At 60.9% G+C, this 55570-nt stretch carries 59 protein-coding genes (1 of these 59 only partly in view); 13 read left to right on the top strand and 46 right to left on the bottom strand.

Annotated features, from left to right (window positions below):
* The 4 genes from IE095_RS11330 to IE095_RS11315 all read left to right on the top strand — a co-directional run.
* Positions 1 to 1535: the 3' portion of an ABC transporter substrate-binding protein gene (locus IE095_RS11330; protein ID WP_189411770.1), read on the top strand. Its footprint begins 100 nt before the window's first position; the window shows 1535 of its 1635 coding nt (coding positions 101-1635); its start codon lies off the left edge, out of view; its stop codon occupies positions 1533 to 1535.
* Between the two features lie 105 nt (positions 1536 to 1640).
* Complete coding sequence (locus IE095_RS11325) at positions 1641 to 2708, top strand: ABC transporter permease (RefSeq protein WP_189411769.1); 1068 nt, start codon at positions 1641 to 1643, stop codon at positions 2706 to 2708.
* A gap of 7 nt (positions 2709 to 2715) precedes the next feature.
* Positions 2716 to 3918, top strand: a complete 1203-nt coding sequence (locus IE095_RS11320; RefSeq protein WP_189411879.1) for an ABC transporter permease — start codon at positions 2716 to 2718, stop codon at positions 3916 to 3918.
* A gap of 25 nt (positions 3919 to 3943) precedes the next feature.
* The gene (locus tag IE095_RS11315) at positions 3944 to 6016 is read left to right on the top strand and encodes a dipeptide ABC transporter ATP-binding protein (protein WP_189411768.1); all 2073 of its coding nucleotides are present in this window, start codon (positions 3944 to 3946) and stop codon (positions 6014 to 6016) included.
* A 67-nt stretch (positions 6017 to 6083) separates the two neighbouring features.
* On the opposite strand, the gene IE095_RS11310 is transcribed toward IE095_RS11315, so the two are convergent.
* From IE095_RS11310 to IE095_RS11295, 4 genes are all read right to left on the bottom strand, one after another.
* The gene (locus IE095_RS11310) at positions 6084 to 6437 is read right to left on the bottom strand and encodes a roadblock/LC7 domain-containing protein (RefSeq protein ID WP_189411767.1); all 354 of its coding nucleotides are present in this window, start codon (positions 6435 to 6437) and stop codon (positions 6084 to 6086) included.
* A 583-nt stretch (positions 6438 to 7020) separates the two neighbouring features.
* A complete protein-coding gene (der, locus tag IE095_RS11305; RefSeq protein WP_189411766.1) occupies positions 7021 to 8481 on the bottom strand; it encodes a ribosome biogenesis GTPase Der in 1461 nt (486 codons plus the stop codon).
* 46 nt (positions 8482 to 8527) lie between these two features.
* Positions 8528 to 9868 (bottom strand): PQQ-like beta-propeller repeat protein, encoded by a 1341-nt coding sequence (locus IE095_RS11300; RefSeq protein WP_189411765.1) that lies wholly within the window; start codon positions 9866 to 9868, stop codon positions 8528 to 8530.
* A complete protein-coding gene (locus tag IE095_RS11295; protein WP_189411764.1) occupies positions 9865 to 10542 on the bottom strand; it encodes a tetratricopeptide repeat protein in 678 nt (225 codons plus the stop codon). The genes IE095_RS11300 and IE095_RS11295 overlap by 4 nt, the downstream gene beginning before the upstream one ends.
* 140 nt (positions 10543 to 10682) lie before the next feature.
* Here IE095_RS11295 and IE095_RS11290 point away from each other — a divergent pair, with 140 nt between their 5' ends.
* Positions 10683 to 11942, top strand: coding sequence for a calcium-binding protein (locus IE095_RS11290; RefSeq protein WP_189411763.1), 1260 nt, complete (start codon positions 10683 to 10685; stop codon positions 11940 to 11942).
* Between the two features lie 96 nt (positions 11943 to 12038).
* Here the strand turns inward: IE095_RS11290 and IE095_RS11285 are convergent, their stop codons facing one another.
* Positions 12039 to 13862 (bottom strand): ABCB family ABC transporter ATP-binding protein/permease, encoded by a 1824-nt coding sequence (locus IE095_RS11285; protein ID WP_189411762.1) that lies wholly within the window; start codon positions 13860 to 13862, stop codon positions 12039 to 12041.
* 98 nt (positions 13863 to 13960) lie between these two features.
* Here IE095_RS11285 and IE095_RS11280 point away from each other — a divergent pair, with 98 nt between their 5' ends.
* A complete protein-coding gene (locus IE095_RS11280) occupies positions 13961 to 14344 on the top strand; it encodes an ArsR/SmtB family transcription factor (protein WP_189411761.1) in 384 nt (127 codons plus the stop codon).
* A gap of 199 nt (positions 14345 to 14543) precedes the next feature.
* Here the strand turns inward: IE095_RS11280 and IE095_RS11275 are convergent, their stop codons facing one another.
* A complete protein-coding gene (locus IE095_RS11275) occupies positions 14544 to 15896 on the bottom strand; it encodes a LysM peptidoglycan-binding domain-containing protein (protein WP_189411760.1) in 1353 nt (450 codons plus the stop codon).
* Positions 15897 to 16001: 105 nt separating this feature from the next.
* Between IE095_RS11275 and IE095_RS11270 the strand changes: the two genes are divergently transcribed.
* Positions 16002 to 16562, top strand: a complete 561-nt coding sequence (locus tag IE095_RS11270) for an LOG family protein (RefSeq protein WP_189411759.1) — start codon at positions 16002 to 16004, stop codon at positions 16560 to 16562.
* Between the two features lie 163 nt (positions 16563 to 16725).
* On the top strand, positions 16726 to 18396 hold the full coding sequence (locus IE095_RS11265; protein WP_189411758.1) for a DEAD/DEAH box helicase: 1671 nt from the start codon (positions 16726 to 16728) through the stop codon (positions 18394 to 18396).
* Between the two features lie 63 nt (positions 18397 to 18459).
* Here the strand turns inward: IE095_RS11265 and IE095_RS11260 are convergent, their stop codons facing one another.
* From IE095_RS11260 to IE095_RS11110, 31 genes are all read right to left on the bottom strand, one after another.
* Positions 18460 to 20133 (bottom strand): ribonuclease J, encoded by a 1674-nt coding sequence (locus tag IE095_RS11260; RefSeq protein WP_189411757.1) that lies wholly within the window; start codon positions 20131 to 20133, stop codon positions 18460 to 18462.
* Positions 20130 to 20906 carry a type III pantothenate kinase gene (locus IE095_RS11255; protein ID WP_189411756.1) on the bottom strand — a complete coding sequence of 259 codons (777 nt, stop codon included), beginning with the start codon at positions 20904 to 20906 and terminating at the stop codon, positions 20130 to 20132. Before IE095_RS11255 ends, IE095_RS11260 begins: the two co-directional genes overlap by 4 nt.
* Positions 20907 to 20944: 38 nt before the next feature.
* Positions 20945 to 21694, bottom strand: a complete 750-nt coding sequence (locus IE095_RS11250; RefSeq protein ID WP_189411755.1) for a biotin--[acetyl-CoA-carboxylase] ligase — start codon at positions 21692 to 21694, stop codon at positions 20945 to 20947.
* A complete protein-coding gene (gene nuoN / locus IE095_RS11245) occupies positions 21684 to 23123 on the bottom strand; it encodes an NADH-quinone oxidoreductase subunit NuoN (protein ID WP_189411754.1) in 1440 nt (479 codons plus the stop codon). Before nuoN ends, IE095_RS11250 begins: the two co-directional genes overlap by 11 nt.
* Before the next feature lie 10 nt (positions 23124 to 23133).
* A complete protein-coding gene (locus IE095_RS11240) occupies positions 23134 to 24675 on the bottom strand; it encodes an NADH-quinone oxidoreductase subunit M (protein WP_189411753.1) in 1542 nt (513 codons plus the stop codon).
* Position 24676: 1 nt separating this feature from the next.
* On the bottom strand, positions 24677 to 26839 hold the full coding sequence (nuoL, locus tag IE095_RS11235; protein ID WP_189411752.1) for an NADH-quinone oxidoreductase subunit L: 2163 nt from the start codon (positions 26837 to 26839) through the stop codon (positions 24677 to 24679).
* Between the two features lie 106 nt (positions 26840 to 26945).
* A complete protein-coding gene (locus tag IE095_RS11230; protein ID WP_189411751.1) occupies positions 26946 to 27422 on the bottom strand; it encodes a hypothetical protein in 477 nt (158 codons plus the stop codon).
* 4 nt (positions 27423 to 27426) lie between these two features.
* Positions 27427 to 27732, bottom strand: a complete 306-nt coding sequence (nuoK, locus tag IE095_RS11225) for an NADH-quinone oxidoreductase subunit NuoK (protein ID WP_189411750.1) — start codon at positions 27730 to 27732, stop codon at positions 27427 to 27429.
* 80 nt (positions 27733 to 27812) lie between these two features.
* Complete coding sequence (locus tag IE095_RS11220) at positions 27813 to 28394, bottom strand: hypothetical protein (RefSeq protein ID WP_189411749.1); 582 nt, start codon at positions 28392 to 28394, stop codon at positions 27813 to 27815.
* A 109-nt stretch (positions 28395 to 28503) separates the two neighbouring features.
* Positions 28504 to 29109 (bottom strand): NADH-quinone oxidoreductase subunit J, encoded by a 606-nt coding sequence (locus IE095_RS11215; protein WP_189411748.1) that lies wholly within the window; start codon positions 29107 to 29109, stop codon positions 28504 to 28506.
* Positions 29106 to 29513 carry a carboxymuconolactone decarboxylase family protein gene (locus IE095_RS11210; RefSeq protein ID WP_189411747.1) on the bottom strand — a complete coding sequence of 136 codons (408 nt, stop codon included), beginning with the start codon at positions 29511 to 29513 and terminating at the stop codon, positions 29106 to 29108. The genes IE095_RS11215 and IE095_RS11210 overlap by 4 nt, the downstream gene beginning before the upstream one ends.
* Positions 29510 to 30004, bottom strand: a complete 495-nt coding sequence (nuoI, locus tag IE095_RS11205) for an NADH-quinone oxidoreductase subunit NuoI (RefSeq protein WP_189411746.1) — start codon at positions 30002 to 30004, stop codon at positions 29510 to 29512. The genes IE095_RS11210 and nuoI overlap by 4 nt, the downstream gene beginning before the upstream one ends.
* Positions 30001 to 30717, bottom strand: a complete 717-nt coding sequence (locus IE095_RS11200; protein ID WP_189411745.1) for a hypothetical protein — start codon at positions 30715 to 30717, stop codon at positions 30001 to 30003. Before IE095_RS11200 ends, nuoI begins: the two co-directional genes overlap by 4 nt.
* Positions 30717 to 31754, bottom strand: coding sequence for an NADH-quinone oxidoreductase subunit NuoH (nuoH, locus tag IE095_RS11195; RefSeq protein ID WP_189411744.1), 1038 nt, complete (start codon positions 31752 to 31754; stop codon positions 30717 to 30719). Before nuoH ends, IE095_RS11200 begins: the two co-directional genes overlap by 1 nt.
* Positions 31755 to 31800: 46 nt before the next feature.
* Positions 31801 to 33813: an NADH-quinone oxidoreductase subunit NuoG gene (gene nuoG, locus IE095_RS11190; RefSeq protein ID WP_189411743.1), complete on the bottom strand. Its 2013-nt coding sequence runs from the start codon at positions 33811 to 33813 to the stop codon at positions 31801 to 31803.
* A 16-nt stretch (positions 33814 to 33829) separates the two neighbouring features.
* Positions 33830 to 34234: a hypothetical protein gene (locus IE095_RS11185; RefSeq protein WP_189411742.1), complete on the bottom strand. Its 405-nt coding sequence runs from the start codon at positions 34232 to 34234 to the stop codon at positions 33830 to 33832.
* Between the two features lie 3 nt (positions 34235 to 34237).
* Positions 34238 to 34723, bottom strand: a complete 486-nt coding sequence (locus IE095_RS11180) for a DUF3291 domain-containing protein (RefSeq protein ID WP_229804727.1) — start codon at positions 34721 to 34723, stop codon at positions 34238 to 34240.
* A gap of 5 nt (positions 34724 to 34728) precedes the next feature.
* Complete coding sequence (locus IE095_RS11175; RefSeq protein WP_189411740.1) at positions 34729 to 35124, bottom strand: hypothetical protein; 396 nt, start codon at positions 35122 to 35124, stop codon at positions 34729 to 34731.
* Positions 35121 to 35498 carry a hypothetical protein gene (locus IE095_RS11170; RefSeq protein WP_189411739.1) on the bottom strand — a complete coding sequence of 126 codons (378 nt, stop codon included), beginning with the start codon at positions 35496 to 35498 and terminating at the stop codon, positions 35121 to 35123. Before IE095_RS11170 ends, IE095_RS11175 begins: the two co-directional genes overlap by 4 nt.
* On the bottom strand, positions 35495 to 36790 hold the full coding sequence (gene nuoF, locus IE095_RS11165; protein WP_189411738.1) for an NADH-quinone oxidoreductase subunit NuoF: 1296 nt from the start codon (positions 36788 to 36790) through the stop codon (positions 35495 to 35497). The genes IE095_RS11170 and nuoF overlap by 4 nt, the downstream gene beginning before the upstream one ends.
* A 9-nt stretch (positions 36791 to 36799) precedes the next feature.
* A complete protein-coding gene (locus IE095_RS11160; protein ID WP_189411737.1) occupies positions 36800 to 37027 on the bottom strand; it encodes a DUF5337 domain-containing protein in 228 nt (75 codons plus the stop codon).
* A complete protein-coding gene (locus IE095_RS18355) occupies positions 37027 to 37656 on the bottom strand; it encodes a helix-hairpin-helix domain-containing protein (protein WP_229804725.1) in 630 nt (209 codons plus the stop codon). The genes IE095_RS11160 and IE095_RS18355 overlap by 1 nt, the downstream gene beginning before the upstream one ends.
* A gap of 18 nt (positions 37657 to 37674) precedes the next feature.
* Positions 37675 to 38760, bottom strand: coding sequence for an NADH-quinone oxidoreductase subunit NuoE (gene nuoE / locus IE095_RS11150; RefSeq protein WP_189411736.1), 1086 nt, complete (start codon positions 38758 to 38760; stop codon positions 37675 to 37677).
* Complete coding sequence (locus IE095_RS11145; RefSeq protein ID WP_189411735.1) at positions 38760 to 39038, bottom strand: hypothetical protein; 279 nt, start codon at positions 39036 to 39038, stop codon at positions 38760 to 38762. The genes nuoE and IE095_RS11145 overlap by 1 nt, the downstream gene beginning before the upstream one ends.
* A complete protein-coding gene (locus tag IE095_RS11140) occupies positions 39038 to 39319 on the bottom strand; it encodes a hypothetical protein (protein ID WP_189411734.1) in 282 nt (93 codons plus the stop codon). Before IE095_RS11140 ends, IE095_RS11145 begins: the two co-directional genes overlap by 1 nt.
* Positions 39316 to 39585: a hypothetical protein gene (locus IE095_RS11135; protein WP_189411733.1), complete on the bottom strand. Its 270-nt coding sequence runs from the start codon at positions 39583 to 39585 to the stop codon at positions 39316 to 39318. Before IE095_RS11135 ends, IE095_RS11140 begins: the two co-directional genes overlap by 4 nt.
* Positions 39582 to 40820, bottom strand: coding sequence for an NADH-quinone oxidoreductase subunit D (locus tag IE095_RS11130; protein WP_189411732.1), 1239 nt, complete (start codon positions 40818 to 40820; stop codon positions 39582 to 39584). The genes IE095_RS11135 and IE095_RS11130 overlap by 4 nt, the downstream gene beginning before the upstream one ends.
* Positions 40817 to 41242: a thioesterase family protein gene (locus tag IE095_RS11125; protein WP_229804723.1), complete on the bottom strand. Its 426-nt coding sequence runs from the start codon at positions 41240 to 41242 to the stop codon at positions 40817 to 40819. The genes IE095_RS11130 and IE095_RS11125 overlap by 4 nt, the downstream gene beginning before the upstream one ends.
* Positions 41243 to 41245: 3 nt before the next feature.
* Entirely contained in the window at positions 41246 to 41848 is a 603-nt protein-coding gene (locus tag IE095_RS11120; protein ID WP_189411731.1) for an NADH-quinone oxidoreductase subunit C, read from the bottom strand.
* Between the two features lie 9 nt (positions 41849 to 41857).
* The gene (locus tag IE095_RS11115) at positions 41858 to 42391 is read right to left on the bottom strand and encodes a NuoB/complex I 20 kDa subunit family protein (RefSeq protein ID WP_189411730.1); all 534 of its coding nucleotides are present in this window, start codon (positions 42389 to 42391) and stop codon (positions 41858 to 41860) included.
* Positions 42382 to 42747 carry an NADH-quinone oxidoreductase subunit A gene (locus IE095_RS11110; protein ID WP_189411729.1) on the bottom strand — a complete coding sequence of 122 codons (366 nt, stop codon included), beginning with the start codon at positions 42745 to 42747 and terminating at the stop codon, positions 42382 to 42384. Before IE095_RS11110 ends, IE095_RS11115 begins: the two co-directional genes overlap by 10 nt.
* Positions 42748 to 43094: 347 nt before the next feature.
* Between IE095_RS11110 and IE095_RS11105 the strand changes: the two genes are divergently transcribed.
* Positions 43095 to 43496: a hypothetical protein gene (locus IE095_RS11105; RefSeq protein WP_189411728.1), complete on the top strand. Its 402-nt coding sequence runs from the start codon at positions 43095 to 43097 to the stop codon at positions 43494 to 43496.
* 84 nt (positions 43497 to 43580) lie between these two features.
* Here IE095_RS11105 and IE095_RS11100 read toward each other — a convergent pair whose 3' ends face one another.
* The 6 genes from IE095_RS11100 to glmU all read right to left on the bottom strand — a co-directional run bounded on the left by IE095_RS11100 (position 43581) and on the right by glmU (position 49238).
* A complete protein-coding gene (locus IE095_RS11100; protein WP_189411727.1) occupies positions 43581 to 43814 on the bottom strand; it encodes a hypothetical protein in 234 nt (77 codons plus the stop codon).
* Positions 43811 to 44482, bottom strand: coding sequence for a DNA alkylation repair protein (locus IE095_RS11095; protein WP_189411726.1), 672 nt, complete (start codon positions 44480 to 44482; stop codon positions 43811 to 43813). Before IE095_RS11095 ends, IE095_RS11100 begins: the two co-directional genes overlap by 4 nt.
* On the bottom strand, positions 44479 to 45027 hold the full coding sequence (locus IE095_RS11090; RefSeq protein WP_189411725.1) for a pyridoxamine 5'-phosphate oxidase family protein: 549 nt from the start codon (positions 45025 to 45027) through the stop codon (positions 44479 to 44481). The genes IE095_RS11095 and IE095_RS11090 overlap by 4 nt, the downstream gene beginning before the upstream one ends.
* Positions 45028 to 45190: 163 nt before the next feature.
* Positions 45191 to 45811, bottom strand: coding sequence for a hypothetical protein (locus tag IE095_RS11085; RefSeq protein WP_189411724.1), 621 nt, complete (start codon positions 45809 to 45811; stop codon positions 45191 to 45193).
* A gap of 280 nt (positions 45812 to 46091) precedes the next feature.
* Positions 46092 to 47900 (bottom strand): glutamine--fructose-6-phosphate transaminase (isomerizing), encoded by a 1809-nt coding sequence (gene glmS / locus IE095_RS11080; RefSeq protein WP_189411723.1) that lies wholly within the window; start codon positions 47898 to 47900, stop codon positions 46092 to 46094.
* Positions 47901 to 49238, bottom strand: coding sequence for a bifunctional UDP-N-acetylglucosamine diphosphorylase/glucosamine-1-phosphate N-acetyltransferase GlmU (glmU, locus tag IE095_RS11075; protein ID WP_189411722.1), 1338 nt, complete (start codon positions 49236 to 49238; stop codon positions 47901 to 47903).
* 83 nt (positions 49239 to 49321) lie between these two features.
* On the opposite strand from glmU, the gene IE095_RS11070 reads away from it, so the two are divergent.
* Positions 49322 to 49981, top strand: a complete 660-nt coding sequence (locus tag IE095_RS11070; protein WP_189411877.1) for an HAD family hydrolase — start codon at positions 49322 to 49324, stop codon at positions 49979 to 49981.
* Positions 49982 to 50001: 20 nt separating this feature from the next.
* On the opposite strand, the gene IE095_RS18600 is transcribed toward IE095_RS11070, so the two are convergent.
* The 3 genes from IE095_RS18600 to IE095_RS11060 are packed head-to-tail and all read right to left on the bottom strand — an operon-like array spanning position 50002 to position 51529.
* Positions 50002 to 50103 carry a DUF1304 family protein gene (locus IE095_RS18600; protein ID WP_268247720.1) on the bottom strand — a complete coding sequence of 34 codons (102 nt, stop codon included), beginning with the start codon at positions 50101 to 50103 and terminating at the stop codon, positions 50002 to 50004.
* A gap of 11 nt (positions 50104 to 50114) precedes the next feature.
* Positions 50115 to 50366, bottom strand: coding sequence for a DUF1304 domain-containing protein (locus tag IE095_RS11065; RefSeq protein ID WP_268247719.1), 252 nt, complete (start codon positions 50364 to 50366; stop codon positions 50115 to 50117).
* Positions 50363 to 51529, bottom strand: coding sequence for a M20 aminoacylase family protein (locus IE095_RS11060; RefSeq protein WP_189411721.1), 1167 nt, complete (start codon positions 51527 to 51529; stop codon positions 50363 to 50365). Before IE095_RS11060 ends, IE095_RS11065 begins: the two co-directional genes overlap by 4 nt.
* A 257-nt stretch (positions 51530 to 51786) precedes the next feature.
* Between IE095_RS11060 and IE095_RS11055 the strand changes: the two genes are divergently transcribed.
* From IE095_RS11055 to IE095_RS11045, 3 genes are read left to right on the top strand one after another with little or no spacing between them, the layout of a single operon-like run.
* On the top strand, positions 51787 to 52788 hold the full coding sequence (locus IE095_RS11055) for an ABC transporter ATP-binding protein (RefSeq protein WP_189411720.1): 1002 nt from the start codon (positions 51787 to 51789) through the stop codon (positions 52786 to 52788).
* Positions 52781 to 53842, top strand: coding sequence for an ABC transporter ATP-binding protein (locus IE095_RS11050; RefSeq protein WP_189411719.1), 1062 nt, complete (start codon positions 52781 to 52783; stop codon positions 53840 to 53842). The genes IE095_RS11055 and IE095_RS11050 overlap by 8 nt, the downstream gene beginning before the upstream one ends.
* Positions 53839 to 55542, top strand: coding sequence for a peptide ABC transporter substrate-binding protein (locus IE095_RS11045; protein ID WP_189411718.1), 1704 nt, complete (start codon positions 53839 to 53841; stop codon positions 55540 to 55542). The genes IE095_RS11050 and IE095_RS11045 overlap by 4 nt, the downstream gene beginning before the upstream one ends.
* The last annotated feature ends 28 nt before the right edge of the window (positions 55543 to 55570 follow it).

Below are 55570 nucleotides of genomic sequence, written 5' to 3'. Positions count from 1 at the left end.
CCCGCGCCACGGCAATGGGCGTCAGCGCCACCGCCGCCTATGGCTTGATGGGGGCCGTGGCTCCGGTGATGGCACAAGAGGCCAAACAGGGCGGTATCCTGCGCATGGCGATGGAGACGAAGGCGCTGAAAGATCCGCGCCTGTCGGACTGGCCGCAGATCGCCAATGTCTATCGCGGCTGGCTGGAATATCTGATCCAGTACAATGCCGATGGCACGTTCGAAGGCCGCCTGCTGGAAGGCTGGACGGTGAATGACGACGCCACGGAATATGTTCTGAACGTCCGTCAGGGCGTGAAATGGAACAACGGTGAGGATTTCACCGCCGAGGATGTGGCCCGCAACTTTGCCCGCTGGTGCGATGGCAATGTCGAGGGCAACGCCATGGCTTCGCGCTTCCCCGGCCTGACCAACCCCGACACCAAGACGATCCGCGATGGCGCTGTGACCGTGGTCGATGCCAACACTGTGAAACTGTCGCTCTCGGCCCCCGACATCGCCATTGTGCCGAACCTGGCCGACTATCCGGCGGCTGTCGTCCATTCCAGCCTTGCCGATGGGGCCGATCCTTCGACCGCACCGGTTGGCACCGGGCCCTATCTGCCCGGCGAAATCTCGGTCGGGCAAAAGATGACCTTGGTGCGCAATGCGGACCACACTTGGTGGGGCGGCACGGCCCCCTTGGACGAAATCCACTACATCGACTTTGGCACCGACCCTTCGGCGATGGTCGCACTGGCCGGGGCCGAAGAGATCGACGTGAACTATGAATCGGTCGGCGAATTCATCGAAATCCTTGACGGCATGGGCTGGAAAAAGATTGAGGCGGTGACGGCCAACACGCTGGTCGTGCGCTTCAACTGGACCTCGGACCTGTATAAAGAGGCTTCGGTGCGCCGCGCGCTTCAGGCTGCGGTGGACAACAAGATCGTGCTTGAACTGGGTTACAACAACAACGGTTCCGTGGCTGAAAACCACCATGCCTGCCCGGTTCACCCGGAATATCCGACCCTGCCACCGCAGGTTGTCGATCCGTCGCTGGCCAAGCCGGCGCTGGAAGCCGCCGGTCTGGCCGATGCCGAATTCGAACTCATCTCGCTGGACGACGCGTTCGAGGCGGCGACTTGCGACAGCATCGCGGCACAGATGCGCGACGCGGGCGTGAATATCAAACGGACCATCCTGCCGGGGGCCACCTTCTGGAACGACTGGATGAAATACCCGTTCTCGGCCACCACATGGAACCACCGCCCCTTGGCCGTGCAGAATATGTCGCTGGCCTATACCTCGACAGGTTCGTGGAACGAATCGGCGATGTCGAACGCCGAATTCGATGCGCTGATGACCCAAGCCCTCTCGATCGCCGATGCCGACAAACGGCGTGAGTTGACGGGCCAGATGTGCAAAATCCTGCAAGACGAAGGCGTGATGATCCAGCCCTATTGGCGGTCGCTGTTCCGTCACGCTCGCGAAGGCGTGGTGATGGATATGCACCCGTCCTTTGAACATCACCATTACAAATGGTCGCTGGCCTGATCGACATTGTGCCGCGCGACCCTGTGGCGCGCGGCATGATCCAGCCATGCCCCGCCAGATCGCCCTGATGCCTGACAATCTGCCCTTCACAAAGGGGGCCGCGCCATGATGCGTTTTCTGCTGCGACGACTGGGCGTGATGGCCCTGACCGCCTTGGCGCTGACCTTTGTGGTCTTTGCCCTGACCAACCTGCCGCCCAATCTGGAAAAGCTCGCCCGGTCCGAAGGGTCGGTGCGGATGACCGACGAATCCGTTCTGGCTTGGCTCGAACAGAACGGCCATGCCCGCCCCTTGGTCGTGCGCTATGGCGAATGGCTGGGCGTTGCCCCCGGCTGGACCCATACCGATGACAAGGGCGTCACGCGCGGGCGCTGCGTCGAACAGGGCAGCACCTATTGTGGGCTTCTACAGGGCAACTGGGGCTTTTCCACCGTTTTCAAACAGCCCGTCGCCACCGTTCTGGAGGAAAAACTGGCGGCGACCGGCTGGTTGATGCTTTGGGTGATGATTGTCATGGTGCCCATTTCGCTGCTGATCGGCGTTCTGGCCGGGATGCGCGAAGGCTCCCGCACCGACCGCGCCCTTTCCACCGTCGCCATCGCCAGTTCCGCCACGCCGGAATATGTCTCGGGTGTCTTGCTCATCGCCTTTCTGGGCACGGCGGGCGCGGGGCTTTCGGCCTTGGCCAAGGATTGGGGGCTCATCTCCAGCGGCGCGCTGCTGAAGGGCACGTCCGTCAGCGCGATGGACGCGATCACCTTTGAAAACTTTGCCCTGCCCGTTGCCACAGTGGCACTTTACGGCATCGGCTATATCGCCCGCATGACCCGCGCCTCAATGGCCGAGGTGATGACGGCGCAATACATTCGCACCGCGCGGCTGAAAGGCCTGCCCTTCCGCGCTGTCGTGCTGCGCCATGCGTTGCGCAACGCCCTGATCGCACCCTTTACCGTGATCATGTTGCAATTCCCTTGGCTCTTGAACGGAGTCGTCATCACCGAAACCCTGTTCAACTACAAAGGCTTTGGCTGGACGCTGGTGCAGGCCGCTGGGAACAACGACATCCCCCTGCTTTTGGGCTGTTCGGTCGCCGCCGTTCTGGTCGTGCTGATCACGCAGATGCTGTCCGATCTGGGCTATGCCCTCCTTAACCCCCGTATCCGGCTGTCGTGAGGGCATGATGGAACCTTTGACCGCCCTGCAAATCACCACCCGCATCGTGATCCAGCTTTGGCCGGTCTGGGCCGCCTTGGCCCTGCAACTTGGCCTGTCCTTTGCCATGCAGCGCCGCCTTGGACTTTACGGTCGCCTGTTCCGCAGCCCGATGGGCATTTCCGGCCTGATCCTGGTCATGATCTGGGTCTATGCCGCAATCTTTGCCCCGCTGATCATCACACATGACCCGCTGACGCAGCTGTCAGGCATGAAACATGCCCTGCCCGGCAGCCCGCTCAAAGCACCCGAGGGGCTTTATCCCTATTACATCTTGGGCGGTGATCATCTGGCGCGCGACATTTTTTCCCGCGTGGTTATGGGAGCGCGCGATGTCTTAACCATCGCCCCCGCTGCCACGCTTGTCGCTTTCATGACCGGCATCACCCTTGGCCTGCCCGCCGGGTATTTCGGCGGCAAGCTCGACACCTTCCTGTCGTTTCTGGCGAACCTTGTGCTGGCCTTCCCCGTGATCCTGCTGTTCTACCTGCTCGTCACGCCAGAAATTCAGGTCACCGGCCCGGAAATCCCGCTGTGGATGGGCAAGGTCTGGCGCGCCTCGATCCCCAATGTCATGGCCGCCGTCTTGTTCCTGTTCCCGGTGATCTTTCTGGCGATCCTTTGGAACAGCCGTTTCCACACCGATCCCAAACGCCGCAACATCTATCTGGCCATCACCCTGACCCTCGGCCTGTGGGCTTGGTCTGGCCTTGCCCTCAATGCCGACCCGCTGGGCGTCTGGGCGATGAAGCCCAATCTGCTGAACGTCTTTGTCGCGGTCGTCTTTGTGTCTGCCCCCACCGTGTTCCGCATCGTGCGCGGCATCACCTTGGACCTTCGCGCGCGGGACTATATCGCCGCCAGCCAGACCCGCGGCGAAAGCCCGTGGTATATCATGCTGTGGGAAATCCTGCCCAATGCCCGTGGCCCGCTGATCGTCGATTTCTGCCTAAGGATCGGTTACACCACCATCCTGCTGGGCACTTTGGGCTTCTTTGGTCTGGGCGTTTCGCCGGAAAGCCCAGACTGGGGTTCCACCATCAACGCGGGCCGCAAGCTGCTGTCCACCTTCCCCCACGCCGCCGTTGTTCCCGCCGCTGCGCTGATGTCGCTGGTCCTTGGCCTGAACCTGCTGGCCGATGCCCTGCGTGAAGAAAGCCTTAAGGATTGACCTCTTGCCCGAAAAGGCACCCGCCATGACCGAATGGACACCCGACCAACCGCTGCTAGAGATCGAGAACCTTTCGATCACCTTCTTCACCCGTTCCCGTGAAATTCCGGCGGTGATGGATTTTTCCTGCAAGGTCATGCCCGGTGAGGCGATGGGCCTTGTCGGCGAATCCGGTTGCGGCAAATCCACCGTCGCCTTGGCTGTGATGCGGGAACTGGGCAAGACCGGCCGCATCACGGGCGGGCGGATCCTGTTCAAGGGGCGTGATCTGGTCACCCTGCCCTACCGCGAATTGTCAAAGATCCGCGGGTCGCAAATCGCCATGATCTATCAGGAACCCATGGCCAGCCTGAACCCCGCCATGCGGATCGGCGCGCAATTGGCCGAGGTGCCGATGCTGCACGAGGGCACCTCCAAGGCCGACGCCATGGCCCGTGCCCGCCAGATGGTCGCCGATGTCCGCCTGCCCGACCCGGATCGCATTCTGAATTCCTATCCCCACCAGCTTTCCGGCGGCCAGCAGCAGCGCATCGTCATTGCGATGGCGCTGATGTCGAAACCCTCGCTTCTGATCCTGGATGAGCCCACCACCGCGCTGGATGTGACGGTCGAGGCTGGCATCGTCGATCTGGTCCGCGATCTGGCCGACAAGCATGGCACGGCGCTTTTGTTCATCTCGCACAACCTTGGGCTTGTGCTGGATGTCTGCGACCGCATCGCCGTGATGTATTCTGGCGAAGCGGTCGAAACCGGGCCGATTGCCGAAGTGTTCGACCACATGCGGCACCCCTATACCCAAGCCCTCTTCCGCGCCATTCCCCTGCCCGGCGCTGACAAGACCACGCGCCCTTTGGTGCCTATTCCCGGCAACTTCCCCCTACCGCATGAACGGCCCAAGGGCTGCAACTTTGGCCCCCGCTGTTCCTATTTCGTGGCGGGGGTCTGCGATGCGCGGGACATCGCGATGGAAGAGGCCACGCCCGATCATCAAACCCGCTGCCTGCGCCAATGCGAAATCGACTGGTCCCATCCCCCCGCCGCCCCGTCGCGACCCCCCGCCATTCCACCCGGCGAGGTGATCCTGCGGATGGAGGATTTGCAGAAGTATTACGAGGTCGGTGGCGGCGGCATCTTTGGCGGCAATGTCAAAAAGGTGGTCAAAGCCAACGAGACCCTGTCGTTCGAGGCACGGGCGGGGGAAACCTTGGCCATCGTCGGCGAATCCGGCTGCGGGAAATCGACGCTTGCCAAGGTCTTGATGGGGCTTGAAACGGCCACAGCTGGCAAGATCATGCTCTATGATCGCGATATCCAGAACACGCCGATTCAAAAGCGGTCCACCGAGACGGTTTCCGGGGTGCAGATGGTGTTCCAGAACCCGTTCGACACGCTGAACCCCTCGATGACCGTCGGGCGGCAGATCATTCGGGCGTTAGAGATCTTTGGGCAGGGATCCTCCGATGCCGACCGGCACGACCGGATGCTGGAACTGCTGGATCTTGTGAAGCTGCCCCGCGCTTTTGCCGACCGGATGCCGCGCCAGCTTTCGGGCGGGCAGAAGCAGCGGGTGGGTATTGCCCGGGCTTTTGCGGGCGGGGCCAAAGTTGTGGTCGCCGATGAGCCCGTTTCGGCGCTGGATGTGTCGGTTCAGGCGGCTGTCACCGATCTGTTGATGGATATCCAGCGGCAGAACCGCACGACCCTGCTTTTCATCAGCCATGACCTGTCGATCGTCCGCTATCTGTCGGACCGGGTCATGGTCATGTATCTGGGGCACGTCGTGGAGATGGGGACGACCGAGCAGGTCTTTGCCCCACCCTATCACCCCTATACCGAGGCTTTGCTTTCGGCGGTGCCGGTTGCGGATACCCATGTCAAACGCCAGCGCATCGTGTTGGAAGGCGATATCCCCAGCGCCGTCAACCCGCCGCCGGGCTGTCCGTTTCAAACGCGCTGCCGCTGGAAATCGCAGGTATCAGGCGGCCTGTGCGAAACCGTAATGCCGCCAGTACAAACCCTGACGGGCGGTCACCAGATCAAATGTCATCTGCCGTCCCCGGTTCTGGATGGGATGGAGCCGGTGATAAAGGTCAATTGATCCCGCAGAAACAAAAGCGGCGGTGCCTGACACCGCCGCTTTTGTTTGCCCTGTGGAAACTGTGGCGTCAGATTTCCATCCCGGCTTCGATCTGTTTCAGCTTGATCCGCGCCAAGCCCAAGTTCGCTTGTTTCTTGTCCAGAGCCACATAGATGAACACCGAGGGATTTGCCGCCAGCGGACGGATCAGATGGAACTGTTTGCCCAAAGTGATCAGAATGTCCTCGATGACATCGTTCAATTTCAGCGTCTCGATCGCCGAACGTTTCGCCCGCACCACTTGCGCGTTCAGTGCCGAAGCCGCCTCCAGATCCAATTTGCCGCCCCCTTCCGAGGCCAGCATCAAGCCGGTGTCGCTGTCCACCAAGCAAGCCCCGATGAACCCGTCAATCTCACCGATTGCCGCGATATTCGTGCTCATTCCAACTTCCCCTTTACTGTGCCTTGCCGGAATGGCTTTCTGCTTTCCGGCCGTGTTTCTGTTCCGTTTGGGTTTTGGTTTGTCGATTGAACTTCTCCCATCAGTCAAAGGCCTTGGCGGGGGTGGGGAAGAAGGAAATTACCGAGGCTTGGCCAGAATCCCGGCGCATCACCTTCAAGCAGCTTATCCGGAAGTTCGCTGCAAGGACGGTTCCCTGCCACGGTTTGCTGTGGAAAAACGCCCCACGGCCCCCTTGCCATACCATTCCTGCACCGCATCATCCGCCTTCCATTCCCGCCCAAGCTTGCACAATCCATCAGGGCGACGCATGAAGTTATGCACTTCATAGTTGCAATAAACCGCTTGGATTGAGGCGAAATTTTGGCCCCGGTCGGGTCTTATCGCCACGCGCTGCGGCGGAAATTGGACACATTGGCGCAACACTGGGTTGCGTTACGACTTTGGTCGTAGGAGAAATCAAGCGCAGGGGACATTGCTGCCCCTTCGCAAGCGAATGCAGACTAGGCACCCGACTCAGAGCCGGTCACACGGGCGCGAGAAACCGCGATGCAGGCTGCCGGGCCTATTTCTCTAGGTGCTTACGCAAGCGGCTGGGGGCGCCCCAGTTCTTTTTGGCCTTATAGGGGTTCTTGTCCCCCTGCCCCCGCATCGTCACGCGAATGGGCGTGCCCGGCATATCGAAATGGTCACGCAGGCCGTTCACCAGATAGCGGCGATAGCTGTCGGGCATGTCTTCGGGATGGGAACACATGACGACAAAGCCCGGCGGGCGGGTTTTGACTTGGGTCATGTAGCGCAGCTTGATGCGGCGGCCGCCCGGCGCGGGCGGGGGATGGGCCTCGGTCATGGCACCCAACCAGGTGTTCAGGCGGGCGGTGGGGACGCGGATGTTCCAGATAGCATGGGCCCGCAGGATGGCATCATGCAGGCGGTCCAGACCGCGGCCCGTCTTGGCTGACACGGTGACAAGGGGGGCCCCGCGCAGCTGGGGCAGAAGGCGTTCAAAGGCCTCTTTCAAAGCCATCAGTTTTTCCTGCTTTTCGCCCTCTAGGTCCCATTTGTTGACGGCAACCACGACAGCGCGGCCCTCGGTTTCGGCAAAGTCGGCGATGCGCAGGTCTTGCTGTTCAAAGGGGATTTCCGCGTCCAGCAGAACAACGACCACCTCAGCAAAGCGAACGGCGCGGAGGCCATCGGCGACCGACAGCTTTTCCAGCTTTTCCGTGACCTTGGCCTTTTTGCGCATTCCGGCGGTGTCAAAAATGCGGATGGGCGTGCCCTGCCATTGGGCACGAAGGGAAATGGCGTCGCGGGTGATGCCAGCCTCTGGCCCGGTCAGAAGGCGGTCTTCGCCAAGGATCTTGTTGATGAGGGTGGATTTCCCAGCATTGGGGCGACCGATGACGGCGATTTGCAACGGGTGCTTTTCAGTGGGCGCCCAGTCGGCCTCAGTCCCCTCAAGGTCGGCCTCGCCTTCGGCAAGGTCCACGTCAACAAGGGGCGCGTCGGCTTCGGCGCGTTCCTGGAACTCGTCGGCCAGGGGGCGGAGGATGTGGTAAAGGTCTTCCATGCCTTCGCCATGTTCGGCGGAAAGGCGGACGGGTTCGCCAAGGCCCATGGACCAGGCATCCAGCGCCCCGGCATCCCCGGCCTTCCCCTCGGCCTTGTTGACGCCCAGGATGACGCGGGCGGATTTGCGACGAAGGATGTCGGCAAAGACGAGGTCGGTGGAGGTGATGCCCGCACGGCCATCGACAAGGAAAAGGCAGATGTCGGCCATATCGACGGCGCGTTCCGTCAGGCGGCGCATGCGGCCCTGAAGACTGTCGTCGGTGACATCCTCTAGACCCGCCGTGTCAATGACGGTGAAGCGCATATCGAAAAGCTTGGCATCGCCTTCGCGCAGATCGCGGGTGACGCCGGGCTGGTCATCGACAAGGGCCAGCTTTTTGCCGACGAGTCGGTTGAACAGCGTGGATTTGCCGACATTGGGGCGGCCGACGATGGCAAGGGTAAAGGACATGTGGCCTCCGCAAGACAGGAAACGTGGGCCTTATACCAGCTTTGCGCTAGCGGAAAGCGTGAAGTTGACCATTGCCGCCCAGCACGAACAGCATTCCCTGCGCCAAAGCGGGCTGGGATGTGGCCCCGCCGGGGATTTCGGCGGTGGCGACAAGGCTGCCATCGACCGGGCTGAACATGCGCAGAAGACCATCGCCCGAGGCGACGACGATGCGGCCGCCGGCGAGAACAGGGCCGTAATGGGCGGTGATGGCCTTGCGCTTTTTGACCTTTTCCTTGACGAAATAGGGCATTTCGACTGACCAGATCGTGCTACCTGTTGCAGCGTCAAGGCGGACCAGTTTCGCCTCATCATTCACGAGGAACAGCGAACCGCCGACGGGCAGGACGGGGCCAAGGGCGCCTTCATCAGCCTGCCAAAGGACCTCGCCCGAGGCGGTAGACAGCGCATAGGTCTTGCCCGAGGCGTTGCCCGCATAGGTGACATCGCCCATGACGACAGGATCGCCAGTGACATCGGGGATGCCCGCATAGGCGCGGCCACGGCGGTTGCCGGCGATGGTGGTTTTCCAGATCTGGACGCCCGAGCCTTTGAGGGCAGCGACGAGTTCACCCGAGTCGGTGGGCAAAAGAACGGTGGTGTCGGTGATGGCGGGGGAAGACGATCCGACCATACCCGCCGCCCCGGCGGTGGAGGAAAGCGTCCATTTGACGCGGCCGGTTTCGGTGTCGATGGCCCAGCCATAAGAATCACGGCTGACGACATAGACGGTGTTGCCTTCGACCGAAGGGGCACCGGCGACGGTGGCATCCAGATTTTGCCGCCAGAGGATTGCGCCACTGGCCGGATCAAGGGCGATGATCTCGCCATAGCCGGTGGCGGCAAAGATCTTACCCGCACCAAAGGCGAGGCCACCGCCCGAGGTTTCGCTGGCGCGGTCGCTGGCGGGGGTCAAGTCCACCTGCCAAAGCGATTGGCCGCTGGTCGAGGTGGCGGCAAGGGTCGCTGTGGCGTCAAGGGTAAAGACCTTGCCGCCCGCCACGACAGGGGCCGCGCTGATGCGGTTGCGGCGACTGTTGCCCTGACCGATGTTCACGCTGAACACCCGCTGCGGGGCGGCGGACAAGGCACCATGGGGCGAGACATGCCGAACCCCGCCCGCGCGGTGGGTCCAATCGGCATTGGCCACCTGCCCCGGCAGGGAAATCGGCGCGGCCTGATTGGCGATCTGGCCGGTGGTGTCGGTGGGCCGTGGATCGGCCTCGGTCGGGATCGAGGCGGCCAGATCGGCGCGCACATCGAAACGGTCGCCGGGCAGGATCACCTCTTTTTCAGCGCAGGCCCCAAGGGCGAGCAGTGCGATCAGCGAAACGGAAAGCGCCTTCATTCGCTGGCCCCTTCTTGCAGTTCTGCCGGGGCCGGTTCATCCAGAACACCGCCCAAAGCCACAACCATCGCGCCCGCCCGCTGGCGCAGACCGCCCGGCGCGTCGGTCACTTGGGTCAATTCGGTCAACGCGGCAATCGCCTCGGCCGTTTTTCCTTCTTCGGCCAGCATAAGCGCCAGTTGTTCGCGGGCCAAAAGGCTAAACGGTCGGCCCAGCCCCGCCAAAGGCTCCAGCTTGGCCCGGCGATCGGCCAAGGCCAGTTCAGGCTGCAACAGCACCGATTTCAGCAGGGCTAGATCGCGGTAGGTTTCAGGCTGCGTCATGTCGCCCGCCAATGCGTCAAGCGCCGCAACGGCTCCGGCGCGGTCGCCGTCAACATCGGTCGCAGCCAGCAACTTCTGCACCGCCAGCTGCGAACCGTCAGCAGGCACCGCCGCCAAAGCCTTGGCCCGCGCCGCCGCATCGGGGGATTCGATGGCCGTCAGAACGGCATCGCCAAAGGCCTGCGCGCGGCTATCGGCCTGCGACTTCTGCCATTCGTTCCAAGCGGCCCCGCCGACAATCGCCAGCACGACGACCAGACCGATCCAGCCATAGCGGCGGAAACTGGCATAAAGCTTGTCCCGGCGCACCGCTTCGGAGACTTCATCGACAAAACTTTCCGGATTGCTCAAGGCCTGCTCCTCGGGTGCGCATACGACAACCGTCTTACACGCAACGCCAAAGCCTTGCCAAGCCCTGCCCGGTTTGACGGGTCAATGGATCGGCGCTAGGCTTTTGGTCATTATCGGACCATTTTTTCAAGGAGCAGAGAATGTTGATCAAAGCGAAGACAAAAATTGGTGATCCTACGGCCTATACGCTTGCAGTTGGAGAGGACTTGCTTGTCGGGCGCAATGTCGTTTTGCAATCGAATGCCGGCAATGCGGTGCTGGCCAACGGTTTCGGCGATTACGACGTCACTATTCATGGCAAAGTTTCGGCGGCTTGGAATGCGGTCCGCATACTGACGACCGGGGCCTGCACGGTGACCATCGGCGAGGATGGCGCGCTTTTCACGGCCGTCGGCGCGGGTACGGGCCTTGCCCTGTCGAGCAGCAATTCCACGGTTCACAACGCAGGCACAATCTTTTCCGCCTTTATCGGGATCCATATGAATGCCAGCGTCGCGGGTGGGGTGGCGGAATTGACCAACAGCGGCAACATCTTTGGCACAAGCTATGGCGTGCTGGGGGATGCGCTGGCCAAGATGACGGTCACGAATACCGGCAGCATTCAGGGCGGTCTGACAATGCTGGGCGGCACATTGATCGTGCAGAACAGCGGTCAGATCATCGGGCCCGTGAAGATGGGGAATGGCGCTGGCCTGATCGACAACAGCAAGGGTGGAATCACCTTTGGTATCGTCGAGGGCGAGGGCGGGAATGACATTTTCCGCGCTGGCCGTGCGATGGATGATTTCGACGGCGGCGATGGTGTGGACACGATGGATTACCGGGCGGCGACAGGCGCGGTCTGGGTCGATCTGGACACCCCGGCAAACAACAAGGGTTGGGCAAAGGGCGATGTCGTAGCGGGTATCGAGATTCTTGTGGGTTCAGGCCGGGGCGATGATCGTTTGGTCGGCTATCTGAGTGCGAGCACCGATTTGCGGGGGCTGGGCGGGGCCGATACGATTCTGGGCGGGAATGTCGCTGACAGGATTGTGGGGGGCGCCGGGAAAGACCTGCTTTCGGGCTTTTTGGGCGACGATATGTTCATCTACAACAATGTCGGCGAAGGCGGGGACCGGATCAGCGATTTCCAAAGCGCGGGCGTGGCCGAATTTCTGGCTTTTGCGCGGGCGGGGTTCGGGTTCACGGCGGGAGGCATTCTATCGGCGATAAAGCCGGGGGCTTTTCATGAAAGCACGACGAACCGGGCGGGGGATCGGGGGGACCGGTTCATCTGGGAAAGCGATGCGACCAAGCTGTGGTTTGACCGGGATGGATCGGGCGGGCGCTATGCGCCGGTGCTGATCGCCGATTTGCAGGCAGGGGCCACGCTGACGGCGGCGGATATTTTGATTCTGTAGGGGCTAGGCCCCCCACCCCCTCCCCACAGGGGGGAGGGGAACGTGCCAGATGGCGTAGGTTGGCACTTGGATGGTCGAAGGGGATTTGCGGGGGATTTACGCCGCCTCGGCCTCTTCCTCTTCGGCCGATTGGCGGGCCCACATGGCGGCATAGCGTCCGGCCATGGCCAAAAGCTGGTCATGGGTGCCGCGTTCCACCACCTGCCCCGCCTCCATCACCACGATCAGGTCGCTGTCGGCGATGGTCGAAAGGCGGTGGGCGATGGAAATGACGGTGCGGCCCTGCCCCATGTCATGCAGGGATTCCTGAATGTCGCGTTCGGTCTGGGTGTCCAAAGCACTCGTCGCCTCGTCCAGCAGCAGGATCGGCGGGTTTTTCAGCAGGGTGCGGGCGATGCCGACCCGCTGTTTTTCACCGCCCGACAGTTTCAGGCCACGTTCCCCGACGGTGGTGGCATAGCCATCGGGCAGCGAGAGGATAAAGTCGTGGATCTTGGCGGCGCGGGCGGCGGCGTGAACCTCGGCCTCGGTCGCGCCATCACGGCCATAGGCGATGTTGTAATAGATCGTGTCGTTGAACAGGACGGTGTCCTGCGGCACCACGCCGATGGCCTGATGCAGGCTGTGCTGGCTGATCTGGCGGATGTCCTGCCCGTCGATGGTGATCCGGCCGCCGGTCACATCGTAAAAGCGGAACAAAAGCCGCCCGATGGTGGATTTGCCGGAACCCGAATGCCCCACGAGGGCAACGCGCTGGCCTGCGCCGACATCCAAGCTGACGCCTTTCAGGATTTGACGGTCGGCATCATAGGCAAAGCGCACATCCTCCAACCGGATCGCGCCGCCTTGGACGGCGAGTGCGGGGGCGTTCGGGGTATCCACCACCTCCGCCGGTTGGTTCAAAAGGCCAAACATTTCGCCCATATCGACCAAGGCTTGGCGAATTTCGCGGTAGACGGTGCCCAGAAAATTCAAGGGCATGGTGATCTGGATCATATAGGCGTTGACCATGACAAAATCGCCCACGGTCAGGGTTCCGGCCTGCACGCCAAAGGCGGCCATGACCATGACGATGACGAGGCCCGCCGTGATCAGCAGGGCCTGACCAAAGTTCAGGAAGGCCAGCGAATAGCCGGTTTTGACCGCCGCCTTTTCATAGGCCGACATCGCCACGTCATAGCGCGCCGCCTCGCGCCCTTCGGCGCTGAAATATTTGACGGTTTCATAGTTCAGAAGGCTGTCGATGGCCTTTTGGTTGGCGTCGGTGTCTTGATCGTTCATTTCCTTGCGTATTTTCACCCGCCATTCGGTGATGCGGAAGGTGAACATGACGTAAAGCGTGATGGTGACAACGACGACGGCCATGTATTGCCAGCCAAAGACGATCCAGAAGATGGCCGAAACCATCGTCAGTTCCAGCACCAAGGGGCCGATGGACAGAAGCATGAAGCGCAGCAGGAAGTCGACGCCTTTGACGCCGCGTTCGATAATGCGCGACAGCCCGCCGGTCTTGCGGGTGATGTGATAGCGCAGCGAGAGTTTGTGGATGTGGTTGAAGGTTTCCAGCGCCAGCTGCCGCAGGGCGCGCTGGCCGACGCGGACAAAGATCACATCGCGGAGTTCATTGAGCGCCACCGTGCCCAGCCGCGCGAGGCCGTAGGCGACGGTCAGGCCTACCGCGGTCAGCGCCATCATCATGGCGGGCGGCGGGGCATCGCCAGCCAACATGTCAACGGCGGCCTTGTAGAAGAACGGCGTGGCGACCGACACCAGACGGGCAAGCAGCAGCACGGTCAAGGCGGCCACGACACGGCGTTTCACCCAGCCCTGCCCGTCGGGCCAAAGATAGGGGATCACCCGGCGGATGGTTTCCCAGCCGGTGGCGGGCTTGTCATGGGCAGTTTGCGTCAGGTCAGACATGGGATCACGATCTGTTGGGTTGGCTGGAATGCTGGATTGATCTGAAGGGCAGATAGGCCTAGAACGGAACCGTTCAAGACTTCATGAGTAATTGAAATATGGAACGGCAACAAGCCCTGATCGCCCTGCAAGCCCTGGCCAATGCCGCAAGGCTGGACCTTTTGCGCCTGCTGATGGCCAAGGGCAAGGCGGGGCTTGCGGCGGGGGAGATCGGGCAATGCCTGGGCCATTCGCCCTCGCGCCTGTCGTTTCATCTGAACCAGTTGGAACAGGCGGGACTGATCCAGTCTCGGCGCGACAGCCGGAACGTGTTCTATTCCGCCGATCCGGCGGGATTGGGGGGGGTGCTGTCCTATCTGCTGAACGACTGCTGTATGGACCATCCCGAGGTCATCGCCTGCTGCGCCGGGGCGGCGCGACGGGCGGTGCAAGTCTCGCTGGACCCTGTGCCCGACGAATCCGGCGGCATGGCTGCGCCATAAGCCTGATACATTCAAGGGGGCTTTGCCCCCTGTTCGCTTTGCTCACACCCCCAGGTATTTATGGCAAGATGAAAGCCCATTCATCTTGCCCCAAATACCTCGGGAGGGTTTGGGAGGGCAGCCGCCCTCCCATCGCCGCAGCGAAGCGGAGGCCAACAAAAGTCTTATGGCCGAAGGCCATGCCGGTGGATCACGCCGGTCAGGGGGCGGGGATGGTGAAGACCTGGCCCGGATAGATCAGGTCGGGGTTGCGGATCTGGTCCTTGTTCGCCTCGAACACCTGCACATACATCACCCCATCACCCATCTGTTCATTGGCGATGCGCCAAAGGGAATAACCAGGCTTTACCGTCACCGTCAGCGGCGCTGGCGGGGCTGTTTCGGGGTTTGCGGCGGCTTCGGGTTCCGGCGCGGCCGGCACAGGTTCGGCGACGGCCATTGGTTCGGGTTCGACGGCGGGTTCGGGCATCGCCTCGCGTGTGACTTCTTGTTCTACGCGGGCCAGAACCTGCCCCCCTGGCCCCATCTGATCGGCCCGCAGCACATAGGAACCCGGTTCCACCGCTGCCAGATCGGCCTGCCAGAGGCCGCTTTCGCCAACCTGCACCAACGCCATTTCGGCATTGTCGAGATAAAGCCGCACCGAGGCCCCTGCGGCCCCCCGGCCCGAAAGTTGGGCGGCCCCTGCGGCGTCAAAGCTGAACGTGTCGATGGTCACCGGGCTGGGCGCGGGTTCGGCTTGTGCCAACCGCGCACCCTCGGGTGAGACAACCAAGGCCGCGGGGGCTTGCGCCGGCTCGCTAACGGCAGGCGCTTCGGCCACCGCAATCTCGACCACCGGGGCGGCAATCGGGGCGATGGCGACGCTGTCAGAGGACGGCATTTCCTGCCCTGCCCCATCTGTCGCCAAGAGTGACATCAGGCGCGGTTGGGCGTCGGCGGGCAGGTCGAACATGGCCACGAAATTCCCGGCGGCATCGGCGGTCACCTCGGCCAAGGGCTTGCCTTCGACCATCAGCGCGACCCTGGCACCGGGATCGGCCCGCCCGGCGACCAAGGCAGCCCCATCGGGCTCGACGCGGACCGTATCGAAGGAAGGTGCAACCGGATCGGGCGATGCAGGTTCGGGCGCGGGTTCTGGCTCGGGTGCAGAGACAGGTTTAGCTTCGACTTTGGGCTCGGGCGCAACCGTCGCTTCGGCAGGTGTTTCCAGCGTGGGCAGTTCCAAGGCGGCGATGGCCTCGGCCTCGGCCGGGTCTTCAGCGGGTGGCGCGGTGACCTCGGCCACTTCGGGCGGGGCCGGTTCCGGGGCGGGTTCAGGCGCGGCCACGACAGGTGTTGCCGGGGGGGCCTCGATCTTTGGTTCCGTCGGCGCCGGTGTGACTGTGGCCACCTCCGCTGCCGGTTGGGCCTTGTCAGGCGCAAAGGCCGCCACAGGCTGCGGCGCGTTAGGGGCGACCGAGGGTTCTTTGGGCAAGATCGCCACCACCGCAATCACCACCACGGCCCCAGCAACCACCATCGCCAGCGCCCATGAAAAAGCCGGAGTCATCTGCCCGTTCCGCGCCATCTGGACCAACCTTTGCCCTGCACCTTTTCCTTCTCTCAGAAACTCCGATATTGAAGCCCTACGCAACCTTTTTCACGGGGACAGCCCATGCGCCATTCCATTTGTGTTTTCTGCGGCGCGCGGTCCGGCCATAGCCCGGCCTATGCCGAAGCCGCCCAAGGCTTTGGTGCGGTGATCGCCCGCAACGATTGGCGTCTGGTCTATGGCGCGGGCGATGTGGGCATCATGGGCGAGGTGGCGCGGGCCGCGATGGACGCGGGGGCCGCGACGCTGGGGGTGATTCCCACCCACCTGCTGGGCCGGGAACGGGCCACGCGCGATTTCAGCCAGACGGTGATCACCGAAGACATGCATGAACGCAAGAAAGTCATGTTCATGAATTCGGATGCCATCGTGGTGCTGCCGGGTGGGGCGGGTTCCTTGGACGAATTCTTTGAGGTTCTGACCTGGGCGCAGATTGGCCTGCATTCCAAGCCCTTGTTTCTGCTAGACATCAACGGCTATTGGCAGCCCTTGATCGCGCTGATCGACCATATCGTGGCCCAAGGCTTTGCCGATGCGTCGGTCAAGAACCTGTTCACCCCCTGCCCCGACCTTGCCAGTCTTGAGACGGCGCTGCGGGCGGCTCTGGCCACAAAACCCCTGTAAGGCCCCGCCTTTCGTCGGGTCATTGGGCCAGTTTCCTTGACCTTTCCCGCAAAATCGCCTAGCGGGACGGCAGCAGGTAACGCCTGCCCATGACGCCGGGGCGCCCGGAAACTTGCGTCCCACCAATTCCGTGCGGAAGGGTTCCGCACCAGACAGGACGCTTATGACCAAATTTTCCGATCTCGCGCTGGACCCGCGCGTTTTGCAAGCTGTGGCCGAAACCGGCTATGAAACCCCGACCCCCATTCAGGCGCAGGCGATCCCACATGCCTTGCAAGGCAAGGATGTCTTGGGCATCGCGCAGACGGGCACCGGCAAGACGGCCTCTTTCAGCCTGCCGATGATCACCCTTTTGGGCCAAGGCCGCGCCCGCGCCCGGATGCCGCGTTCGCTGGTTCTGTGCCCGACGCGGGAACTGGCCGCCCAGGTGGCAGAAAACTTTGACACCTATGCGAAACACACCAAGCTGACCAAGGCGCTGCTGATTGGCGGCGTGTCCTTTGGCGAACAGGACAAGCTGATCGACCGGGGGGTGGACGTGTTGATCGCCACGCCGGGGCGTCTGCTGGACCATGTGGAACGCGGCAAGCTGTTGCTGACGGGCGTGCAGATCATGGTGGTGGATGAGGCCGACCGGATGCTGGACATGGGGTTCATCCCGGATATCGAGCGGATCTTTAAGCTGACGCCCTTTACCCGCCAGACCCTGTTCTATTCGGCGACGATGGCGCCAGAGATTGAGCGGCTGACGAACACCTTCCTGACGGGGGCAGTGAAGATCGAGGTGGCGCGTCAGGCGACGACCTCGGAGACGATTGAGCAGATCCTGATCAGCCTGCCGGGCGGGCGGCGGGATGCGGCGGCGGCGATGAAGCGGGCGGCACTGCGGGCGTTGATCGCGGCGGAAGGTGAGGCTTGCACCAACGCGATTGTCTTCTGCAACCGCAAGATGGACGTGGATGTGGTGGCCAAGTCGCTGAAACGGCATGGTTTCAACGCGGCACCGATTCATGGCGATCTGGACCAAAGCCAGCGGATGAAGACGCTGGATGGGTTCCGCGATGGGTCGCTGCATGTGCTGGTGGCGTCGGACGTGGCGGCGCGGGGTCTGGACATTCCGGCGGTGAGCCATGTGTTCAATTTTGATGCACCGTCGCATCCGGAGGATTATGTTCACCGGATTGGGCGGACAGGGCGGGCGGGGCGTAAGGGCAAGGCCTTTACCATCGTGACGCCGGCCGATGACAAATATCTGGGGGCGATTGAGTCGCTGGTAAAACATCCAATTCCGCGTGGGGCGATGCCGGAAGGCTTTAGCTTTGAGGAGCGGCCCGAGGGCAGCACCCGCCGCACGAGTGATCGGCCCGAGCGGGCGGAGGGCGAGCGCCCGAGCCGCAGCCGGGGGCGTGAGCGGATCAAGCGTGAGCCTGCGGCCGTGGCCGCTGAGGCGGAAGTGGTGGCCGTGGTGGAAGCTGAAGCGCCGCGCCCGCGTCGGGATGACGAACGCCGGGATCGGCCGCGCCGGGATGGTGAGCGGCGGGATGATCGGCGCGAGGGCGAGCGGGCCGATGGGGACCGGCGGCAGAATGACCGGCGTGAGGACCGCAATGGGGAACGCCATGGCGATCGGCGCGAGGATCGTTCGGGCGAGCGTCGGGAAGATCGTCGCGAAGATCGGCGGAGGGACTATTCGCGCGATCTGGGGCCTGCGGTGGTGGGGATGGGCGATCATGTGCCCGATTTCATCCTGCGCAGCTTTGCCCTGCCCGAAGACAAGGTGACGCCCGAGGATGACATTGCCGCGCCCGTGATGGCGCAAGCGCAGCCCGAATAGGCCAGCGCAGAATAAAAAAGGGCGGGCCGATGGGCCCGCCCTTTTTCTTGTCGGATCGGTGGATCAGGCTTCCATCCGGCTGACGACCACTGTCACCTCGGGCTTTTTGCCAATCTCTTCGACCCCCACCTGACGCACGACGCGGCGGATCGCCTCTTCGGTCTTGTCCTCATCCCGCAAGACCTTGCGCCCTGCCCCGTTCAGCATTTCCGTCAGTTCGGATTCCATCGCCGCCGCCAGATCGGGGGCGCGCTGGCCTTTGGCGGGCAGGCCATAAAGTTCAACCCAAGCCTCACCCAGCAGTTCGTCATTCTCGTCCAGAATGACCGTCACCGTCACATGACCATTCAGCGCCAGCCGGATACGGTCGCGGATAACCCCGTCCATCGCGCCGATCAGCACCGAACCATCCAGATAGACGCGGCCGGTTTCGATGTATTCCACCACTTCCGGCGCATCACCCGTCAGGTTGACCATCATGCCATTGGTGATCACATCTGCGGTGATCCCCCGTTCCGCCGCCAGCCGCGCATGTTCGCGCAGGTGGCGGTGTTCGCCATGCATCGGCACCAGCATCGCCGGATTGATCAGGGCATGAACCGCCTCAAGGTCCGGGCGGTTGGCATGGCCCGAGACGTGATATTTGCCGCCCTGATCATCGACGATGTTCACGCCCATTTCGCTGAAGGCGTTCATGATACGGATCACGTCGCGTTCGTTGCCCGGAATGGTTTTCGAGGAAAAGAGGAAGGTGTCGCCCTCTTTCATCTCGATGCCCAGATACTTGCCACGGCTAAGCTGCGCCGTGGCCGCCCGGCGTTCGCCTTGCGAACCGGTGACCAGCAACATCAGATTGCCGCGCGGCACCTCGGCTGCCTGTTCCGGCGGAATAGTTCTCGGGAAATGCGTCAGAACGCCGGTTTCCTGCGCCACCTTGACCATGCGTTGCATGGCGCGGCCCATCAGGCAGATTGTCCGCCCCGCGGCCTGTGCCGCCTCGGCCAGTGTCTTCAACCGCGCCACGTTCGAGGCAAAGGTCGTGGCCACGACCATCCCTTTTTGCGCCTTGATCAATTCGGTGATCGGCGCTTGCAGCGTCGTTTCCGAACGCCCCGGCAAGGGTGAGAACACGTTGGTCGAATCGCACATCAGCACCTTAACCGGCACTTCCCGCGCAATGCTGTCGAAAAGATCGGGGTTCCAGCCTTCGCCCACCACGGGCGTTTCATCCAGCTTGAAATCGCCGCTGTGCAGGATCCGCCCCGACGGCGTGTCGATCACCAAAGCGCTGCTTTCGGGGATCGAATGGGCGATGGGCAGGAATTGCACCTTGAAGGGCCCCGCCTCGATCTGGGCCGGATGGGGTTCGACCGTGGTGATCGTATCCAGCGGCAGGCCCGCCTCTTCCAGCTTCAACCGCCCGATGGCCGCCGTGAACCGCCGCGCATAGACCTTGGCCTTGAGATCGGGCCAGAGATGCGCCAAAGCGCCAATGTGGTCTTCGTGCGCATGGGTGATGATGATCGCCTCGATCCGGTCGCGGCGTTCGGCCAGCCAAGACACATCGGGCAGGATCAGATCGACACCCGGCGTCGTGTCCATATCGGGGAAGGTGACCCCCAGATCCACGACCAGCAGCCGTTCCTTGCCCGCCGGGCCATAGCCATAGACGTAGCAGTTCATCCCGATCTCCCCCGCGCCGCCAAGGGGAAGATAGATCAGGCGATTGGTGCTCATGTCGCGTCCTTGTGATTGTAGCGGTCGATCAACATCAGACCATGCATGGTCAGGTCATCCTCGACCGAGTCGAATACGGTTGTATCCTGCTGGAACAGCGGGGCAAGCCCCCCGGTGGCAATGACTTTCATCGGCCGGTCGCGTTCCGCCCGAATGCGGGCAATGATCCCTTCGACCAGCCCGATGTATCCCCAATAGACCCCGGATTGCATACAGGCAATGGTGTTGGTCCCCACCACCTGTGCCGGGCGACTGACATCGACATGCGGCAGGGCAGCGGCCGCCATATGCAGCGCCTCAAGCGACAGGTTCACGCCGGGGGCGATGACGCCGCCGACATAGGCGCCGTCGTGATCGACCACATCCAGCGTCGTCGCCGTGCCGAAATCCACCACGATCAGATCGCCGCCATGCCGGTCATGCGCGCCCACTGTGTTCACCAGCCGGTCCGGCCCCACCGTCACCCCCTGATCCACCCGAGGGGCCACCGGCAAGGCACATTCCGGTTTGCCCACCACAAGCGGGCGGCAGTCGAAATAGCGGTTGCAGAGAACGCGGAGATTAAAGACGACACGGGGCACGGTTGAGGAAATGATGGCCTTGGTGATGTGGGCCTGTGTGCCCGTCAGATTCATCAGGCTGGACAGCCAGACGAAATATTCATCCGCCGTCCGCTTGTGATCGGTGGCAATCCGCCATGTCGCCAGAAAGCGCATTCCGTCCCAAATGGAAAAGACGGTGTTGGTGTTGCCGCAGTCAATCGCCAGAAGCATGGTTTAGCCTTTCCGATCAGCGGGCTTTGTGATCCGGCTCAAAAGAACACCTCGGCGGCGGGGATAATTTCCTGTCCCTGTGATGTCGTCAGGATCAACGCGCCGTTTTCATCCAGCCCGTCATAGCGGCCCTGCCTTATCTGGCTGCCCGTTCGGGCCGTGATCTGCTGGCCCAGCCGGGCGGCATGGGCCAGAAATTCCTTGCGCAGCGGGGCAAAGCCTGCGGCGTTCAGCATGGCATCCCAGCGGGCAAAGGCCGGGGCCAGATGATTCAGCAGGGTTTCCGGCGACAGCCTTTGCCCAGTTTCCGCCAGAACCGTCACCGGCGCCACGGCCCCCGGCTCCACCAGCAAGTCATCCGGCCCGGCGATCAGGTTGACGCCGATGCCGACGCAAAGAACATCGCCCGCATTTTCCAGCAGGATACCCGCCACCTTACCGCCATTCAGCAGCACATCGTTCGGCCATTTCAGCCGCAGACCAGCCCCGGCCCCCGTCAGATCGGCCAAGGCATCGCGCAGGGCCAAGGCGGCGACAAAGCTGCGCAAGGCCCGTTTCGCGGGTGGATCCTCCAGGCGCATCGCCAGCGTGCCGTAGAAATTGCCACGCGGGCTAGACCAAGGCCTCCCGCGTCGGCCCCGGCCCTTTGTCTGTTGTCCCGCCATCACCCAACTGGCCCGCCCACCATTCCCGGCCAGCACAAGCTGCGCCAGCCGGTTGGTGCTGTCCACCGTATCGGTGACAACGCGGCCTAGGCCCGAAGGCCAGGCTGGTGCCTCAGCGGACAAGCGTTTCCGCCGCCAGTGCGGCCAAAGGCTCGATCCCGAACAGGTTGAAAATACCGACCAGCATCACCAAGGCCGACCCGGCCAGAGCCACAAACTGTGCGGGCGACATCCGGCTTTCCACCACTTCGCCATCCCGGCCAAAGCACATGAAATAGACGATGCGCAGATAGTAGAAGGCCCCGATGACCGAGGCCACCGCCCCCGCCACCGCAAGCCACAGCATTCCACCATCGACCGCCGCCCGCAGCACATAGAACTTGCCGAAAAAGCCCAGCATCGGCGGAACCCCCGCAAGGCTGAACATCAGCACCAGCACGGCCATCGTTTTCCCCGGCGACACGCGGCTGAACATATGCAGGCTGTCGATACTGGTCACTGGCTTGCCGTCCCGCTCCAGCGACATGATGAAGGCGAAGGTGCCGATGTTCATGGTCACGTAGATCGCCATATAGATCAGCGTCGCTTGCACACCGGCCACCGTCCCCACCGCCAGCCCCATCAGCGCAAAGCCCATATGGGCAATCGACGAATAGGCCATAAGCCGTTTCAGATCGCGTTGCCCGATGGCGGCAATCGCGCCTAGGAACATCGACGCAACGGCCAGCGCCGCCAACACCTGCCCCCAATCACCCGGCACATGACCAAAAGCATCCTGCACCACACGCGCCAGCAAGGCGACCGCCGCCACTTTCGGCGCCGTGGCGAAAAACGCGGTGACAGGGGTGGGCGAGCCTTCATAGACGTCGGGCGTCCACATGTGGAAGGGGGCCGCCGATACCTTGAAAGCCAGCCCCGACAGCATGAAGACCAGACCGAACAGCAGGCCCAAGGGCATTTCCCCGTGATGAACCTTTTCCATGATCCCGGCGAATTGCGTAGTCCCTGCAAAACCATAGGTCAACGACGCGCCATACAAAAGCAGACCCGACGACAGCGCCCCAAGGACAAAGTACTTCATCCCGGCCTCGGTCGATTTTGCCGCATCGCGGCGCATCGCAGCCAGCACATACAGCGCCAGTGATTGCAGCTCCAACGCCATGTAAAGCGACATCAGATCGCCCGCCGAAACCATCAGCATCATCCCCAGAACCGACAAGGCCGCCAGAATGGGGAACTCAAAACGCAGCAGGCCACGACGCTGCATGTAATCTTGGCTCATCACCAGAACCGCGCCTGCGGACAGCAAGACAACGACCTTGGCAAAACGCGCAAAGGGGTCATCCTGGAACAGCCCGCCAAAGGCCGGGCGCGCGCCATCGACGCCCGCACCGATCCAGATCGCAAGGCCTGCAAAGACAGCCGCCGTGACCCAGGTCAGCAACGGGGCCACCTTGTCCTTGCCCGCAAAGGCACCAAACATCAGTGCGGCCATCGCAAAGACCGCCAGCGTGATTTCCGGCAGGACGACAGAGAGGTCGGTAGAGATCATCTGCCGCTCCTTAGTGCTGGGCTTCGGCTGCGGCGGTTTCCACCACCGGCAGCGCAGCCTGATAGGTTTCGACAAGGGCCTTGGTCGAAGGCCCGATCAGATCGGTCACCAGCGCCGGATAGACACCCAGCAGCAGGGTCATAAAGACCAGCGGCGCAAAGATCGCCTTTTCGCGGCCCGTCATGTCGGTGATCGACTTCAACGCCTCTTTGATCAGGTCGCCCATGACGACCCGGCGGTAAAGCCACAGACCATAGGCCGCCGACAGGATGACGCCCGAGGTGGCGATGGCAGCAACCCAAGTGTTGGCTTGGAAGGCCCCGACAAGGGTGAGGAATTCGCCGACAAAGCCCGAGGTGCCGGGCAGGCCGACGTTGGCCATGGTGAAGAACATAAAGATCAGCGCATAGCGCGGCATCCGGTTCACAAGACCGCCATAGGCCGCAATCTCGCGCGTGTGCATCCGGTCATAGATGACACCGACGCAAAGGAACAACGCGCCCGAGATGAACCCGTGCGAGAGCATCTGAAAGATGGCCCCGTCGACCCCCTGCTGATTGGCCGCAAAGATACCCATCGTGACATAGCCCATATGGGCCACCGACGAATAGGCGATCAGCTTTTTCATGTCCTCTTGCGCCAAAGCCACCAGCGAGGTGTAGACGATGGCAATGGCCGACATCCACAGCACCATCGGCGTCAGCACATCCGCCCCGATGGGGAACATCGGCAGGCTGAACCGCAGAAAGCCGTAGCCACCCATCTTCAGCAAGATCGCCGCAAGCACGACCGAACCGGCGGTGGGGGCCTGAACGTGGGCATCGGGCAACCAGGTGTGCACCGGCCACATCGGCATCTTGACGGCAAAGCTGGCAAAGAAGGCCAAGAACAGCAACGTCTGCATCCCGCCCACGACATGAATGCCCAGGACGTTGAAGGATTCCGAGGCAAAGCTGTGGGCCATCAGCGTCGGGATATCCGTGGTGCCAGCATCGACATACATGGCGATCATGGCCACCAGCATCAGAACCGAGCCGAGGAAGGTGTAGAGGAAGAATTTGAAGGCCGCATAGATGCGGTCTTTGCCACCCCAGATGCCGATGATCAGGAACATCGGGATCAGACCAGCCTCGAAGAACAGGTAGAACAGCACCAGATCCAGCGCCATGAACACGCCCAGCATCAGCGTTTCCAGCATCAGGAAGGCGATCATGTATTCCTTGACCCGATGCTCCACCTCCCAGCAGGCGGCGATGGTGATTGGCATCAGAAAGGTGGTCAGCAGCACGAACAGGATCGAAATCCCATCGACGCCCATCTTATATTTCAGCCCTGCGATCCACTGGCCTTCTTCGACCAGTTGAAAGCCGGTGTTCGACGGGTCGAACTTGGCAAGGATCAGCAGCGAGACGACAAAGGTCGCCGTTGTGGCGAACAGGGCCACCCATTTCGCATTGGCCTGCGCCGCGCGGTCATTGCCCCGCAGAAAGACCGCAAGGATGATGGCCGCCACGGCGGGCAGGAATGTGACAATCGACAGAAGGTTGTTCATATCAGTGCGCGCCCCCTGTCATCGTCATCCAGGTGATCAGAAGCGCGATCCCGATCACCATCGCAAAAGCGTAGTGGAAGATATAGCCGGATTGGGCCTTGCCAGCCAGCCGCGTGAAGAAGGGGATGACCCCCATCGCCAGCCCGTTGATACCGCCGTCGATGACATTGCCATCGCCGCGCTTCCACAGGAAGGCCCCCAGCCATTTGGCGGGCCGCACAAAGACGAAGTCATAGATTTCGTCAAAGTACCATTTGTTCAGCAGGAAATTGTAAAGCGGGGCCTGCGCCCTTGCCAGACGCCCCGGCCAATCCGGCCTGCGGATATAGAACTGATAGGCCAGCAAAAAGCCCAGCACCATCGCGATAAAGGGCGACACCTTGACCCATTTCGGGGCCTCATGCGCGGCATGGATCACATGGTTGTCCGGACCGATAAAGATCGCGCCTTTGGGGGCCACACCTACCGCATGACCAGCGTCGGCATGTTCTTCTGTGGCCACTTCGGCATGGCCTTCGGTCGCCACGGGGTCCGCGTGACCTTCGGTCGCGGCAGCCTCGGCATGGCCCTCGTCAGCCCCGGCCTCATGGTGCGCGGCCGCCTCCATGCCAAACCACGCCCGCAACTTCGTCTCGTCGCCAAAGAAGACGTTGTACCACAACATCCCGCTGAACACCGCACCCAAGGCCAGAACCCCCAGCGGGATCAACATGACCATTGGGCTTTCGTGCGGTTCATGGTGATGGTCGTCATGCCCATGCGCATCATGGCCATGCCCGTGGGCATCGTGACCATGTGCGCGGCTTTCCCCAAAGAACGTCAGGAACATCAGCCGCCAAGAATAGAAACTGGTCATGCAGGCCGCGATCACCAGCATCCAGAAGGCGTAGGAATTGCCCACCCAGGCGCTTTCGATCACCGCGTCTTTCGACAGGAAGCCGGCAAAACCGTAATGCGTCAGCGGAATGCCCACGCCGGTGATGGCCAAGGTGCCGATCATCATCGCCCAGAAGGTCAGCGGGATCTTTTTCCGCAAGCCGCCATAGTTCCGCATGTCCTGTTCGTGATGCGTCGCATGGATGACGGAACCCGCCCCAAGGAACAGCATCGCCTTAAAGAAGGCATGGGTGAACAGGTGGAACATTGCCACGGAATAGACGCCGACGCCCGCCGCCACGAACATATAGCCCAGTTGCGAGCAGGTCGAATAGGCGATCACCCGCTTGATGTCGTTCTGCACCAGACCCACGGTCGCCGCGAAGAAGGCGGTCGTCGCCCCCAGCACGGTGATAAAGGTCGTCGCTTCCGGCGCATATTCAAAGATGGGCGACATGCGGCAGACAAGGAAGACCCCCGCCGTCACCATGGTTGCCGCATGGATCAGCGCCGACACCGGGGTCGGGCCTTCCATCGCGTCGGGCAGCCAGGTGTGCAGCAGCAGTTGCGCCGATTTCCCCATGGCCCCGATGAACAGCAAAACCCCAATCAGGTTCGCCGCATTCCATTCGGTCCACAGGAAATGCAATTGCGTTTCTGCCAGCATCGGCCCTGCCGCGAACACATCGTCAAAGCGGATCGAGCCCGTCAGGTAGAACAGCGCGAAAATCCCAAGGGCAAAGCCAAAGTCGCCCACGCGGTTGACCACGAAAGCCTTGATCGCCGCCGCATTGGCGCTTGGCTTGCGATAATAGAACCCGATCAAAAGGTAAGAGGCGACGCCCACCCCTTCCCAGCCGAAGAACATTTGCAGCAGGTTGTCGGATGTCACCAGCGTCAGCATGGCAAAGGTGAAGAAGGACAGATAGGCAAAGAAGCGGGCCTTGTAATGCTCGCCATGATGCCAGTTTTCGTCATGCGCCATGTAGCCGAAGGAATAGAGGTGAACGAGGGCGGAAACCGAGTTCACGACGACCAGCATGATCGCCGTCATGCGGTCAAGCCGGATCGCCCAGTCGGTCGCCAGCGACCCGCTTTCGACCCAGCGCAGGATCTGGATATGCTGGGTTTCGCCATCAAAGCCCAGAAAGATGACCCAGGACAGGAAAGCCGCCAGAAACACCAGCGCGGTGGTGATCACCTGCCCTGCCGTTTCGCCAATGAACCGCCAGCCAAAGCCGCAGATCAGGGCGCCGATAAGCGGGGCGAAAAGGATGATGGTTGCCATAGGAACGTCCTGCCGTCGTTGGTCGGTTGTCAGTATCGCGCGCTTGCGCTGTCTGTCTATTTATCCGCCAAGCCGCAAGGGGGCTTGGGGTGCTGTCTTGCTTTTGTCATGGGCCGTACTCCCCACAGCCCGTGATTTCCATCTTGGGCAGTTCGCAGCCGCAATGCCCGGCGGGCAGTGTCGTCATGCGGCTGTCCTGCCCCAAGGCCCGCAAACCGGCCCGGATTTGCGAGAGGCTGTAGGATTTTTCCGAGGTCGTGGCTTCGCGCAGGTAATCCAGCACGGCATTTGGCGGAAGCCAGCCATCCGCGTCGTCGGGCAGGTCAATCTTGACGCCTTTGCGTGACGTGCATTCGATCAGGAACAACGTCGCGGGCTGGTCGCCCGCCGCATCGTCTTCGAAGAAAAGCGATGCGCTGTCTTTTGGACCCTCTTCGTACAGCGTCGAAACCCGGCCATTTGAGGCACTGGCGCAAGAGGGCATTGCGATCTCGCAGGCCTGCGCCATGCCGCACGACAGGGCCAAGGCCCCGGTCGTGATCGCGGCGAACCGCTTTGGCATGGCCGTTGTCCCCCAGCGCATGGGATCAGCCCTTCATCACGTTGACGTCTTCGACGTCGATGGTGCCACGGGTGCGGAAGAAGGTCACAAGGATCGCCAGACCAATCGCCGCCTCGGCCGCCGCGACGGTCAGCACGAACATGGTGAAAATCTGGCCCGTCAGATCACCCAGATAGGCCGAAAAGGCCACAAGATTGATGTTGACCGCCAGAAGCATCAGTTCGATCGACATCAGGATGACGATCACGTTCTTCCGGTTCAGGAAGATCCCGAAGATGCCAATGACAAACAGCGCCGCCGCCACTGTCAGGTAATGTTCAAGTCCGACCATCGTTCACTTCCCTCTGGGGCCGGTTGGCCCTTGGTATTGTCGTCTCTTCTTCCGCATCAATTCGCCACAAGCATAAGATATCATTCTGATCTTTCTTCCCACTTTTCCATATGAGGGAAAAATGTTTTACATCCACAGGCTAGTGAGAAAGGCACAACTTCTGTTTCGACATCGAAGAACCAGAGGCCAGATGATGTTGTCGCAAGTGTAATCTCAGGTACGTGCAACTTTCTTGCTCTCCGGACGATTTGGTCTATGGTCAAAATCTCACCAATCTCTTCTTCAAGAACAATCTCGCTATAAAGCTTTGCCGCGCTTTCATCTCTCTTGTCGAAGACATCACCATCAGAACCCTCGCAAATGAAATACTCAGAGCCCCAAACGACAACCTCTTTAGATTGGCAATCGGACACGATGTAATAGTCACCAGCTTTGTATTCATTGTGCACGTCGGCTTTTTGAATGATCTTTCCAAAGCCCCATGGTCGAGCTTCAAAAAGTTCTGCGCTGTAAGGGCCGTTTAGAGAGTGTTTTGCAGCGCAGGCTTCTCCTAACAATACTTTACCCGTCGCCTCATGGTATAGTGGCGAACACGCGAAAACGGGCGATGCCAGCATCAGCATCCCACAAGCAACCAGCAGATTGCGCAGTGTTCCCGTCATCGTCCCTTGTCCCTTTGGCCGCTTGGCCTTTTGTTTCTGTCGAAGATGGGCAGATTGCCCATCCTACTGGTGGTTCAAACGTAGGATGGGCAATCTGCCCATCGCCCCATCACAAACCCTGCCCCGGTTTCACGTCCTTCAATTCCATCGCTTTTGCCGGGTCGCGCCACATCTGGTGCAGCACGTTTTGGCGTTTCACGTCCGAACGGTGGCGCAGGGTCAGAACGATCGCCCCGATCATCGCCACCAGCAGGATCATCCCTGCCGTCTGGAACAGATAGAGATATTTGTCATAAAGCACCAAGCCGATGGCTGCCGTGTTTTGCACCGCAGGGGCCTCGGGCCGTTCCAGCAGGACCACGCCCTCGCCCGTCACCCAGACGCCGTAGGCCATCGCCAGCTGCATGATGATCACCACCCCAACCAGCAAGGCCAAGGGCATTGTCCGCGCCATTTCGCCCTTTAGCTCGGCGAAATCCACGTCCAGCATCATCACCACAAACAGGAACAGCACCGCCACCGCGCCGACATAGACGATGATCAGCAGCATCGCCACGAATTCCGCCCCCACCAGCACGAACAGCCCTGCCGAGGATAGAAAGGCCAAGATCAGCCACAGCACCGAATGCACCGGGTTGCGGCTGATGGTCACCATCAGGCCTGCCCCCACCGTCGTGATCGCAAATGCGTAAAAGGCCAGGTCGGCGATTGTCATGCCTCATCCTCCGTCTCGGCAAAGACGCTTTGGGCAAGTTCCAGCGCCTTTTGCATGGCGGGCATCCCGCCGAACATACTCGTTTGCCAGATCACTTCTGCAATCTCGCGCTTTGTCGCCCCCGCTTCCAAGGCATGACGCACCGTCAGCTTGATCTGCGGTTCCGCCAGCGAACCCAGCGCCACAAGGGCCGCCAAGGTGGCCAGAAGCCGGGTCTTTGCATCCAGACCTTCGCGGTTGAAGGTCTTGCCGAACCACATTTCCATGACATTCGCGGGCATGGTCGGCAGGAATTGTTCCAACCCCTTCACCTGCATGTTTTCCAAGGCAGGGTTAAAGGCGCGGACCATTTCCTGGCCGCTTTCCATCATCTGCTGGAACATCTTGGTGAAAGCGTCATTCATCTGTAGGGCGCGTCCAGTTCCAGGTTGCGGGCAATCTCGGCCTCCCAACGGGCGCCGTTTTCCAACAGTTTTTCCTTGTTGTAGAACAGCTCTTCGCGCGTTTCGGTCGAGAATTCAAAGTTCGGGCCTTCGACGATGGCGTCCACCGGGCAAGCCTCTTGGCAGAAGCCGCAGTAGATGCATTTCGTCATGTCGATGTCATAGCGCGTGGTGCGGCGGCTGCCGTCGTCACGCGGTTCGGCGTCGATGGTGATGGCTTGCGCCGGGCAAACCGCCTCGCACAGCTTGCAGGCGATGCAGCGTTCCTCGCCATTGGGATAACGGCGCAGGGCGTGTTCACCACGGAAGCGGGGGGAAAGCGGCCCCTTTTCATGCGGATAGTTCAGCGTCGCCTTGGGCGCAAAGAAATACTTGAGGCCAAGGCCGAAGCCTTTGATGAAATCGGCCAAGAGGAAGTATTTCGTGGCGCGGGTCCAGTCGATTTGGGTCATTGTAGTTTTTCCTTGTCGCAGCCAATAACGAAGGTTTCTTCCAGGCCCGCATGTATTCTTTTTCCGAGTTGGTCCAAATCGGAGGTTTCCTTGTAGACCGCAATGGTACGTTCGACGGTCTCAATGAACCGAGTGCATTCGACTTGCTGGAGGACGTGGTCAAAACCACCGATGGCCTCCACGCGCCGACGCGACAAAAAAGTCTTGCCTTGTTCTGTCGCGATCACGGCCACCTCTGAAGAAGGTTGCAAACACTTTGCTAAGGCAACAGAGGCCGTCAACGCGTTGAAAGTAGCTTCCAACTCAGCCAGATAAACCTGTTTCTCGTCGTCAGGCAGTGAGGAAGGGTAATCCGCAGCCATTTGCATTGCCACAAACCAAAGGCTGTTTGTTTCTGCAATTGTAAGAACCCACGCAGAGAGTTGACCCAACTCTGCTGGCCTTGGAAACAACCACAATTCGAGTTGTCGGACCTTAAGGTCCGTCTTCTCCAACAGTGTGAGTTTACCATTTACATACCCAGGCACCCACAAGGAATTTGTTCTTTTAGCTAAAGCATCTACTGAAGCAAGCCTCGCCGCATACTCCTTAGAGCACATCGCTTGAACGCGTGGGGTTAGATCTTCCACGGCAGCCGCCAACCCGGCATCGGCCCACGCCTGAAGAGGCGTCGTTGCCATCATTGATACAGCCAATGCCGCCATGATCCGCATCAGCCCCCCACCATCCAGCGGGCCCAGAAGCCGCCGAAGACTTCGAATTTGGCGAGGAAGGCCACGATCACGACCCAAGCCAGCGACATGGGCAGGAAGACTTTCCAACCGATCCGCATCAACTGGTCATAGCGGTAGCGGGGCACGATGGCCTTTACCATGGCGAACATGAAGAAGAAGAAGGCCATTTTGGCGATCATCCACCAGGGGCCATCGGCCAGCCCCGGAATGGGCGAGAGCCAGCCGCCGAAGAACAGCAGCGAGGTCAGCGCGCACATCAGGAAGATGGCGATGTATTCGCCCGCCATGAACAGCAGGTAAGGCGTGGACGAATATTCCACCATGAAGCCTGCGACGAGTTCCGATTCAGCCTCGGGCAAGTCAAAGGGCGGGCGATTGGTTTCGGCCAAGGCGCTGATGAAGAACAGGAAGACCATCGGGAAATGGGCGACCCAATACCAGTTGAAGAGGCCGTAATCACCGCGCTGCGCCTCGACAATCGCCGAGAAGTTCATGGATCCGGTGGAGATGATAATGCCGATGATGATCAGGCCCAGCGAGACCTCATAGGAAATCATCTGCGCGGCGGAACGGAGCGAGCCCAAGAACGGGTATTTGGAGTTCGAGGCCCAGCCGCCCATGATGACGCCGTAAACCTCAAGGCTCGACACCGCAAAGACGAACAGGATCGCCACATTGATGTCGGACAGAACCCAGCCATCGTTGAAGGGGATCACGGCCCAACCGACCACCGCCAGCACAAAGGATAGCATCGGCGCCAAAAAGAACACCGGACGGTCGGCCCCGGCGGGAATGACGATCTCTTTGACCACATATTTCAGAGCATCGGCCACCGATTGCAGCAGACCAAAGGCCCCCACCACGTTCGGCCCGCGCCGCATCTGGACCGCAGCCCAGATCTTGCGGTCGCCATAGACCAGAAACAGCAGGCTGATCATGACAAAGCCAATGATCAAAAGGCTTTGCGCGGCAATCAGCAATGCCGTCCCCAAGCCTGTTTGCAGGAATTCCGCCATCTGCCTTACGTCCCCATAACCTTTGCGCTGCGCTCTAGCACTGTCATCATTCCGCCGCCAGCGGGGCTTTGCCCCGACCGTCGGCCATCCCCTGCAATTCCCCCATCAGGGCGCTGGCGCGCGCGATGGGGTTGGTCAGATAAAACGCCGAAACGGCGGGCATAAAGTCGCCCTTGGCCAGTTGCCCGACAGGCAAGGCGTTCCAGCCGTTGTCGGCCACCTGATCGACACCCGCGAGAATGGGATGGGCCTTGACCAGCGACTGACGCAGTTGTGCCAGCGAGTCCCAGGCCAGCGTCATGCCGATTTCAGCCGACAAGGCCCGCAGGATGGCCCAGTTCTCTTTCGCCTGACCGGGGGCAAACCCGGCGCGGAAGGCCAGTTGCGGACGGCCTTCGGTGTTGACGAACAACCCGTTTTCTTCGGTATAGGCGGCCCCCGGCAGGATCACATCCGCCTTGTGCGCGCCCCGGTCGCCGTGGCTGCCCTGATAGATGACAAAAGCCCCCGCCGGCAGATCAATCTCATCCGCCCCAAGGTTATAGATCACCTCGGCCCCGTCCAGCGCCGCCGTCAGCCCGCCGTTCGTGACAGCGCCGATGTCCATCGCGCCCACACGCGCCGCCGCCGTATGCAGGACCAGCATCTTGGCCCCCATCGCCTGCGTCAGCTTCATCACCTGGGCCAGAATGTTGGTGCCATCCTCGCCGGTCAAAGCGCCCTGCCCGACGATCACCAAACCGCCCTGCTGGCTTTCGTAATTCTGCGCGGTCAGGCGCACGAGGGCCACGCGGTCTGTGCCGGCATGGGTGTAATCATAGGTCAGATCGACGGGCTGGCCGATCAGTGTGACCTTGGCCCCTGCGGTCCAGACCTTGCGGATCCGGGCGTTCAGAACCGGGGCCTCATCCCGCGGGTTGGTTCCGATCAGCACGATGTTTTTCGCCGTGTCGATGTCTTCGATCGTAGCATTGCCGACATAGGCCGAACGGTTGCCCGCAGGCAGCGCTGCGCCATCGACGCGGCATTCGACGCGGCCACCCAGCCCTTCGACCAGGGTTTTCAGCGAATAGGCGGCCTCCACCGGCACCAGATCGCCGATGATCCCAGCGATCTTTTTGCCCTTCATCGCCGCCGCCGCCGCACCAAGGGCTTCGCCCCATGTCGCGACACGCAGCTTGCCGTTTTCACGGATATAGGGCTTGTCCAGCCGCTGGCGGCGCAGACCGTCCCAGACAAAGCGCGTCTTGTCGGAAATCCATTCCTCGTTCACGCCGTCGTTGTTGCGCGGCAGGATGCGCATCACTTCGCGGCCCTTGGTGTCGACCCGGATATTGCTGCCCAAAGCGTCCATCACGTCGATGGTTTCCGTCTTGGTCAGTTCCCAAGGCCGGGCGGTAAAGGCATAGGGTTTCGAGGTCAGCGCGCCCACCGGGCAGAGGTCGATGATGTTGCCCTGAAGATTCGATGCCAGCGTTTCGTTCAGATAGCTGGTGATTTCGCTGTCTTCACCTCGGCCGGTCTGGCCCATCTGGGTGATGCCCGCGACCTCGGTCGTAAAGCGCACGCAGCGGGTGCAGGAAATGCAGCGGGTCATTTCGGTCTTGACCAAGGGGCCAAGGTTCAAATTGTCGCTGGCGCGTTTCGGTTCGCGGTAGCGGCTGAAATCCACGCCATAAGCCATCGCCTGATCTTGCAGATCGCATTCGCCGCCCTGATCGCAGATCGGGCAATCCAGCGGATGGTTGATCAGCAGGAATTCCATGACGCCTTCGCGCGCCTTTTTGACCATGGGGCTGTTGGTCTTGACCACCGGTGCCTCACCATTCGGGCCGGGACGGAGGTCTTTCACCTGCATCGCGCAGCTGGCCGCCGGTTTGGGCGGGCCGCCCACGACCTCGACCAGACACATCCGGCAGTTCCCCGCGATGGACAAACGTTCGTGATAGCAGAAGCGCGGAATTTCGATCCCGGCGACCTCGGCCGCCTGAATGATCGTCATCGCACCGTCAACCTCGATCTCGTTGCCGTCGATATTGATTTTCTTGAGGTTGGTCATTTCCCGATCCGATCCGTCACATTATCCAACGCAGCGCGTCTTTGAGGGTATGGGTTAACATCGTCGCCATTTGCCCGGTCTCGTGCATTCCAGTTCTGTAAACCTCGCCAGTTCCGTCGGGTCTTAAGAGGATGTTAATAGATTCAGCTTGCGAGTCAGAATAGTCGCCAGCCGGAAAGATAAAGCTTCGGCCGTCTGTCAGCGTGCAGGTCAATTCAAGCTCACGAAGGTTCGCCCCGTCGAGTACGATGCCAAAGCTATCGGCTTCTTCGACCATTTCGACATCGGTGTTTGGTTTGGAGCTTGAACAAATTGTTCCCTGCCCAAAGTGCAGGAAACTGACCGCCAAAACTTCGGAAGCGGCAACCCCAAAGGTCGCCAAGGAACAGCAACTTGCGATGACCAATGTCTTTATCAACATGGGTTACTCCGCCGCCACATGCGAACAGCCGTGGTCCCGCCACAGTCGCGCGTCTTTCAGATATTTCCAGCCAAAGGCGTGGTCGCTGTCGCCATGCGCCCTCAGATATTCCAACCGGGCCAAGGCTTCGTCCAATGTGGGTTTATGCCCAGCAGGCACCCACCACATGACGAAATGCATCTCGCCCAGCACTTCAAACCATTCCGCGCGGCGTTCATAGAACTGCCGATGCACGGTGTTCCAGACGAAATGTTCCAGCGTTTCCACGCTTTCCCAGACCGTTAGGTTCGACACATATTGCGGATCGCCCCCGATCTTGGCCTCGGTATTCCCCATTCCCGGCTCGCCCGAGCCTTCCATCATCCAGACAAAGCCCGGCATCCGCTTGCCCAGACCATTCACCCGATCCAGCGCGTTCATGAAATCGGCAACCCGAGGGTCATCGGTCGGCGCGATCAGGCGGCCCACGTTGAGTTCGGCAAGGTGCATCTTTTCTAATGGCATAGGCGATAGAACTCCCATACTCCGTTTTCGAAATAAGCATGAGTTGCCAAGCCAGTGCCGTCCTCGGAACTGCCAGGTTTCATTTGCGTAATTTCACAAAAATGGTCTGCCATACCTTTAGCTAGAAAGTAGTCGTCAGGGGACAGTTTCATTTCGCCGATACGCGAGACGGATATCATGTCAACTTTGGAACCCAAACGCGCAATTACTTCTGGTTTGCCGTTTACCAGACGCAATGAGCCATCGCTGTTCGTTGCATAACCACGTTCTTCTGCGTTGGGGTCATGGGAGGCAACAAGCTCACCTTTCGTAAGGGGGGCTGAACTAGGTTGCGTTTCAACACACCCTGACAACAAAGTAACCGAAAGTATGAATAGGGCTCTCATGAACATGCCCCCTCGAACGCCCAGACGCCCATCGCGACGACCCGGCCCACGGCCTGCCCGTTGAAGGCTCCGCCCGCTTGCCCGCAGGCCGCCATGGCCACCTGTTTCGCCAACTTGCCGTCGCCCGCACCTAGCGCCGCACCCGACCGCGTCACGCGAACCGTCTGGCCCGTCACCGCCGTAGCCCCGGCCTTGGAGATCACCAGCCCGGCATTGCCCGGCTGAACCTCGGCCACGAAACTCGCCTCGCCCAAGGTCACGATCTGCTGCCCAGAACGCGCGCCACCCTTGCTGCCCTGCCCGTTGGGCATGGGGGCCCCGCAGGCGGAAACCGCCAGCAGGGCCATCATTGCAAGGGTGATCCGCATGTTCATTCTGCCGCCATAGCCCCCATGCGCCCGGTTTTCTTGGCTTTCAGGCGATCCTCGATCTCGTCGCGGAAAGCCCGCACAAGGCCCTGAATGGGCCAGGCCGCCGCATCGCCCAAGGCGCAGATGGTGTGGCCTTCGACCTGTTTTGTCACCGACAGCAGCATGTCGATTTCTTCAACCTCGGCCTCGCCTTTGACCAGACGGTCCATCACCCGCATCATCCAGCCCGTGCCTTCGCGGCAAGGCGTGCATTGACCGCAGCTTTCGTGCTTGTAGAATTTCGACAGCCGCCAGATCGCCTTGATCACATCGGTCTGCTGATCCATGACGATCACCGCCGCCGTGCCCAGACCCGACCGCTGTTCGCGCAGCCAGTCGAAATCCATGATCGCATCATCGCATTGCGCCGCTGTCAGCATCGGCACGGACGAACCGCCGGGGATCACGGCCTTGAGGTTCTTCCACCCACCGCGCACGCCGCCGCAATGCCGTTCCAGCAATTCCTTCAGCGGGATCGACATGGTTTCTTCGACCACGCATGGGTGGACCACATGGCCCGAAATCCCGAAAATCTTGGTCCCCACATTGTTCGGACGCCCGAAGGACGCGAACCAATCCGCCCCCCGCCGCAGGATCGTCGGCACGACGGCGATGGATTCCACGTTGTTCACCGTCGTCGGGCAGCCATACAGACCCGAACCCGCCGGGAAGGGCGGCTTCATCCGGGGCATGCCCTTTTTGCCCTCCAAGGACTCCAACAGCGCGGTTTCCTCGCCGCAGATATAGGCCCCTGCCCCGTGGTGCAGGTAAACGTCGAAATCATAGCCAGACCCGGCGGCGTTCTTGCCCAGCAGGCCATCGTCATAGGCCTCGTCCAGCGCCGCTTGCAGCGCCTCACGTTCACGGATGTATTCGCCGCGGATATAGATATAGGCCGCCACCGCCCCCATCGCCGCCCCGGCAATCAGGCAGCCCTCGATCAGCGTATGCGGATCGTGGCGCATGATTTCCCGGTCTTTGCAGGTGCCCGGTTCGGATTCGTCGGCGTTCACTACCAGATAGGACGGACGACCATCCGACTGTTTCGGCATGAAGGACCATTTCAGACCGGTCGGGAAACCCGCACCACCGCGCCCGCGCAGCCCCGAGGCCTTGACCTGTTCCACGATCCAGTCGCGGCCCTGCTTGATAAAGCCGGCGGTCCCGCTCCAATGCCCACGCTTTTTCGCGCCCGCCAGCGAACGGTCGTGCATCCCATAGAGGTTGGTGAAGATCCGGTCTTCGTCCTTCAGCATATCCTGCCCTCAGTTCCCCTGACGCGCGCGCCAGATTTGAAAAGTCATCACCAGCGCCAGCACAAAGCCCGCCAATGCCATCAGATCGACAAGGGCCAGCCAGCGGTGGCTGATCCCCAAAGCCATGCCCAGAAACTGCGCCCCGATCCAGATCAGGCCCGTGGCCGCGATCAAAAGCGCAATCTGCCGCCCCTTGCGGGCACCGGCCTCATTCCCTTCGCTATGCGGCGCGGCCATCAGAATTCCCGCCCCGTGGCCACTTGTTTCAAAAACTCCTCGGGCCCGATCTCCACGATCACCTTCGCCTGAACCACCCACCGGTCCCGCGTCACCCGCCCCTTGAAACCTTCCAGATTCTCATCAACCCAGGCCACTTCCGCCTCGGTCCAATTCGCAATCTGATCAAAGTGGAAATAGCCCATCCGCTGGCACATCTGTTCCAGCTTTGGCCCGATGCCCTTGATGATCTTCAGATCATCCGCCAACCCACCCCGCGCCGCATTCAGCGTCGGCGGCCGCTTCGCGCGGCCATCGGCCAGCACCGTTTCGATCTCGGTCACAGGCTTCGCCTCGCGCGCCTTGGCCAAAAGGCTCTCTGCCGCCTCAGCCGAGCTGACCGGAACCACCTGCGGCGCCACCATAACCTGCGGCCCCGAAACGGGTGCCGAATAGGGAATGCCCAGACGGCTCAGCAAAATATAAACCAGCGGCGCCAGAACCAGCCCCAGCCCCAGCGCAATGAACGGGTGATAGGGCGTCAGCCACCAGACGGCGAGCCAGGCCAGCAGGCCCGCACCAAGCGACAAGAGCCAGCGCCCCATCACGGCACTGTCCATCCCTGCGCTATCTTTCCCGTCCAGTGCCATCGGCCCCAGCCTTCTGCCTTACTTCTTCGCCATCAGGTCGCGCGCCTGCGCCACCCAGTTGTCGCGCGTCACCCGCCCCCGGAAACCTTCCAGATTGTCATCCACCCAAGCGATTTCCGCCGGGGTCCAGGCCGCGATCTGATCAAAGTGGAAATAGCCCAGCTTGTGACACAAGGCTTCCAGCTTCGGCCCAATGCCCACAATCACCTTCAGATCATCGGCCTTGCCATCACGCGGCGCATCCAAACCCTGCGGCTTGGCCGAAACCTTTGGCTCGGGCGTGCCCACCGACTGGGCCGGGGCTTCCTGCACCGTCACACCGGTTGCATCGGCCACCTGCCTTGCCCCGGGTTTCGGTTCTTTCGCCGTGCCCACGGCGGGTGTCGCAGGCTTGGCCTTGCCCAGCCAGGGCGTCAGGATCGGAACCTCGGTCCCGTCGATCCGTTTCACCGTATCGCCGATATCGACGGCCCGCTGAACCGAACCATTGTATTTCGCGCCGGTCCCCTTGTGATCTTTCAGGCTGGTCAGCCCGCCCAAAGGTTCGCTGGCATAGCGCCCGTTCTGCGGCCCGGCCAAGGGAACCTCACCCTTGGAGAAACGCGCGATCAGGTCGCGCAGTTTGTCCGCCGTCAGATCCTCGTAATAGTCCTTGCCGATCTGGGCCATCGGCGCATTCGCGCAGGCCCCCATGCATTCGACCTCTTCCCAGGAAAACTTGCCATCCGCCGACAAAGCATGGGCCTTGGGCGAAATCAGTTCCTTGCAGACCGCGATCAATTCCTCGGCCCCACAGATCATGCAGGATGTCGTCCCGCAAATCTGGATATGCGCCACGCTGCCCACCGGCTGCAATTGGAACATGAAGTAAAAGGTCGCCACTTCCAGCACGCGGATATAGGCCATGCCCAGCATGTTCGCGACATGTTCAATCGCAGGCCGCGAAAGCCAGCCTTCCTGTTCCTGCGCCCGCCACAGCAGCGGAATCACGGCACTGGCCTGACGACCCGCCGGATATTTGGTGATCTGGCCCTGCGCCCAGACATAGTTCGCCGGGGTAAAGGCAAAGGATTCCGGTTGGATCGGGTGCAAACGGCGCAGCATCAGGGGCAGTCCTTGTGGTTCAGGCGGAATTCCAGCGTTGCGGGGTTGATCTTCACATCCCCCCGCTTTTCCAGAACGGCAATCGCCTTGCTGAAATCTTCGGTCGACAGGCCAGCGGCCTGTTCTGCCTTCGCCCCGTTGTCGGGGGTCAGCACGCATTCATGGGCCAGAAAAACCTGAATCACCTTGTCCAGGTTTGCATCCTCTGCCGTTTCCGTCGCCAGCGTCGGCGCGGCGGTCAAGATAAACAGGCTGGCGGTCAGGCGGGCGCTTTTCATCATGGCTTGCACATCCCCGGCCCCAGAACCAGCAGCTTGCCATCATCCTTGACCACGGCATGTTCGCCTTCGATCAGCCAAGCCACGATCAGACCCATCTGGGGCGCGTCGATCCCTGCCGCCTGAATCAGCGTCGGTGCCTCTTCAAAGCCCAGAACGCATTGCTTGGCCTGAAAGACTGCGACCACAGCCATCAGTTCCCGGTCGGAAAAATCCTGTGCCAAGGCCGGGGCCGACCAAAGCGTCGCCATCACCAGACCAAGACCCAAGCGCGCGATCATTCGCAAATCTCCGCCGAGAGGGTCAGGCTATTTACATCTTCACCGGCGGTCGCCAGACCTTGATCAATCAGGTCATTCGCGATCAAGGCTGAAGTTTCCTGATCAAAGCCCGCCTCGGGCATCAGTTCCACGGCCTCATCCTCGGTCATGGTGCAGCCGTTCGCCATAAAGGCCGCGACGAAAGCCACCAGTTGATCCTCGGTGTAGTCCTGCGCCTGCGCTGCCATCGGCAGGGCCATCAGCGCCAATGTTGCCAGATATTTCACCGGTCCACCTCGCCAAACACGATGTCCATCGTTCCGATGATCGCTGACACGTCGGCCAGTTGGTGACCCTTGCAGATGTAATCCATCGCTTGCAGATGCAGGAAACCCGGCGCGCGGATCTTGGCGCGGTAGGGTTTGTTCGTCCCATCCGCCACCAGATAGACGCCAAATTCGCCCTTCGGTGCCTCAACCGCCGCGTAAACCTCGCCCGCGGGCACGTGGAAGCCTTCGGTATACAGTTTGAAATGGTGGATCAGCGCCTCCATCGAGGTTTTCATATCCCCCCGCTTCGGCGGCGTCATCTTGCCCCGCGCCAGAACCTCACCCGGTTCGGCCCGCAGTTTCGCAATCGCCTGTTTGATGATGCTGGTCGATTCCCGCATTTCCGCCATGCGGCACAGATAGCGGTCATAGCAGTCGCCATTCTTGCCGACCGGCACTTTGAAGTCGAATTCGTCATAGCATTCATAGGGCTGGCTGCGCCGCAGATCCCAGGCAAAGCCCGAACCCCGGACCATCACGCCCGAGAAACCCCATTTCTGGATGTCGTCCTCGCTGACAATCCCGATATCCGCATTCCGCTGTTTGAAGATGCGGTTTTCAGTCAGCAGGTTGTCGATATCGTCCAAGGCTTTCGGGAAGGCATCGGCCCAGGCGTCGATATCGTCGATCAGCGCGGGCGGCAGATCCTGATGCACCCCGCCCGGACGGAAATAGGCCGCATGCAGACGCGCGCCGCAGGCCCGTTCGTAAAAGATCATCAGCTTTTCGCGTTCCTCAAAGCCCCAAAGCGGCGGCGTCAGCGCGCCTACGTCCATGGCTTGTGTCGTCACGTTCAGCAGATGGTTCAGAATCCGCCCGATTTCGGAATAAAGCACCCGGATCAGGCTGGCGCGGCGCGGAACCACGGTGCCTGTCAGCCGTTCGATGGCCAGACACCAAGCATGTTCCTGGTTCATCGGGGCCACATAGTCCAGCCGGTCAAAATAGGGCAGGTTTTGCAGATAGGTGCGGCTTTCCATCAGCTTTTCGGTGCCGCGATGCAGCAGACCGATATGCGGATCGCAACGCTCGACAATCTCGCCGTCCAGCTCCAGCACCAGACGCAACACGCCGTGCGCCGCCGGGTGCTGCGGACCAAAATTGATGTTGAAATTGCGGATGCGCTGTTCGCCTGTTTCCAGGTCGGCCGAACCGTCGTCATAGTGGTTCCGGCGGATATCCCCGTCCATCATTGCACCCATTCCTTCCGCTTGGCTTCCGCCTTCGCCCCGAACTTTGCCGCGTCCACCAGCGCCCGCTGATGCCGCCCCTCGCCGATCAGACCAGCCTCATCCCGCGCGGTTACCTTGAACCACAGGAATTTGCCGTCGATCGCCGTCACTTCACTGTCCACCGTCACCAGCATCCCCGGCGCCGTCGGGGCCACGTGGCTGACGTCCACATGGATGCCCAAGGAACATTCGCCCGCTTCATAGTAAGGCGCGATCTGTTCCACACAGGCCCATTCCATCAAACCCACCATCCGCGCCGTGGCCAGCACATCGGGCATGCCCGCCATCACCGTCGCATCGTCAAACAGACGCGGCACGGTGTCATTCGCCGCCACCTTGCGGCTGAACCGGGCTTTCGCCCCGATGGCCAGACCTGGTTTCACCCTTTAACCCGCCTTCTTCTCATCGCCCGGCAGGATGTATTCGGCACCCTCCCACGGCGACATGAAATCAAACTGCCGGTATTCCTGCACCAGTTTCACCGGCTCATAGACCACACGCTTTTGCACCGCATCATAGCGCACTTCGGTATAACCCGTCGTCGGGAAATCCTTGCGCAAGGGGTGCCCCCGGAAACCATAGTCCGTCAGCAGACGCCGCAAGTCAGGATGCCCGCTGAACAGGATGCCGAACATGTCGAACACTTCGCGTTCAAACCAGTTGGCCGAGGGATGCACCGGGATCAAGGACGGCACCATCCCCTGTTCCCCCACGGCCAGTTTCACGCGAATGCGCTGGTTCTGGTACATCGACAGCAGATGATAGACCACGTCGAACCGCATCGGGCGTTCGGGATGATCCACCGCCGTGATATCGACCAGCGACGAGAATTTGCAGGAACTGTCCGCCTTCAGGAACTCCATCACGGTCACCAGATTGGCCCCCGCAATGGTCAGCGTCAGCTCACCAAAGGCCACCACATGGCCTTCGATCTGGCCGGGCAGTTTCGCCGCGATATGCGCAGCAAGATCGTTCAGCGCTTCGGACATCTGCGCCTCCTATCGGGTCAGGGTGCCAGTGCGGCGGATCTTCCGCTGCAACTGCAAGATACCGTAAAGCAAAGCCTCGGCTGTCGGCGGGCAGCCCGGAACATAGATGTCCACCGGCACGATCCGGTCACAGCCCCGCACCACGGAATAGCTGTAGTGGTAATAGCCACCCCCATTCGCGCAGGACCCCATGCTGATCACATAGCGCGGCTCGGGCATCTGGTCGTAAACCTTGCGCAAGGCCGGCGCCATCTTGTTCGTCAGCGTCCCCGCCACGATCATCAGGTCCGACTGGCGCGGAGAGGCGCGCGGTGCCGTCCCGAACCGCTCCAGATCATAGCGCGGCATGGATGTGTGCATCATTTCAACCGCACAGCAGGCCAGACCAAAGGTCATCCAGTGCAGCGAACCGATGCGGGCCCAGTTGATGATGTCTTCGGTCGAGGTCAGGATAAAGCCCTTGTCCGTCAATTCGCGGTTCAGCGATTGGACGGCCACCTCATGATCGCCCGCCGCCGTATTGGCCCCGGTCATCACGCCCATTCCAAGGCCCCCTTCTTCCACTCATAGACAAAGCCGATGGTCAGAATGCCCAGAAAGACCATCATCGACCAGAAGGCCACCATACTGATTCCCCCAAAGGCCACCGCCCAGGGGAAGAGAAAGGCCACCTCAAGGTCAAAGATGATGAACAGGATCGAGACGAGGTAAAAGCGCACGTCGAACTTCATCCGCGCATCGTCAAAAGCGTTGAACCCGCATTCATAGGCCGACACCTTTTCCGGGTCGGGATTGCGCACCGCCAGCACCACGGCGGCCAAAAGCAGGACAAGACCCAAACCCACGGCCAAGGCCAGAAAGATCAGGATGGGAAGATATTCCCTGAGGATAGCGTCCAAGGCGGGCTCCTTCAGCTGGCAACCGGCAGATGCAGGCAACATTCCGCCGCCCGCTCGCTTGGGGTTTCGTTTACCCCGCCCCCTTGGCGGGGTCAACCAAACGCCCGGAAAGAAGCATCAAAAAGTCAAGCACTTATGCTTAGTAAAACAGTCGGGAATTAAGGCGCAGGCTTGCCCATCACAACACTTCCGCAAAGCCAATTCAGTGGCTTGTGGCAAAACATCATCGGCCCCTGCCCTTCGCCCCAAGGCGCACAGCGCCGGCCGGTTGGCCGCGATGGGGCTTGCCAACCGCGCGCCAAGATGACAGGTTGCAATGGCCCGATTTCAAACTGGAAAGTTTAGCTATGCGCCTGTTCGCAATGACACTTCTGCCCGTCCTTGCCATCGCCCAACCGGCCCTTGCCCAATCCTGCGCCGACCCTGCCGCCATCGCCGCCGCCCGTTCCGGGCTGGAAAGCAACTATCAGGACATCCTCTCTGACATTTCCTGCGATGCCCCCACGCTGCCCGCCCATCAAATCCTCTGCAACGATCCCCTGCTGTGGGAGATGGAGGTGCTGAACACTTGGGCCTGGGTCTATGCCACCGAAAACGCCACCGGGCAGGAAACCGACCACGGCAATCCGCCGCGCGATACCGATGTCATCGCCCGCCGCGATGCCTGCACCGATGTCGCCTGCCTCTGCGATGTGCTGATTGAAAAGACCAACGAATCGTTGGGGGGCATGTCCCCCTATCCCCAATAGGGCCAAGCCCACTTTCCTTGACCGGTCGCAAAACGAAAGGTTGGGTGAAAACCCACCTTTCCCCTCGACCGCGTTCCCCGCAACCTAGAAACCGCAGGCCAGCACTTCCCCCGTCGCCGCGTCGCTGTAACTCGCCTGCCAATAATGCGGATCGTTCAGCGCCTCATACACCGCCCCGCCATGCTTTCGCCCAAAGGGCCGATCCAGCATCACCAGCAGCGGACAATCCGGCAACCACGGCCCTTGGTCGCGGACCCTGTTGCCCCGCGCCAACTCCCACCGCAGGATCGCCTCCAGCCCCCCCGAACGAAAACTCACAAAAGCCGCCCCGCCTCCACCCGCGCGAATTTCTTCAAACTTTCCCCATGTTCCGCCAGAAAGCCCCGCACATGTTCCGGGTCATGTTTCGACAATTCCCGCAGCCACCAGGCAATCGCTTTCTGAATGAACCAATCCCGGTCGGGTGCCAGAAAAACGCACCAATCCAGCACCCGATCCCGCACCGCAATCTCATCTTCCGACGGGTGGTTCTGTTTGGTCCAAGGCAGCGTCATCACCAGCGCCGCCCGCCGCACCCACATCGTCTCGTGGTTCAGCCAGCCCTCCACCTGATCCAGCCGTGCAGGATCGGCCACCAGCCGCCGTTCCCCCGCCTTGCAGGCATGGTCGGCAATCGCCCAAGCGTCAAAGCCGGGAACCCAGCCGCTGATCAGATCCCAAACCGCCTGATCCGGGTTCATCCGCGCCTGCGTCAGCATTTTCGCCGCCAAAATCATCGCTTCATGCCGGTTGCTGGCCCAAAGGTCCGCCGCCAGATCAACGCGCGTTTCAACGGGCAGGGGCCGCAATTCGGCCAGCAAAGGGTCCAGATCGGGCAAAGCAATCCCGTCATAGGGACGGTCCGCCTTGTGATAGGCCGCCATTTCCTGGGCCTTCTGGGCATCGCCCAGATCGGCCAGCCGTTGCAGGATGTCGCTTGCGTTCATAGGGCTTTCTCGATTCCGGTGGGTTGGCCATCAATGGTCTCCCCATTGCACCCCGCCCAGTATTCGCGCAAGCCCTGATCGCCCTTACCCTCCGCCCATGTCCGCAAGGTGGGCCGCTCGCCCTTGAACTCCATGTAAGGCACCGCAAAGCCGCAAGAGGATTGCACAAGCTCAATCGCCACATCGACAATCTGCCGCGCGCCGGGCACATCGGGCAGTTGGGCGGCCAGCGCGTCCCAGCCGGGTTCATTGTGATGCGTGACTTGGGCCGTTCCATAGGCCCGCAGAATGATGGGCCGCGTCTCAAACCCCATCCACATCAGGGTGATGCGCGGATCCTCGGCCAGATGGGCCGCGGTTTCATTGCCGGAACCTGTGACATTCAGCCAAAGGATGCGGCTGGGGGAAAGAACACGAAGCGAGTCCATCCCCTTGGGCGAAACATTGACCCGGCCTGTCACGGGCGCGGTGGCCACGCAAAACACCTTTTGCTCGGCGATAAAGGCGATCTGGTCAGGTTGCAGTTCGGGGTAGCGTTTGCCCATGGGGTTCAAGGCCTTACGGTTGGGGGGACTGTCGTATTTGTGGTGCAACTACTTTGCATGCACCTTGATACATGCGGGTAGCGGGCACAAGAGAGGGGGGGCAATGCACCGATGACTTGCGTCGTAGGACGCAATTGAACGACATGCAAATCTTGACACTGCATCAATCCAATGCCTGTATCCAATAAGAAAATCCACCCAATTGATGCGGCGACCTTTTCCCTTCCAGGTTGACACCTCCCGGACAAACGGCGACTTCCCGTTCTGCGTTCAAAGAAAATTTGTTCAAAATGGCGCTTCCAACAACATGCGTAAAAGTAAGTGATATGGTGAAGTTAGGCCCGGTGCATCTACCCTTTGGAACCTTGAACGGCGAAATTGTTTTTTCTATAATAATGGAATTTTCAAATTCGCCAGTTCGGAGATAAAAAAATGTGATATTATGCCAACGATCGACAAGAAACACCCCAATATCTCTTCCCTTAACCCAATCAACCCAAATGAAAATATTGTCAAAATCGCTAACCTTCCAAATGGAATGAACTGCCTTGCAATCATACTTATTGCTAAACTCACCCTCATTCAGCCACGTTTTGGTGATTTCAAGGCAAAACTTTTCTGGTGATACTTCCAAGGTCGGCGTGGCAATATTTCTTAAAATGTTTTCAACATCACGCAAAGATTCAACGTTCGTCGCAACAAATTTGTTTTCCTCGCCAAAAGAGGAACAAACTGTCGAAATCAGAAAGGCCACGCCGAGCAGAATGCCTTTTAACTTCATCATGGAAGCTCTCCAGATTTGAGTATTTCGGTGCCTTCAAGACTCTTCATTGCAACGACCACTTTGCTCAACTCTCTACATTCTAACTGCTTGGCCATACTCTTCGGTTTGTCTAAATCCTTTCCCTTTCACCGCCGCGTCAGGACACCGGGATGCTTGGTTGAAAATTCACTTCGGCCCCGGCGCGTTGCACTGGTTAACGGCAGGGGATTATCGTATTCAAATTATTGAATAGATAATTTAGATCAACCCCTTACCACCCATTTCACGCGTGAAAACCCGGTCACTCCACCGTCACCGACTTCGCCAAATTCCGCGGCTGGTCCACATCCGTCCCCTTCGCCACCGCCGTATGATAGGCCAGCAACTGGGCGGGCAGGGCATACAAAATCGGGGCGAACATCGGCGAACAATCGGGCATCATCAGCCGCGCCCAAGTTTTCTGCCCCGCTTCCTCAACCCCCGCCTTGTCGGAAATCAGCAGGACTTTCCCATTGCGGGCCATCACCTCCTGCATGTTCGAAACGGTCTTTTCGAACAGAGCATCCCGAGGGGCCAGCACGATGACGGGGACATCCTCATCAATCAGGGCAATTGGCCCGTGTTTCAGCTCTCCGCTGGCATAGCCCTCGGCATGGATATAGCTGATCTCTTTCAGCTTCAGCGCCCCTTCCAAGGCCAGCGGAAACATCGCCCCCCGCCCCAGAAACAGCACATCCCGCGCCCGGGCCAGATCATCCGCCACGCCCGCAATATCGCCCGACATTTGCAGGGCGTGGTTCATCAACCCCGGCAAGGCGCGCAGGGCTGCGATATGCCCCGCCAAAGCCGCCGCATCCAGCCGCCCCCGGTCGACGCCCGCCTTCAAGGCCAGCAAGGCCAGCACCAAAAGCTGACAGGTAAAGGCCTTGGTCGAGGCCACGCCCACCTCCACCCCCGCCATGATCGGCAGCGCCAGATCGCTTTCGCGGGCGATGCTCGACGTGGGCACATTCACCACCGAAACAATCCGCGCGACATGTTCGCGGGCATAGCGAAGCGCGGCCAAAGTATCCGCCGTCTCGCCCGACTGGGAGACGAACAGCGCCCATGAGGTCGGCGAGAGAACGGGTTCCCGGTAGCGGAACTCGGACGCAATATCGAACTCGCAAGGCAGGCCCGCAATCTGTTCGAACCAATATTTCGCCACATGACAAGCATAAGAGGCCGTCCCGCAAGCGACCATCGTGATCCGGCCCACCCCCGCGAAATCCACGTCGATATTCAGTCGGTCATCTTGCAGATAATGCGCCATCGCATCGGCCAGAACGCCCGGCTGTTCAGCGATTTCCTTGGCCATGAAATGCTTGAACCCGCCCTTTTCAATCCGCGTGGCGTCGATGTTCACCACCATCTTCTGCCGCTGGATCGGCGCATTGTCCGGCCCAAAGATCTCGGCCCCCGAACGGCGCACCACAGCCCAATCGCCGTCCTCGAGATAGGTGATCTGATTGGTCAGCGGGGCCAGCGCGATGGCATCCGAGCCGACATACATCTCGCCATCCCCATGCCCAATCGCCAAGGGCGGGCCATGGCGGGCGGCGATCATCAGGTCCGGCTCGCCGTCAAACAGGCAGCACAGGGCGAAAGCGCCCCGCAGGCGCGGTAAGACCGATTGAGCGGCCTGAACGGGCGAAAGGCCCCGGTCGATCTGCATTTGCAAGGAAAGCGCAACCGTCTCCGTGTCGGTTTCCGATTCAAAGACATAGCCCGCAGCGGTCAGTTCATTCCGCAGCTCACGGAAATTCTCGATAATGCCGTTGTGTACCACCGCCACTGGCCCCGCCTTATGCGGATGGGCGTTCGGAACCGTCACCCCGCCATGCGTGGCCCAGCGGGTATGGCCGATCCCCGATTTGCCGGGCAACGGGTTGTGAACCAGATGGTCCGACAGGTTGATCAGCTTGCCCACCGCCCGCCGCCGATCCAGCCGCCCGTCGTGAATCGTCGCAATCCCGGCGCTGTCATAGCCGCGATATTCCAGCCGTTTCAGGCCTTCGACCAGCAGCGGGGAGACCTCGTGATTACCAAGAATGCCAATGATCCCGCACATTTACGCTTTCCCCGCTTTGATCGCCCGCAGCCGTTCCATCAACCGCACCGCAAGCCCCGCCTTGTTCACCTGCCGCGACCGCGCCACGGCCATAGCCTCGGCCGGCACATCCTCGGTGATCACCGAACCGCTTGCCGTCATGGCGCCTGCCCCCACCGTCACCGGGGCCACCAGCATGGTGTCCGACCCGATAAAAGCCCGTGCGCCGATCACCGTGCGGTGCTTCATCACCCCATCATAGTTGCAGGTCACCGTCCCCGCCCCGATGTTGGTAAACTCACCGATCTGTGCATCGCCCAGATAGGTCAGGTGGCCCACCTTGACCCCTTCGTCCAGCACGGCGTTCTTGATTTCCACAAAGTTGCCGACATGCACATCCTCGGCCAGTTCCGCCCCGGGACGCAGCCGCGCGAACGGCCCCACTGTCGCCCCGCGCGAGATATGGCAGCCTTCCAGATGGCAGAAGCCCTTGATCTCGGCCCCCGATTCAATGGTCACGCCCGGCCCGAAAATCACGTTCGGCCCGATCACCGCATCCCGCCCGATGAACGTATCCAAGGCAAAAAACACGGTTTCGGGGGCCGTCAATGTCACCCCGTCCTCCAAAGCGTCCAAACGCGCCCGCGCCTGAAAAGCGGCCTCGGCCCCCGCCAGTTCGGCGCGGGTGTTGATGCCCAGGGTTTCGCTTTCGTCGCAGATGACGACCCCTGCCGAATGGCCACGCTGGCGGGCCAAGGCCACGATGTCGGTCAGATAATATTCCCCCGCCGCATTGTCGTTGCCCACGGCGGCGATCAGTTCGGCCAAGAGCGCGGCTTCGGCACAGATCAGGCCTGAATTGCACAGGGTGATCGCCCGCTGTTCGTCGCTGGCATCCTTCCATTCGACGATGCGTTGCAGATCCTCGCCCTCGGCCAACATCCGGCCATAGCGCCCCGGGTCAGCCGCATGAAAGCCAAGCGCCACCACCGCATGACGCGCCCGCGCCTCGACCATTCGTTCCAGCGTATCGGCGGTGACAAAGGGCGTGTCGCCATAAAGAACCACAGCATCGCCGCCCGAAAGATGCGGCAAGGCCTGCGCCACGGCATGGCCGGTGCCCAGTTGTTCGGTCTGATGGGCGATGATCGCATCCGGGTCAAAAGCCGCTGCGGCCTTGGCCACGGCTTCCGCCCCATGGCCCGTTACAACGATCACCTTCGACGGCTCCAGCGCCCTTCCGGCGGCCATGGCATGGTGCAACATCGGTGCAGCGCCCAGTGGGTGCAGCACCTTGGGCAGGTCGGAATTCATCCGCGAACCCATGCCTGCCGCAAGGATGATCAATGAAACCTGCATTCTGCCCCTTCCTTTATTCTTGCGCCCGTTTTACCCGCATGGGGCAAGGCCGCAAGGGGCGGTTCCTCACGGAAGGTTACAGCATGCGGACCGTTGTCTTTGATCTGGACGGCACCTTGGCCGATACTTCGGCCGATCTGCTGGCGGCTGCGAATGTTTGTTTCCGCGATTTGGGGCATGGCAATCTGCTGGGGCCAGAGGATGCCCTCACCGCCTTCCACGGTGGGCGGGCCATGTTGCGGCTGGGCTTTTCTCGGCTGGGGATCGACGATCCGGCGTTGGAAACCGCGCAATATCCGCGCCTTTTGGCCGCCTATGACGCGGCAATTGCCGTTCACACACGACTTTATCCTGGCGCAGCAGAGGCGGTGCGATCCTTGCGCGCGGATGGTTTCCGCACCGCGATTTGCACGAATAAGCCCGAGGCGCTGGCGGTAAAGCTGGTTGCGGCCCTAGGGATCAGCAATCTGTTTGATGCCTTGGTCGGGGCTGACACATTGCCGACCCGCAAACCTGATCCTGCGCCCTATTTGGCATCGGTGATGCGTGCCGGAGGGCAGGTTGACCGGTCAATGCTGATTGGCGATACTGAAACGGACCGGAAAACAGGTTTGGCGGTAGGCGTTCCGGTGGCCTTGGTGACCTTTGGGCCCGAAGGCCGAGCCATTGCCCGACTGACCCCGGAGGCCTTGCTGCATCATTTCGACGCGCTTCCCGACCTGGCACGGAACCTTTTGGGTTGAAGCCCATCGGGAAACTGTTGTTAAACGCCGCTCCAAACGGCCAATAGGGCCAACATCGCGGGCACGGATTGGATGAACAGAATCTTGCGTGCTGCCGTCAGAGCTCCGAAAACGCCTGCCACCAGAATGCAGGTCAAGAAGAACAGGGCGATGCCCTGCCCTGCCCTGCCCCCGGTATTCGCGCCAGCAAGGCCCAGATCAGCCCCGCCGCCAGAAAGCCGTTGTAAAGTCCCTGGTTCGCGGCCAGTGATTTGGTGGCTTGGGCGAATTCTGGTGTCAGGTTAAAGGCCTTTTGGCCCTGCGGTTTCGTCCACAGGAACATCTCCAGCACCAGAATATAGACATGCAGCGCCGCGATCAGGCCGACCAGAACCGCGCCGATCATGCTGCGGGCAACCGTGTTTCGACCATGCCGGCATACCAGCTTGACCCGAATGGGATCGCGGCATCGTCGAAATTATAGGCCGGGTGGTGCACCATCGCCGTGTCGCCGTTGCCGACAAAGATATAGGCACCGGGGCGTTCGTTCAGCATGAAGCTGAAATCCTCGGCCCCCATGAGCGGTTCTAGTCCCGTATCCACCGCACCCGACACGGCGCGGGCCACGTCTTCGGCAAAGACGGTGTTTTCCGGCGTGTTCATCGTCACGGGATAGCCGCGACGGTAATCCACCTCGGCCTTGGCCCCCAGTGTCGCCGCCGTGCCTTCGGCGATTTCCTTCACCCGGCGTTCCACATAATCCTGCACGGTAGGGTCAAGCGTGCGGACCGTGCCTTTCAGCACCACCTTTTGCGGGATCACGTTGTAGGCCGGGCTGTCGCCTTCGACCGCGCAGATCGAGACCACGACATTCTTTAGCGGGTCCACATTCCGGCTGGCGATGGTCTGCATCATCACAATGACCTGTGCCGCCACGACCATCGTGTCGATGCAGTCATGCGGCTTGGCGGCGTGGCCGCCCTTGCCCGTCAGCGTGATGTCGAACTGATCCGCCGCCGCCATCATCGCGCCGGGGCGGATGGCGAAATGGCCGACCGGGATGCCCGGCATGTTGTGCATGCCGTAAACCTCATCAATCTTCCAACGGTCCATCATGCCGTCTTCGACCATTTCACGGCCACCACCGCCGCCCTCTTCCGCCGGTTGGAAGATCAGCACGGCCGTTCCGTCAAAGTTCCGGGTTTCCGCCAGATATTTCGCCGCGCCCAGCAGCATCGCCGTATGGCCGTCGTGGCCGCAGGCGTGCATCTTGCCGGGGGATTTCGACGCATAATCGACGCCCGTCAGTTCGGTGATCGGCAAGGCGTCCATATCGGCGCGCAGGCCAATGGTGCGGCCTGAGGCATTGGTCTTGCCCCGGATCACGCCGACAACGCCGGTGCGCCCGATGCCGGTCACCACCTCGTCACAGCCGAATTCGCGCAAAAGATCGGCCACGCGGCCCGCCGTGCGATGCACCTCGAACAGGATTTCGGGATGGGCGTGGAAGTCCTGTCGCCATGCGGCGATTTCGGGTTGCAGGGCGGCGATGCGGTTCTTTACGGGCATGGGTGTCTCCTTTGAGGTGAAGCCTGCGCCTGTCACGACGGAAGGGCAAGGCCCCTTCCCTTTCGTAACGTTGCGTCATTTCCGGGCTAAACCCTTTCACTTCGACACTTTTCAATGGTTTTTGTCCAGATGGTCAACTATTTCCGCGAACGAATCTTGCGGCACGTTGAAAAATCGTCAAGATGGGCGAAAGAAAACGGTCGCAAAACGAAAACGCGCCGAAAAACAAATAAAAACAAGAAACTGGGGAGCTATGGATGCCCGATGGGGCCTTGCCCGTCCTTGATGTCAAGGACTTGAAAACGGTATTCCGGACTCGCGGTGGCGAGGTCCATGCGGTGAACAACGTCAGCTTTCATCTGCAACCCGGCGAATTGCTGGGGGTTGTGGGGGAAAGCGGTTCCGGCAAATCGGTGACGATGATGTCGCTGATCGGGCTGTTGCCGCAGCCGCCGGCCGATATTCGCGGTGGGCAGGTGATGCTGGGGGATATTGACCTGCGGACAGCCCCGGCAGAAGTGCTGCGGGGGGTGCGCGGCAAGCGGATCGGATTTGTGTTCCAAGACCCGATGACAAGCCTGAACCCGGTGTTCACGGTGGGTAGTCAGATTATGGAGCCTTTGCGGCTGCATATGGGGATGACAAAGGCGCAGGCCACGGAACGGGCGGTGGAGCTGCTGGAGCTGGTGGGCATTCCCGATGCGCGCAAACGGCTGAAATCCTATCCGCACCAGTTTTCGGGCGGCATGCGGCAGCGGGTGATGATTGCGATTGCCTTGGCCTGCGACCCAGAGGTGCTGATCGCGGATGAGCCGACGACGGCGCTGGACGTGACCATTCAGGCGCAGATTCTGGAGCTGGTGAAAGACCTGCGCAAAAAGCTGGGGATGGCGATCATCTGGATAACGCATGATCTGGGGGTGATTGCGGGCATCGCGGACCGGGTGATGGTGATGTACGGCGGGCAAGTGGTGGAACAGGCGCCGGTGAAAGATTTGTTTGCACGGCCGCAGCATCCCTATACGCGGGCGCTGTTGAAGACGGTGCCGCATCTGACGGGGGCGCGGCAGGCGCGGTTGCAGGTGATCGAGGGGCAGCCGCCGATTTTGACAGCGCATCCGACGGCCTGCGCGTTTCGTGCGCGTTGCACGCATCGGTTTGAACGGTGTGATGCGGAAAACCCGCTGCGGCGTCCGGTGGGGCATGGGCATGATGTGGCCTGCCATTGGGTGGTGAATGCCGAGGTGGCCCATGCTTGACGAAAGCCCGCGCAAATTGGTGCAGGTGGAAGACCTGCGCCTGTATTTCCCGATCCATACAGGGGTGTTGCGGCGTCATACGGGCGATGTGAAGGCCGTGGATGGGGTGAGTTTCGACATCTTTGAAGGGGAAACCCTGGGTCTGGTGGGGGAATCGGGCTGCGGGAAATCGACGGTGGGGCGGGCGCTTTTGCGGCTGTATGACCTGTCGGGGGGCAAGGTCCGGATCGACGGGACGGATATTTCGGACCTGTCGGTGGGAGAATTGCGGCCAATCCGGCCGAAGATGCAGATGGTGTTTCAGGATCCACAGGCGAGCCTGAACCCGCGGATGACGGTGTCGGAAATCATCGGGGAACCTTTGGTGGAGCATACTGATCTGGACGCAGCGGGGCGGCAGGCGCGTGTGCTGGAACTGATGGATCAAGTGGGGTTGAACCGGATTTTCCAGAACCGTTTCCCCTATGAGTTTTCGGGGGGGCAGCGGCAGCGGATCGGGATTGCGCGGGCCTTGGCGTTGAACCCGAAGTTCATCGTGTGTGATGAGCCGATTGCGGCCTTGGACGTGTCGATTCAGGCGCAGGTGGTGAACCTGCTGGAGGATTTGCAGGACAAGCTGGGGCTGACCTATCTGTTCATCAGCCATGACCTTTCGATGGTGCGGCATATCGCGGACCGGGTTTGCGTGATGTATCTGGGGCGGGTGGCAGAACTGTCGCCGCGGGATGATTTGTATGCAAACCCGTTGCATCCCTATGCAAAGGCGCTGCTGTCGGCGGTGCCCGAGGCGGACCCGAATGCAGAAACAACGCGGCAGCGGATCATTCTGAAGGGGGATGTTCCCAGCCCGGCAAACCCGCCGAAGGGCTGTGCGTTTTGCACGCGCTGCCCAGAGGTGGAGGCGATTTGCAAGACCGAGGCCCCTGCCCTGCGGGAAGTGGCGCCGGGGCGGCATGTGGCCTGCCATTTCGTGGAAATACAAAACCGTGCCGGATCAACCGGCCCTAAAAAACCCGAGGCGATCGAGCCCAACCAACAAGGAGAACGCGCATGAAATTGAGAACAGCCCTTTTGGGCGCAACAGCGGCCTTTGCGCTGGCCCCTGCGGCCCAAGCGGAACGGGGCACGGATGGCGAGTTGAAACTGCTGTATTCGCAGGCGGTTTCGGTGATGACGCCCTATCTGTCGGGCGGCACGAAAGACATTGACGCGGCATCCTTGGTGCTGGAGCCGCTGGCGGGTTTTGACGAGAACGGCGTGGTTTTCCCGCGTCTGGCCGCCGAAATCCCGACGCTGGAAAACGGCGGTGTGGCCGCCGACCTGACCTCGATCACCTGGAAGCTGGCCCCCGGCCTGCTGTGGTCGGATGGGACGGCGGTGACCTCGGCAGACGTGCTGTTCACGCATGAATATTGCACCCATCCGGAAGGTGGCTGTGCGCAGCTGTCGAAATTCGGCGGGATCAAGACGATTGAGGCGGTGGATGATCTGACGGTGAAGATCACCTTTGAATCGCCGAAAGCGAACCCTTACACGGCGTTCGTGGGGGCAACCTCGCCCGTGCTGCAAAAGGCGCAGTTTGCGAACTGCCTGGGTGCTGCGGCGGCGACATGCACGGATGCGAACTTTAACCCGATTGGGACCGGCCCCTTTGTCGTCACCGATTTCAAGGTGAATGACGTGGTGTCGCTGGCGGCGAACCCGAACTATCGCGATCCGGCGAAACCGGCCTTTGCAACGGTGACGCTGAAAGGCGGCGGCGATTCGGAATCGGCGGCGCGGGCTGTGATGGAAACGGGTGAGATCGACTATGCGTGGAACACGCAGATCAACCCGGAACTGCAAGAGGAAATGGCGGCGGCTGGCAAGGGCGTTTTCATCAGCGCCTTTGGTGGTCTGGTGGAACGGATCGAGACGAACCTGACGAACCCGGCCGCCGATCTGCCGGAAGCGGAACGTTCGACCGTGAAACATCCACACCCATTCCTGTCGGATGTGAAGGTGCGCAAGGCGCTGTCGATTGCCATCGACCGTCAGGCGCTGGTGGATATCGGCTATGGCCAAGCGGGCAAACCGACCTGCAACTATGTGCCGGCTCCGGCTGACTTTGCTTCGGACAACACCGAATGCCTGACGCAGAACCTGGATGGGGCCAAGGCCCTTCTGGACGAAGCGGGCTGGACCGACAGCGATGGCGACGGTATCCGCGACAAGGACGGCGTGAAACTGTCGATCACCTATCAGACCACCGTCAACCCGATCCGCCAAGACTTCCAAGCCTTGGTCAAAGGCTGGTGGAATGAGATCGGCGTTGAAGTCGAGCTGAAACAGATCGATCCGGGCGTGTTCTTCGGCGGTGACGCGGCTTCGCCCGACACCTATCAGAAGTTCTATGCTGACGTGGAAATGTACGCCAACGAATGGGATGGCACCGACCCGGAAACGTATCTGGGCCAGCTGACCTGTGAAGCGATCCCCAGCCCGGAAACTCAGTGGCAGGGCGAAAACATCAACCGTTTCTGCGACCCGGCCTATGACGCCTTGGTTGCCGAACTGCGCACCACGGGTGACCGCGCGAAACGTGCGGAAATCATCAAGAAGCTGAACGACATGCTGACGAAAGACAGCAGCACGATCATCGCCCTTGTGCATCGTGGCCGTTTCTCGGCCATCTCGAACACGCTGGGCGGGGTTGTGATGGGGGCCTGGGACGCCGAGCTGTCCCGCGCTTCGGACTGGTACCGGATCAAGTAAGAGCGATCTGATCCCATCGGCGGGGGGG

Origin of the sequence: Neogemmobacter tilapiae (assembly GCF_014652215.1) — a bacterium.
In the GTDB taxonomy this organism is placed as follows: Bacteria; Pseudomonadota; Alphaproteobacteria; order Rhodobacterales; family Rhodobacteraceae; genus Neogemmobacter; species Neogemmobacter tilapiae.
Note: the sequence above shows the minus strand (reverse complement) of the source record. Positions and strands in the feature narration are given on the sequence as shown.

What these genes read in the sequence shown, in the direction of transcription:
- IE095_RS11260 (WP_189411757.1), bottom strand. Translation starts at nt 20,133, where the DNA reads ATGAGCACCAATCGCCTGATCTATCTTCCCCTTGGCGGCGCGGGGGAG.
- der (WP_189411766.1), bottom strand. Translation starts at nt 8,481, where the DNA reads ATGTCCTTTACCCTTGCCATCGTCGGCCGCCCCAATGTCGGCAAATCC.
- nuoG (WP_189411743.1), bottom strand. Translation starts at nt 33,813, where the DNA reads ATGACCAACCTCAAGAAAATCAATATCGACGGCAACGAGATCGAGGTT.
- IE095_RS11275 (WP_189411760.1), bottom strand. Translation starts at nt 15,896, where the DNA reads ATGACTCCGGCTTTTTCATGGGCGCTGGCGATGGTGGTTGCTGGGGCC.
- IE095_RS11160 (WP_189411737.1), bottom strand. Translation starts at nt 37,027, where the DNA reads ATGGCCGCGCCGCATAGCGAAGGGAATGAGGCCGGTGCCCGCAAGGGG.
- IE095_RS18355 (WP_229804725.1), bottom strand. Translation starts at nt 37,656, where the DNA reads ATGGCACTGGACGGGAAAGATAGCGCAGGGATGGACAGTGCCGTGATG.
- IE095_RS11285 (WP_189411762.1), bottom strand. Translation starts at nt 13,862, where the DNA reads ATGTCTGACCTGACGCAAACTGCCCATGACAAGCCCGCCACCGGCTGG.
- glmU (WP_189411722.1), bottom strand. Translation starts at nt 49,238, where the DNA reads ATGCAGGTTTCATTGATCATCCTTGCGGCAGGCATGGGTTCGCGGATG.
- glmS (WP_189411723.1), bottom strand. Translation starts at nt 47,900, where the DNA reads ATGTGCGGGATCATTGGCATTCTTGGTAATCACGAGGTCTCCCCGCTG.
- IE095_RS11315 (WP_189411768.1), top strand. Translation starts at nt 3,944, where the DNA reads ATGACCGAATGGACACCCGACCAACCGCTGCTAGAGATCGAGAACCTT.
- nuoK (WP_189411750.1), bottom strand. Translation starts at nt 27,732, where the DNA reads ATGGTCGGACTTGAACATTACCTGACAGTGGCGGCGGCGCTGTTTGTC.
- nuoI (WP_189411746.1), bottom strand. Translation starts at nt 30,004, where the DNA reads ATGACCCAAATCGACTGGACCCGCGCCACGAAATACTTCCTCTTGGCC.
- IE095_RS11215 (WP_189411748.1), bottom strand. Translation starts at nt 29,109, where the DNA reads ATGACAATCGCCGACCTGGCCTTTTACGCATTTGCGATCACGACGGTG.
- IE095_RS11085 (WP_189411724.1), bottom strand. Translation starts at nt 45,811, where the DNA reads ATGATGAAGTTAAAAGGCATTCTGCTCGGCGTGGCCTTTCTGATTTCG.
- nuoN (WP_189411754.1), bottom strand. Translation starts at nt 23,123, where the DNA reads ATGATCTCTACCGACCTCTCTGTCGTCCTGCCGGAAATCACGCTGGCG.
- IE095_RS11210 (WP_189411747.1), bottom strand. Translation starts at nt 29,513, where the DNA reads ATGAATGACGCTTTCACCAAGATGTTCCAGCAGATGATGGAAAGCGGC.
- IE095_RS11050 (WP_189411719.1), top strand. Translation starts at nt 52,781, where the DNA reads ATGCTTGACGAAAGCCCGCGCAAATTGGTGCAGGTGGAAGACCTGCGC.
- IE095_RS11120 (WP_189411731.1), bottom strand. Translation starts at nt 41,848, where the DNA reads ATGTCCGAAGCGCTGAACGATCTTGCTGCGCATATCGCGGCGAAACTG.
- IE095_RS11325 (WP_189411769.1), top strand. Translation starts at nt 1,641, where the DNA reads ATGATGCGTTTTCTGCTGCGACGACTGGGCGTGATGGCCCTGACCGCC.
- IE095_RS11140 (WP_189411734.1), bottom strand. Translation starts at nt 39,319, where the DNA reads ATGATCGCGCGCTTGGGTCTTGGTCTGGTGATGGCGACGCTTTGGTCG.
- IE095_RS11180 (WP_229804727.1), bottom strand. Translation starts at nt 34,723, where the DNA reads ATGCACCTTGCCGAACTCAACGTGGGCCGCCTGATCGCGCCGACCGAT.
- nuoH (WP_189411744.1), bottom strand. Translation starts at nt 31,754, where the DNA reads ATGGCGGAATTCCTGCAAACAGGCTTGGGGACGGCATTGCTGATTGCC.
- IE095_RS11055 (WP_189411720.1), top strand. Translation starts at nt 51,787, where the DNA reads ATGCCCGATGGGGCCTTGCCCGTCCTTGATGTCAAGGACTTGAAAACG.
- IE095_RS11045 (WP_189411718.1), top strand. Translation starts at nt 53,839, where the DNA reads ATGAAATTGAGAACAGCCCTTTTGGGCGCAACAGCGGCCTTTGCGCTG.
- IE095_RS11300 (WP_189411765.1), bottom strand. Translation starts at nt 9,868, where the DNA reads ATGAAGGCGCTTTCCGTTTCGCTGATCGCACTGCTCGCCCTTGGGGCC.
- IE095_RS11170 (WP_189411739.1), bottom strand. Translation starts at nt 35,498, where the DNA reads ATGAACATGCGGATCACCCTTGCAATGATGGCCCTGCTGGCGGTTTCC.
- IE095_RS11220 (WP_189411749.1), bottom strand. Translation starts at nt 28,394, where the DNA reads ATGACGGGAACACTGCGCAATCTGCTGGTTGCTTGTGGGATGCTGATG.
- IE095_RS11320 (WP_189411879.1), top strand. Translation starts at nt 2,716, where the DNA reads ATGGAACCTTTGACCGCCCTGCAAATCACCACCCGCATCGTGATCCAG.
- IE095_RS11270 (WP_189411759.1), top strand. Translation starts at nt 16,002, where the DNA reads ATGCGCCATTCCATTTGTGTTTTCTGCGGCGCGCGGTCCGGCCATAGC.
- IE095_RS11230 (WP_189411751.1), bottom strand. Translation starts at nt 27,422, where the DNA reads ATGCGCTGGGGGACAACGGCCATGCCAAAGCGGTTCGCCGCGATCACG.
- IE095_RS11095 (WP_189411726.1), bottom strand. Translation starts at nt 44,482, where the DNA reads ATGAACGCAAGCGACATCCTGCAACGGCTGGCCGATCTGGGCGATGCC.
- IE095_RS11065 (WP_268247719.1), bottom strand. Translation starts at nt 50,366, where the DNA reads ATGATCGGCGCGGTTCTGGTCGGCCTGATCGCGGCGCTGCATGTCTAT.
- IE095_RS11145 (WP_189411735.1), bottom strand. Translation starts at nt 39,038, where the DNA reads ATGAAAAGCGCCCGCCTGACCGCCAGCCTGTTTATCTTGACCGCCGCG.
- IE095_RS11255 (WP_189411756.1), bottom strand. Translation starts at nt 20,906, where the DNA reads ATGCTTCTGGCGATTGACTGCGGCAACACCAACACCGTCTTTTCCATT.
- nuoL (WP_189411752.1), bottom strand. Translation starts at nt 26,839, where the DNA reads ATGGCAACCATCATCCTTTTCGCCCCGCTTATCGGCGCCCTGATCTGC.
- IE095_RS11115 (WP_189411730.1), bottom strand. Translation starts at nt 42,391, where the DNA reads ATGGGCGTGATGACCGGGGCCAATACGGCGGCGGGCGATCATGAGGTG.
- IE095_RS11200 (WP_189411745.1), bottom strand. Translation starts at nt 30,717, where the DNA reads ATGCGGATCATGGCGGCATTGGCTGTATCAATGATGGCAACGACGCCT.
- IE095_RS11090 (WP_189411725.1), bottom strand. Translation starts at nt 45,027, where the DNA reads ATGGGCAAACGCTACCCCGAACTGCAACCTGACCAGATCGCCTTTATC.
- IE095_RS11310 (WP_189411767.1), bottom strand. Translation starts at nt 6,437, where the DNA reads ATGAGCACGAATATCGCGGCAATCGGTGAGATTGACGGGTTCATCGGG.
- IE095_RS11175 (WP_189411740.1), bottom strand. Translation starts at nt 35,124, where the DNA reads ATGAGAGCCCTATTCATACTTTCGGTTACTTTGTTGTCAGGGTGTGTT.
- IE095_RS11290 (WP_189411763.1), top strand. Translation starts at nt 10,683, where the DNA reads ATGTTGATCAAAGCGAAGACAAAAATTGGTGATCCTACGGCCTATACG.
- nuoF (WP_189411738.1), bottom strand. Translation starts at nt 36,790, where the DNA reads ATGCTGAAGGACGAAGACCGGATCTTCACCAACCTCTATGGGATGCAC.
- IE095_RS11265 (WP_189411758.1), top strand. Translation starts at nt 16,726, where the DNA reads ATGACCAAATTTTCCGATCTCGCGCTGGACCCGCGCGTTTTGCAAGCT.
- IE095_RS11070 (WP_189411877.1), top strand. Translation starts at nt 49,322, where the DNA reads ATGCGGACCGTTGTCTTTGATCTGGACGGCACCTTGGCCGATACTTCG.
- IE095_RS11130 (WP_189411732.1), bottom strand. Translation starts at nt 40,820, where the DNA reads ATGATGGACGGGGATATCCGCCGGAACCACTATGACGACGGTTCGGCC.
- nuoE (WP_189411736.1), bottom strand. Translation starts at nt 38,760, where the DNA reads ATGCTGCGCCGTTTGCACCCGATCCAACCGGAATCCTTTGCCTTTACC.
- IE095_RS11280 (WP_189411761.1), top strand. Translation starts at nt 13,961, where the DNA reads ATGGAACGGCAACAAGCCCTGATCGCCCTGCAAGCCCTGGCCAATGCC.
- IE095_RS11185 (WP_189411742.1), bottom strand. Translation starts at nt 34,234, where the DNA reads ATGTTGATAAAGACATTGGTCATCGCAAGTTGCTGTTCCTTGGCGACC.
- IE095_RS11060 (WP_189411721.1), bottom strand. Translation starts at nt 51,529, where the DNA reads ATGCCCGTAAAGAACCGCATCGCCGCCCTGCAACCCGAAATCGCCGCA.
- IE095_RS11105 (WP_189411728.1), top strand. Translation starts at nt 43,095, where the DNA reads ATGCGCCTGTTCGCAATGACACTTCTGCCCGTCCTTGCCATCGCCCAA.
- IE095_RS11240 (WP_189411753.1), bottom strand. Translation starts at nt 24,675, where the DNA reads ATGAACAACCTTCTGTCGATTGTCACATTCCTGCCCGCCGTGGCGGCC.